Consider the following 56,405-nt stretch of genomic DNA (forward strand, 5'->3'; position numbering starts at 1 on the left):
AGCGCCTCATCGATTCCCCCAAAAGAATCACTGGAGAATCATAACAGCCGCGCAGCGTTTTCACACAGCCAGGGTCATAAGCAGCCTATCGGCCCTCTGATTGCCGACTTCCGGTGCGGGCCGAGAGCGGACATCCTTGGCGCGACCTGCCGGGTTCGGGACAGGCCCACAACCGACCTTGCGCTCAAATTTTGCTCTTCGCCATATGGGGCACGATCTGTCGGCGCAGTAGGAATCGGTCCGGTCAGGTTGGCTGGCCGGCCACTTTCGCGAGGTATCCGTCCCTCTGCATTTGGGTGAGGCCGGGTGACTGGCCTGACGCCCAAAGGGCGGCCAGCGCCTCGGCAGAAGCGAGATGCTCCATCTCCGGCAGAGCGGCCGTCTCAAGCAACATCGCGATCCTCTTTCCCGCCTGAACAGCGTCCTCGCTATTTCGGCATGTCCACCAATAGTCGCTCGGCTTGTCCATAAACTCACCAATTCGCTTCCGCCAGTGCCCAGCACCTGGGAAGATGCTCGGGTCGCGGTCCAATTTGCCAAGCCGTATGCTCAGGTTGATCGTGATCAATAGGCGGGTCTTGTCGCTCATTTGGCTGCTCTAGAACTCGACAAGGAGCTTCGCGTCGCCGCGATCGGCCGAGAAGCGCAGCCCGTTCTTTCGGAATCCGCGCTTCTTGAGAAGTTCGGCTACGGACGCCGCGATGATCTTCTTCCAATCTTCGAGTGCCATCAGCCGACCTAAGCGCTGCAGGATGGCGCAGCTTCAGTGTTGCTGCGCGTGAGTTTCAGTCACGCCTTAGCAGCCACGACAGATGCCGCGAATTTTTGCGTCAATCTTCTTCTGCTCGTCGACCCACTCAGCAGGCCAATGTCCGCCTGCCCAAGGCAACTGCTTCCCGCCTGCAAAGTTGATGGGTAATGTAAAGGCGAAGCTATCGTCGCTCAACTCTGCGGGCGGCTCCGGAAATGGCTCCGCTCGCTCAATCATACTGAGGGCCGCCGTATCGAGTAACGCGGAGCCGGTGCTTTCCACCAGTTCTCTGGAAATCAGTTTTCCCTGCCGATCGATGACAAACTTGACCTTGGCCGTGCCACTTTGACCGGCCGCCCCGGGCGGAAATGTTCTCTTTCTAACTAACAGTATGACAATCTTCTTTTTCCACGCTTCGAGCGCACTTGCCTGAGCGCCGACACTTTCCGTTTGCGCATATGAGAAAGACGCCGAAGCCAATAGAAGTACGAACAGGCCGGCCAACAAGGGGATTCTCGCGTTCATAAGCTGATGTCATCACACGCAAGATAATTCATCACCAAGAATGCGATGCGGCGCAGTCGCGTAAAGCGCCCGTCCGCATGGACGGGTGGGCGCTTCGGGTCAGAAGCACACCTACGTGGGGGTGACGGTATCGCGGTTCGTTCGTCAGCCCCCGGGACCGTCTTTCATGATGTAGCCCATCAGGCCGTCCACGTTGTGCTCCAGATCCCGGATGATGTTCTTGACGACGTCTCCGATCGAGATCACGCCCACGACCTTGCCCGCGTCCAATGCGGGCAGATGGCGAAAGCTGCGCTGAGCCATCATCGCCATGCAACCGTCCAGCGGATGGTCCGGCTTGACCGTCACCGGGTCGCGCGTCATTTACCTGGCTCACCGGCGTCTGCTTCGCATCGAACCCGGGCAGCAGCACCTTGATGGCGCAGTCACCTTGGGTGACGATGCCGACCAGCACGCCGTCGTCGATGACCAGCACCGACCGGCCCCGATTGTCGCGCATCTGGCGCAAGGCTTCGACGACCATGTCGCCGGAACGAACATGGATCAGGGCGCCGCTCTTCTGGGCCAGAGCGCTTCTGACTGTGATCATCGATCTCCCTCTCGTGGGCTCTGCCCGACCCTGCCTTGATCAGGATAGTCGAAATATCTCACCTCGTCAGCACCGCGCCGATGCCGTCGGCCTGCCCACGAACCGAACTCGGTCAAGGGTCAAAAGCAGAGATCGGTGGACGTTTCTCGAAACGCCGGCCTCGGGCCGATCGCAGAAGTCCAGCGAGCCTGGAACGGCACCTTAGCCCGCCGGCGCGGGTTCTTCCCGAGTCGGGCACCCAATGGCGCATGGACGCGCCGCAGCGCGAGCGCTGCATGCATCGACTGCCCAGGAAATGAGCCGCTGCCTTCGCGAAGCCCGCGGCCCGGCGACCGCCCCGTTGTCAGCTGCCCTTTCAAGTCATTGAATGAGTTCGGACTTCGTCCGGCCTGCGGCGATGCCGGGGATTGTACACAGTGGCATAGCGCTTGCTTCGTCTGTTGCGAGGCATTCTCGTGGAGAGGCAAGCGGCTGGTATGGCGAACTCATCTGCATCGGCAACCGCTACGATCACGGCCGAGCCGGAGCCGATCACGCTCGATCTCTTCAAGACCGCGCTGGTCATCATCGACATGCAGCGCGACTTCATGGAGCCGGGCGGGTTCGGCGAGACGCTGGGCAACGACGTCTCGCAGCTTGCACGCGCCGTCGCGCCGATCGCCAACGTGCTGGCGGCGGCGCGCAAGAGCGGCATGCTGGTGATCCATACGCGCGAGGGGCACGCGCCGGATCTCTCCGACGCGCCGCCGGCCAAGGTCGAGCGCGGCGCGCCGTCGCTTCGCATCGGCGATCCCGGTCCGATGGGGCGCATCCTCATCCGCGGCGAGGCCGGCCACGACATCATTCCCGCGCTCTATCCTGTCGACGGCGAGGTCGTGATCGACAAGCCGGGGAAGGGCGCCTTCTACGCCACCGAACTCGGTGACGTGCTGAAGCATCACGGCGTCGAAAACCTGCTGGTGTGCGGCGTCACCACCGAGGTCTGCGTCAACACCACCGTGCGCGAGGCCAATGACCGGGGCTATCGCTGCGTCGTCATCTCCGACGGCTGCGCGTCCTACTTCCCGGAATTCCACGAGATGGGCCTGAAGATGATCAAGGCCCAGGGCGGCATCTTCGGCTGGGTCGCTGACTCCGCCGCGGTTCTGAAGGCCATGAACTGAGAGATGAACCGAGAGACGAGTCGAGACGAATGAGTTCGGTCATGTAGTCGCTGCAAGCAACAGGGGAGCAAGGCGATGAGCGGAAGCGGGACGGCAAGCTCGGTAAGAGCGGATTTCAAGCCGGTGCTCTGGACACCCGGAGACTGGAACGCGTTCTTCGGTTTCGGCACCAACATCCTCGTCAACATGCTCGTCCTCACCGGACTGTTGCGCTTCGTGCTGAAGATGCCGGACAGCCTGGTGTTCGGCCGCATCCTGCCGGCGCTCGGCCTCATGATGTGCCTGTCGACCCTGTACTACGCCTTCCTTGCCTATCGCCTGGCGCAGAAGACCGGACGCAGCGACGTCTGCGCGCTGCCCTCGGGCGTCAGTGTCCCGCACATGTTCATCGTGACCTTCGTGATCATGCTGCCGATCACGCTCAAGACCGGCGATCCGCTGAAGGGCTGGTCGGCCGGCCTCGTCTGGGTGTTCTTCCAGAGCTTCATCCTGATGATCGGCGGCTTCGTCGCGCCCTATATCCGCAAGATCACGCCGCGGGCGGCGCTGCTCGGCACGCTGGCCGGCGTCTCGGTCACCTTCATCTCGATGCGGCCGGCGCTCGAGATGTACATGACGCCGCAGATCGGGCTGGTCTGCTTCGCGATCATTCTGGTGAGCTGGTTCGGCGGCGTGAAATATCCGAAGGGGCTGCCGGCCGGCCTGGTGGCGATCGCGGTCGGCATGATCATCGCATGGGGCTCGAACCTGTTCGGCCTCGGTCTCGGCGGGCTCAGCGTCAAGGGCGTCGGGGACGCCTTTGCGAGCTTCGGCTTCTCGGTGCCGCTGCCGGCGTTCGGCACGGTGTTCTCCGGCTTCGAATATCTCGGGATCATCCTGGTGACTGCGATTCCGTTCGGCATCTACGACCTCGTCGAGGCGATGGATAATGTCGAGAGCGCGGAAGCCGCGGGCGACGAATATCCGACCACGCGGGTGCTGACAGCCGACGGCGTCGTCAGCCTGATCGGCTGCATGATGGGCAACCCCTTCATCAACGCCGTCTATATCGGCCATCCCGGCTGGAAGGCGATGGGCGGCCGCATCGGCTATTCGGCAGCGACCGGGCTGATGGTGATCGTGCTGTCCTGGCTCGGCATCATCTCGGTGCTGCTGGCGCTGGTGCCGGTGGTCGCGATTTCGCCGATCCTGCTCTACATCGGCATGCTGATCGGCGCGCAGGCGTTCCAGACCACGCCGGTCAAGCACGCGCCGGCGATCGTGCTCGCCTTCACGCCGCATCTCGCCGCCTGGGCCAAGCTGCAGATCGACACCATGCTGGCCTCGACGGTGGCCGCGGCGCAGAGCGTCGGCGGCCTCGCAGCCGACAAGGTCGATGCGGTCAAGACCGCTGCGATCGCGGCGCTGCCGCAGCAAGGCGTGCTGTATCACGGGCTCGAAGTGATGGGCGGGGGCTCGATCCTCGCCGGCCTCGTGCTCGGCGCGATCGGCGTGTTCGTGATCGAGCGCGACTTCACCAAGGCGGCGGCCTTCGCGCTTGCCGGTGCCGTCATGACCTATTTCGGCTTCATGCATGGCGAGGCCGTCGGCATCGGTGGCGGCTTCGGCGTCACGCCGGCGGTGGCGCTGGCCTATTTCGTGGTCGCAGGCGGATTGTTTGCACTGGGGCGGCTCGGCATGTCCGAGAGCTACCTGGCGCATGCCGACATGCATGCGGCGCCGGCAGAATAGGTATCTTTTCAACGAGAACGACAACCGGCGGCATGGCCGCCGGTGATGATTTTCACGCGCCCGGCTGATCGAGATAATAGCGCAGCAGCGCCTGGCCCGGCTCGGACAGCCATTCGGCCGCCCCGGTGACATAGCCTTCGATCAATCCCGTCGTGCCGATCAGATAGGTGATCGGCATCGCCGGCGTCGCGAAGATCGAGGCATCGGCATTGGCCGGATTGGTCGCTTGCGCATGCGGATCGGCGTAGGAGGCGCGGGGCATCGCGATCGCCTCGGCATAGCGGCGGATGCTTTTGATGTTGCGCCGGTCGGTGCAGATGGTCCAGACGTCGAGCGCCGGAATCCGCATCCGCTCCAGCCCGGCCAAAGTCGGCAGGTCGACCTTGCACGCCGCGCACCAGCTCGCCCAGAGATTGACCAGCGTGACATGGCCGGGCTTGGGCGCGAGCGTCACGTCCTTGCCGCCCATGTCCTGCAGCTTCAACGGCGGCAGCGCCCGGCGCGGCCGCTCGACGATGAACTGGGTGCGGCCGCTGCGGAACACCGGCGGGCTCGGGTCCTGTGCGCCGGCGCAAGCAGGCCTGCTTGTCAGCAGCAGCAGGCTGGCCGCCGCCAGCAGCAGATCGCGCCGTGCGGGCGCGCTCAAAACCTCAGCCATGGACGTAGGCCCAGCCTTTGCGCTGCAGCTCGACGACGCGGCCGATGCCGAACGGCACCAGCCTGGCGCCGTCGATCAGCTGGATCGTGAGGTTCTCCTTGCTCTCCGCGATCGACTTCGACGAGGCGCACATGCTGAAGCCGATATGCGGATACATCTGCCGCAGCGCCGCGAGCGGCTCCTTGAGCGGAGATTTGTCGGCGCGAAATACGTCGATGCCGGTGCCGTTGGCGACGACCTCGATCGCGGGGGTCTGTCCGAGACTGGCGAAATGCCGCGTCAGATTGCCGGAATAGCTGATGGCGTGACCCATCACATGGGGGTCGTTGCGGTCGATCAGCACGACAATGCCGGCGCGATGCTGGGCGACGGCCGGGACGGCGGGGGCTGGGGCGCCGAGGGCTGTCGCGCCAGCGAGAAAGCCGCGGCGCGACACGTCAGGGATCGGTTCGCTCATCATGGCTTCCTTCAAAGCACGCGATGCGCCGGCGCTGGATGGCCAGCGCCGGCGATGCTCGGATCAGCCGCGCGGCGCGATCGGCGCCTTGCCGTTGCGGCCCCACAGCACGAACAGCGACAGCGCCAGCAGCAGGATGTTCAGGGGCGTGACCGCCGCTTCGCCGCGGGAGATGTGGAAGGCGAACGCGAACACCTGCAGCGTGGCACAGCCGATTGCGGCCAGCACGGTCAGGCGCGGCATGATGCGGGTCAGCGACGGCAGCAGGATGCCGAGCCCGCCAGCCAGATCGATCAAGCCGATGGTGCGGACGAAGGCCACCGAATATTCGCCGGTCCACGGCATCATCTGGGCGAGTTCCTTGATCGGGGTGAAGACCTTGGTGACGCCGGCGAAGCAGAACAGGGCGAAGAGCAGGGTCTGGGCGACCCACAGGCCGATGCGCAGCGCCAGCGGGGGCTGGAGTGGGCTGAGATCGGTAGTCGATGCGGTGCTGGACATCGTCGGAGCTCCAAATGAAAAGGTGCCCGACATTGATAATTTCTTCTGGTTTGATCATTATGCTTTTCGTTAAGTCATCATTTTCTATGGGTTGATGATAAGTGGATACGCTGGTCAGTATTCGGGTGTTCTGCCAGGTCGCGGAGCTCAAGAGCTTCGCGGCCGCCGCCGATCGCCTGGGGCTTTCGGCGGCGATGGCCTCCAAGCATGTCATGCAGCTGGAGCAGCGGCTCTCGACCCGGCTGCTCAACCGCTCCAGCCGGCGGGTCGGCCTGACCGAGGCCGGCCAAGTCTATTTCGACCAGGTGCGGCCGATGCTGGAGTCTCTCGACGAGGTCGAGGCCGTCGTCAGCAAGGCGACCGTGATCCCGCGCGGCACCCTGAAGGTCAGCGCGCCGGTATGGTTCGCCAATCCGCTGTTTGCCGGCACGCTCGCGGCGTACCGCGCGCGCTATCCGGACGTGGTGATCGATCTCGATCTCAGCGGACGCCTGGTCAATCTCGTCGACGAGGGGTTTGATCTGGCGCTGCGCGTCTCGGCCACGCCCGGCGATGGGCTGATCGCGCGGCCGCTGTCGCCGGTGCTGATGCAGCTCGTCGCCGCGCCGAGCTATCTCGCCGCCGCCGGGCGGCCGAAGGCGGTGGCCGATCTCAATGGCCATGCAATGCTGAAATACGCGTTGTACCCGCTGCGGGCCATGATCCTGCCGACCGGAGAGGGCGAGGTGACGGTCAACTTCAACGAGGTGCTGATCAGCGGCAACGAGACGCTCCTGCATCACGCCGCTGTCGCCGGCATGGGCATGGCGGTGCTGCCGCGCTGGCTGATGGCCGACGACCTCGCCAGCGGCCGGCTCGAGACGGTGCTGCCGGAGATGCTGACGATCAAAGCGCCGCTGATGGCGGTCTATCCCAGCCGAAAATATCTCTCCGCCAAGGTCCGTACCTTCATCGACTTCATCGCCGCCGATCCCCTGATGAAGCAGGCCTCGGACGGACCTCTAGCCGCGATCGATCCGACGGCGGCGGGGGTGAGAAAGGGACGGAAGGCAGGATCTTGAGCATATTGGGTCGCCGGAGGTCTCCATGCCGTCATGGCCGGCCACGACGCGTAACCCATGGCACGGCTCGTTCGTAAGCGGCGTTCTGCAAGCTCGAACGACTGCCTGATAGCTCGCGAGACCTTGCCCGCTCACGGCCGCACCGCCGGCGCCTCCACCGGCATCCCTTGCGCCCGGGACATCAGATACAGCGCCAGCGCGATCATGTCGGGGGCGTCGAAATCGTAAGCCTGGGCGCGCACCCCGGTCATGCAGCCGCGCAGGCGGCGCTGCAGCGAGCCCATGCCTTGCCATTCCAGCCGGTAGATCGGATAGCCCGTCGGCTGTCCCTGCGTGATCGCGGAGCCGGCGAGATGCTTGCTCCAATTGTCATCGTGACAATTGGTGCAGGCGAGATTGAGCTGGCCCTGCCGCTGAAAAAACAGCTCGCGACCGCGCGCGATGAAGGGCTTGAGCCGCGGATCGTCGCCAGCGGTGATCGGCATCCCGCGCGATTGCTTCGCGATCAGCGCCGTCAGTGCCAGCAGCTCGCGGCTCTCTGCTGCGAACGGCGCCGCCTCCTGATGCTGTTTGCGGCAGAGATTGACGCGCTGGCCGAGATCGACCGGCGCACCGCTGGCGACATTGAAGGCGGGATAGCGCGCGGCGACGCCCTTCATGCTGACATCGACCGGGCCATGACAATCGCCGCACGCCTTGTTGGCCGTGCCTGCCTTCGTCGTCCACAGCGCCTCACCGTCGAGCACCGACAGCATCGCCGGATTGGCGGTGTCGTCGTCCTGCATCGCCCTGGTGTCCGACGACATGAAGTCATAGCCGGAGCGGCGCTCGGACTCAGCGATCTCGCCGGCAAGCACGGGCAAGGTCAGGACGATTGCCGTGACGACAGTGAGAAACGCAGACCGCATCATTCGATCGTGATCGCGGCGGCGGTGGTGGCGACGAACCCGTTGTCGCCGATCCATTCGAACTCGAAGCGGCCGCTCTCGGTAGCCGTGGTGAAGAACGACAGGAACGGATTGGCCGCGATGGCCGGATAGAGATCGGCGCGAAAGATCTCGGTGCCGTTGAAGCGGCAGGTGAAGCTGGTGATGATGTCGCGCGGGATGGCTTCGCCTGCGGCCGTATGGCGATAGCCCGGCTCCATGACGTGGCTCATCAGCGTCTTGATCTCGATGACGGCGCCGCGCTTGGCCTTGGCGGGAACGTTGACGAGGGCGGCAGGCATCACGGCATCTCCTCGGTGCAGGCGGCCAAGGTCACGATGACGTCGACGCTCGCCGACCAGAACGAGCCGTCGGAGAGCCTTGCGATCGCCACGACCTTCTGGGTGTCGGCGAGCCGGATGCGCGTCGTGACCTGGGCGCGGCCGGCGCTCGCCATCAGGTGAAAGCTGGCGACGTTGGGCTGCGGGTTCTTCTCGTTGAAGACGTGGATGCTCTTGACGAAATCGTCAGGCGTCATCGGGTGATCGACGCTGACGGTCATCGGCACGGTGTTGCCGTTCTCGACCAGTGGCGGGATGTCTAATCGGATCTTGCCGGCGTTCACCTTTGCCTCGCCGACGAGGTTGCGGATTGCCGACGCCAGCATCGCCGGCGTCGCCTGCGCAGGCCGGACCGTGATCAGCGGCAGCGCGCCCGCGGCGGTCAGCGTTCCAGCCAGTTGCAGCAGGTGGCGGCGGGACATGTGGGACGGTTCGAACATGCCGGTCATATGGGCTCACTCGCGCAAGGTCGCGAGATAGGCGACGATGTCTTCGATCTGCTCTGCCGACAGGATCGGCTTGTCGCGCCAGGCGGAACCGACGCGCGTCAACCCGTCGACGCGATAATAGGACGGCATGATCGTTTCCGGATTGAGCCTGGAGGCATCGACCAGCCGCAAGCGGAGCTGCGGGATCGTCGAACGGCTGCCGGCCCCGGCAAGGCTGGGCGCGAGATCGCCCTGGAAGCGCGCTTCCGGAAACGGGCCGGAGTGACAGAGGATGCAGGTCGAGCTGCGCGCGACCACCAGCGCGCGGCCGCGGGCGGCGTCGCCAGGCCGTCCGGTGAGGGAAGAGGCGATGCCGTCGCCGGTGATCGTAGTGGGCGCGAGTGTCTGCGCCGCGACAGTGGCGGGCAGGGCGGCCACGAGCGTGGCGATGACAAAGCTAGCCGAAGGCATCATGAGTCAGCGCCTTGAACCAGGCCGTCGCCGCGTCGGCCTCACGCGCGCGCGTCTCGCGCGGTGCGTCGACCGGGCTGGTCCGTCCGCCCTCGATCTCGGCGAAGATGTCTCCCTTGGGTTGGTAGACGCCGGCGAGCGAGAACGCGTCGTCCGGCGCGACGATGCTGTAACAGATGCCGGTCAGCGGCGGCGGCTCCGACGGTCGTCCCGTCAGATCGCGCGCGATCACGGCCGCGCACGCCTTGCCCTGCGCCTGGGCGGCGCCGGCCGATTTCGGGATGCCGCCGCCGAGACAGGCGTCACCGATGACATGGACGTCGGGGACGAGCTTCGAGGCGAAGGTCGCGGCATCGATCGGGCACCAGCCGGTGCGGTCGGTCGCGCCGGCGAGGGCGGCAATGCGGCCGGCCTTCTGCGGCGGGATGATGTTGGTCACATCGGGATTGTAGTTGCCGAACTCGGTGACGACGGTACGCGTGGCGATCTCGACGCCGGTGACGCGGCCGCCCTGCGACAGCGGAATGCGCTCGATCATGCCGGGGTAGAGCTGCTGCCACGCCTGCTCGAACAGCTTCTGCTGCGAGAAGCTGTCCTTGGCATCGAGGATCAGCACCTTCGACTTCGGCTTATGCGCCTTGAGATAATGCGCGATCAGGCTGGCGCGTTCGTAAGGCGCGGGCGGACAGCGCGACGGATTGGCCGGGACGGCGATCGCGACGGTGCCGCCATCCGGCATCGCCTCGATCTGCGTCCGCAGCAGCAGCGTCTGCTCGCCGGCCTTGTAGGCGTGCGGCATGACCGCGGAGGCGGCCTCGTCGTAGCCTTGCAGGGCCGTGAAATCGAGGTCGATGCCGGGCGCCAGCACGAGGCGGTCATAGGCCAGCGCGCTGCCGTCGGCGAACGTCACCTTGTGGGCCGGCGCATCGACCGCCGCGGCCGCCCGCAGCACAGTGCTCACGCCTTCGGCTGCGATCTTGTCATAGCCGAACTGCTGGGCACTGATATCGCGCAGGCTAGCGATGACCTCGTTGCTGAGCGGACACGCCGTGAAGGTCGTGTTGGCCTCGACCAGGGTGACGTCGAGCTTGCCATCGGCTTGGCGCAGCGCGCGGGCGCAACTGGCGCCGCCGAAGCCGCCGCCGATCACGACGACGCGCGCCATCGCTTGTGCGCGCAGCACGGCAGGGGCGGCGATCATGGCAACTGACGTCGCGATCAGGCCGCCGACCTCTCTGCGCGTGCGCTGTCGGGACATCGTCATCATCCTGCAATAGCACGGCGCCAGCCATTGTTCCCAACGGCCGCCGCCACGCGGGTCATGCGAAGGTGATGTTCTGGTCGCGCAGTGGCAACGAGCGGATGCGTTTCCCGGTGGCGGCAAAATACGCATTCAGCACGGCGGGCGCGGCGACGCCGATGGTCGGCTCGCCGACGCCGCCCCAGAAGCCGCCGCTCGGGATCATGATCGCTTCCACCTTCGGCATCTCGGCGATGCGCATAGAGTTGTAGCTGTCGAAGTTGGTCTCGACGATCCGTCCGTCCTTCACGGTGCAGCCGCCGTAGAACAGCGCCGAGAGGCCGTAGACGAACGAGCCGGCGATCTGCCGCTCCACCTGCGCCGGGTTGACGACGTAGCCGGGATCGGTCGAGGCGACGATGCGGTGGATCTTGATCTTGCTGCCGTCGATCACCGAGATCTCGGCGGCACCCGCGACGTAGCTGCCATAGCCGTGCAGTTGAGCGAGGCCACGGGACACGCCGTCCGGCGCCGGCGTGCCCCAGCCGATCTTCTCCGCGACAGCGTTGAGCACCGCGAGATGCTTGGGATGATCGGCCATCAGCTTGCGGCGGAACTCCAGCGGGTCCTGCCCGGCCGCATCGGCGAGCTCGTCCATGAAGCATTCGAGATAGATCGCGTTCTGGTTCACGTTGACGCCGCGCCAGAAGCCCGGATTGATGTGCGGGTTGCGCATCGCGTGTTCGATCAGCAAATTCGGCACGGAGTAGCCGATCGTGGCTTCGCCCGATGGTGCGAGCCCCTGGAAGGTCGCGGGGTCCTTGCCGTTGACCAGCGCGTCGGGCCGCAGGCTGAACAGGATCGACTGGCCGGAGATGCGCATGTGCAGCGCCGTCAGATTGTTGTCGGCGTCGAAGCCGCCGGTCAGCTTGCACTGCGTGATCGGATGATAGCGGCCGTGGGTCATGTCCTCCTCGCGCGACCACAACAGCTTGATCGGCGTGCCCGGCATCTCCTTGGCGATCTTCACCGCCTGGCGGACATAGTCGGTCTGGCCGCGCCGGCCGAAGCCGCCGCCGAGGATCAGCTTGTGCACCTCGCATTTGTCGGCGGTCAGCCCTGAGGCTTCCAGCACCGCGGCGAACGCCGCCTCGCCGTTCTGCGTGCCGCACCACACCTCGCATCGCTCGGGCGTGTAGAGCGCCGTGGCGTTCATCGGCTCCATCGTGGCGTGGTTCTGATAGGGATAGTTGTAGACGGCCTCGACCTTCCTGACGGCGCTCGCGAGCGCCGCCTTGGCGTCGCCGTTCTCGTTGCCGACAAAGGCGGGGCCGGACTCCAATCCTTCCGCGAGCCATTTGGCGATCGAGGCCGAGGAGACCTTGGCGTTCTCGCCTTCGTCCCACACGATCGGCAGCGCATCGAGCGCGGTCTTCGCGTGCCACCAGGTGTCGGCGACCACGGCCACGGCGGTGCCATCGATCGCCACCACCTTCTTGACGCCCTTCATGCCGGCGATCTTGGCCTCGTCATAGCTCTTCAGCTTGCCGCCGGTGACCGGACAGTCCTTGATCGCGGCGTTGAGCATGTTCGGCAGCTTCATGTCGGCGCCGTAGATCATCGCGCCGGTGACCTTGTCGGCGGTGTCGAGCCGTCTCACGCCCTTGCCGATCAGGGTCCAGTCCTTCGGATCCTTCAGCTTGACGTCGGCAGGCGGCGTCAGCTTCGCGGCGGCTTCCGCCACCTTGCCGTAGGTCGTCGTGCGGCCCGACGCCTTGTGGGTGATGACGCTGTTGGCGGCGGTGCATTCGGCCGCCGGAACCTTCCATTCATCGGCGGCCGCCTGGATCAGCATCATGCGCGCGGCGGCGCCGCCTTTGCGGACGTAGTCCTGCGACGAGCGGATGCCGCGGCTGCCGCCGGTGGAGAAATCGCCCCACACGCGCTTGCGGGCGACGTTCTGGCCGGGCGTCGGATATTCGGTCGTGACCTTGCTCCAGTCGCAGGCAAGCTCTTCCGCGACGAGCTGGGCGAGCCCGGTCAGCGAGCCCTGGCCCATTTCCGAGCGGGCGATGCGGATCACCACGGTGTCGTCGGGCCGGACGACGACCCATGCATTGACCTCGGGTGAGCCATCGGCTGCGCGCACCACCTGCGGGCCGCCGAAGGGGATGTCGAGGCCGAGGGCGAGGCCGCCGCCGAGCGCGGCGGTGCCGATGACGAAGGCGCGGCGGTCGAGGCGCGGCGTCACATGCTGGTTCATGTCGGCCTCCTCAGGCGTTGGCCGCGGCGTGGATCGCCTCGCGCACCTGCGCGAAGGTTCCGCAGCGGCAGATGTTGGTGATGGCGTCGTTGATGTCCTGATCGCTCGGCTTCGGATTGTCCTTGAGCAGTGCCGCGACGGCCATGATCATGCCGCTCTGGCAGTAGCCGCATTGCGGAACGTCGTTCTCCACCCAGGCCTGCTGCACCTTGTGCAGCCCGTTGTCGCTCGCGAGCCCCTCGATGGTGGTGATCTGCTTGCCCTGGGCCTCGGAGACGGTGACGCCACAGGAGCGCACGGCCGCGCCGTCGAGATGCACGGTGCAGGCGCCGCATTGTGCAATGCCGCAGCCATATTTGGTGCCGGTCAGTCCGGCATTCTCGCGGATCGCCCACAGCAGCGGCGTGTCGGGCTCGACGTCCAGAGTATAGGATTGTCCGTTGATCGTGAGGTTTGCCATCGCAGATCCCTTTCGTTCAACTCGCCAGTTGAACAGAGGGCGGCAATGTGGCGCGAACGTTTGCATCCTTCAAATCAAGAATATGCGTTTGCCGCGCGGGAAGATTTGTGATGAGCCGGGGTTGTAGTTGCTTCGGCTCATGGGCCACGCGGCGGAGCTACGGCCAGCCGCAGAAAGCTCATCACGCTGCCCAGCGCGGCGAAACCTGCGCCGAGGGCCAAGGCAAGGGTGGCTCCGTCGTGCCCCGCGAGGCTGAAGCGCAAGGCGGCCAGCGCCGCGCCGGTGGTCTGACCGGTCAACCGGGCCGTGGCGACGATGCCGCTGGCGCCGCCGCTGCGATGGGGCGGGGCGCTCGACATGATGGCCTTCATATTCGGCGCCTGGAAGAAGCCGAACCCGATGCCGCAGATCAGCATGCGCCAGACGATGTTGGCGATGCTCGGGTTCTCGGGCAGCATGGCGAGCAGCGCCATGCCGGATCCGAGCATCACCAGGCCGATGCCGCCAAGCAGGCCGGCGGGAAAACGGTCCGACAGCCGCCCGGCGATCGGGGCCATGATCGTGACCGCGAGCGGCCAGGGGGTCATGAAGAAGCCGGTCTCGACCTGCGAACGCTGGAGAATGTCCTCGAAATAGAACGGCAGCGACACGAAGCCGAGGCCCTGCACCGAGAAGGAGCAAACCGCGGTCGCCGCCGACAGCGCGAAAACCCCGCGGCGGAACAGATCGATCGGCAGCATCGGCGCCGGGTGATCGGCCTGGCGGCGGGTCAGGATGACGCCGAGCACGAGCGCGCCGACAAGCTCTGCCACCACCATGGCCGGCGTCGCGCCATGCGCGGCGCTGCCGATGCCGGTGATGAACAGGCCGAGGCAGAGCGCAGCGAGCCCGGCGCCGAGAAAGTCGAAGCCATGCTCGGCGCGCGGCGTTCGCGGCAGCATCTTCATGCCGATCGCGATGGCGATCAGGCCGAAGGGGAGGTTGATCGCAAACAGCCAAGGCCAGGAGCCGAGCGAGAGAATGGCGGACGCAATGGTCGGGCCGAAGGTGAAGGAGATGCCGACCACGAGCGCGTTGTGGCCGAGGCCGCGTCCGAGCATCTTTCCGGGATAGACGAAGCGCACCAGCGCGGTGTTGACGCTCATGATGCCGCTGGCGCCGAGGCCCTGCAATGCGCGGGCGACGACCAGGGTCGGTAGCGACCACGCCAGCGCGCAGCCGACCGAGGCCAGCGTGAACAGCAGGAGGCCGCCGAGATAGATGCGCTGATGGCCGACGATCTCGCCGAGCGCGCCGAGCGGCAGCAAGGTCGCCACCAGCGCGATCTGGTAGATGTTGACCACCCAGACCACCTCGGCCGGGGAGACGTGGAGATCGGCCGAGATCGACGGCAGCGCGATGTTGGCGATGGCGACGTCGAGCGAGGCCATCGACAGCGCGGTGAAGATCGCCGCGATCGCCCAGGGACGCTGGCCCGGCGGCAGGCCGTCGGCGGTGCCGTCGCCGGCGAGCCTCGAAGCGTGGTGGCGGTTGGACATGGAGACCTTTGGAGACCTTCGGTTCGCGGGGCGCGTCCGGATCAGCATGTACACGGGAGCAGGCGAGCGCCCCAGCCGTCGCGGGCGCATGGCGGTATGCGCCCGGTCGCAAGGAACGGGTTGAAGCCGGCTACACGCCCGGCCTTGCCAGCCGCTCGATCGTCTGGTTGTGCCGCGTCAGGAGCTCGCAGGCGTGGCCGATCTGGCGGGCGCGCAGGGCCTGCAGGATCAGCCGGTGATCCTGGTTGGTGCGCGGACGCCAGCCGGCATTGCGGGCCATCGCCAGCACGAGGCGCGAATTCGCGAGGCGTAGTCCGTCGAGGCTCGCCAGCAGCCGCGGCATCGCGCAGGGCGCGACCAGCGCGCGGTGGAAGGCGCGGTTCGCTGTCTCGAACTCCTGGATGGTCTCGGCATTGTCGGCCTCGATCAGCGCCAGCTCGATCGCGGCGAGATGCGCCGGCGTGTAGCGCGGCGCGGCATTGCGCAGCGCGATCACCTCGAGCGCTGTGCGCATCTCGACGATCTCCCTGGTCGACTTCGCATCGAGCGGTGCCACGCGTACGCCGCGTCGCGGCGCGGCGACCACGAGATAGAGCGCCTCGAGCTGCCGGAATGCCTCGCGCACCGGCACGTGGCTGGAGTTGAACTCGCGCGCGACGTGGTCCTGCCGCAACGGCGCGTCGGGTGGCAGCGCACCGCTGACGATGCGATCGGTGATGGCTTCGGCGATCCGCTGAGCGGTGGTGAGATTCTCGTCCGGCATAGTCATAGATTATCTATCGAAAAAACCGATGCAGCGGAAGCTCTCGTCCGATACGGTGCTCGAATACAGAGAAATCATAGATAATATCTATGATAATCTATAATTTGGCGGTGGAGCGAGCATGGCGGATCGAAGCGGCGTGGGCCCTGATCGAATGGCGGTTGGCAATGCCATCCGTCATGACTGGACCAGAGACGAGGCCGAGGCGCTCTATCGCCTGCCAATTCCGGACCTGATGTTCCTGGCGCAGTCGGCGCATCGCCGGCAGTTCGATCCCACCCGCGTCGAGACGGCGAGCCTGCTCAGCATCAAGACCGGCGGCTGCCCGGAGGATTGTGGCTACTGCTCGCAGAGCGCGCATTACGACACCGGGCTCAAGGCGACCAAGCTGATGGACCGCGACGAGGTGGTCGCCACCGCGCGGCGCGCGAAGGCCGCCGGGGCCGAGCGCTTCTGCATGGCCGCCGCCTGGCGCAGTCCGAAGGACCGCGACCTCGATCAGGTCTGCGATATGGTCAGCGCGGTGAAGGATCTGGGCATGGAGACCTGCGTCACGCTGGGCATGCTGACTCCGCCGCAGGCGCAGCGGCTGAGAGAGGCCGGGCTCGACTTCTACAACCACAATGTCGACACCTCGCCCGAATTCTACGACCGCATCATCACCACGCGCGCGCTGCAGGACCGCATCGACACGCTCGCGCATGTCCGTGACGCCGGCATCAAGGTGTGCTGCGGCGGCATCATCGGCATGGGCGAGGAGGTCGATGATCGGCTCGGCATGCTGGTGCTGCTGGCCAATCTCGCTGAGCATCCCGACAGCGTGCCGATCAACATGTGGAACGAGGTCAAGGGCGTGCCGGTCAACGCTACGGCCGCGCGGCCCGATCCGATTGCGCTCGTGCGATTGATCGCGGTGTCCAGGATCATAATGCCGGCCAGCGTGGTGCGGCTGTCCGCGGGCCGGCAATATATGAGCGACGAGCTGCAGACCCTGTGCCTGCTCGCCGGCGCCAATTCCATCTTCATCGGCGACGTGCTGCTGACCACGGCCAATCCGCAACGCGACCGCGATGCCGATCTGCTCGCGCGGCTCGGCATGACATCGTCGCTGTCGGCGCGCCCGGGCGCGCCGGTCGCCGCCGGCGAGGGCGCGGAGGCTTCGTCCCCGGCCTGATTCAACCCTCAGCGCGATCTCGGCGCGACGGCGCCCCCGGAACTGCCTTGTCGTGCCGGTCCACGTCCGCGGCTGACCGAAAGAGAGCGGAGCCATGCCCATGCCGTCCGACAGATTGGCGATCTATTCCGACGGTCTGCAGAGACTCGCGGCCGATGACCGGTTGCGGCGCCTCAGTCCACGGGCCGGTCTCGATTTCTCCTCCAACGACTATCTCGGTCTCGCACAGGCTCCGCGGATGAAGCGCGCGGTCGCCGCGGCCATGGAGGCCGGCACGCCGGTCGGCGCCGGCGGCTCGCGCCTGCTGCGTGGCAATTGCGAGGAGCACGAACGGCTCGAGGCGGACGCGGCGCGCTTCTTCGGTGCCGAGAGCGCGCTGTTCTTCGGCTCCGGCTACATGGCGAACTTCGCCGTGCTCACCACGCTGCCGCAGCGCGACGACCTGCTGGTGCTCGATGCGCTGGTTCATGCCAGCACCCATGAAGGCGCGCGCGCCGGCCGTGCCGAGACGTGCCAGTTCATCCACAACAACGCCCAGTCGGCCGAGGACGCGATCCTGATCTGGCGCAGGGGCGGCGGGGTGGGCCGGCCCTGGATCGTCGTCGAAAGCCTCTACAGCATGGATGGCGATCTCGCGCCGCTGGCGGATTTGATCGCGATCGCCGAGCGCCACGATGCCTTTCTGCTGATCGACGAGGCCCATGCGACCGGGGTCCACGGCGCGCAGGGCCGCGGTCTGGCCGCAGCCTACGAGGGACGCGAGAGCGTCGTGACCGTTCACACCTGCGGCAAAGCGTTGGGCGCAGCCGGTGCGCTGGTCACCGCAAGCCGCGTGCTGCGCGACACGCTGATCAATCGCTGCCGGCCTTTCGTCTTCAGCACGGCGCCGTCGCCGCTGATGGCGGTGGCGGTGATGGAGGCGCTTGCGATCCTGCGGGAAGAGCCGGAGCGGCAGCGGAGGCTGGCGCAGCTCGTTGCCTTCGCCCATGGCGCGATCGCCGCGCGCTTCGGTGAAAGCTGGTCGCCGTCGCAGATCATTCCCTGCGTCGTCGGCGACAATGCGCGCGCGATGAACCTGGCTGCCGCGCTGCAGGCGCGGGGCTTCGACGTCCGCGGCATCCGCCCGCCGACGGTGCCGCCGGGCACGGCGCGGCTCAGGCTGTCGCTGACCTTGAACATCGACGAGCCGGCCATCGCGGCGCTGCTCGACGCGCTCGCCGACGAGATCGGAAGGCCGCGGCCATGACGCTGCGCATCGTGGTCACCGGGACCGACACCGGGATCGGCAAGACGGTGTTCGCCGCCGGCCTCACGGCGCTGCTCGGGGCCTGCTATTGGAAGCCGGTTCAGGCCGGCCTTGCCGAGGAGACGGACTCCTGCTGCGTCCAGCGGCTCGCCGAGCTCGGCGACGACCGCGTGCTGCCCGAAGCCTATCGGCTGGCCGAGCCGGCCTCGCCGCATCGCGCGGCACGCCTCGCAGGCATCAGCATCGATCCGCTCCGCCTCCGTCCTCCGCGGGCCGCCGGCCGGCCTGTCGTGATCGAGGGAGCCGGCGGCGTCATGGTGCCGCTCGATTCCGGAACGCTCTATCTCGATGTCTTCGCGCGATGGCAGCTGCCGGTCGTGCTCTGCGCGCGCACCAGTCTCGGCACGATCAATCACTCGCTGCTGTCGCTGGCGGCGCTGCGCAGTCGCGGCATCGACGTGTTCGGCATCGCCTTCATCGGCGACGGCCACGACGACAACGAAGATACGATCTGCCGGCTCGGCGAGGTGAGGCGCCTTGGCCGGTTGCCCTGGGTCACGCCGCTGACGGCGCGATCGCTGCAGCACGTGTTCGCCACCCAATTCCAGCGCACGGATTTCGAACCATGATGCGCAAGGCAACCTCGCCGATCTGGCATCCCTTCACGCAGCATGCGCTCCAGCCCGAGATGACGGCGGTCGCGCGCGGCGAGGGCGCCTATCTCTTCACCGCCGACGGCAGGCGGATCATCGACGCGATCGCGTCGTGGTGGGTGGTCACGCACGGCCATTGCCATCCGCATATCGTGCGCGCGATCCAGGACCAGGCCGAGCGGCTGGATCAGGTCATCTTCGCCGGTCATAGCCACGAGCCGGCCGAGCAGGTGGCCGCCGGGCTGCTCGCGCTGGTGCCGCCGAGCCTCACGCACGTGTTCTTCTCTGACAGCGGCGCCACCAGCGTGGAGGTCGCGCTGAAGATGGCGCTCGGCTACTTCAAGAACATCGGCGAGCCGCGCTCGCGCATCGTGGTGATGCAGCATTCCTATCACGGCGACACCATCGGCGCGATGTCGGTCGGCGCGCGCGGCGTGTTCAATGCGGCCTATGAGCCGCTGCTGTTCGACGTCGCCGTCGTCCCGTTTCCAGTGCAGGGCCGGGAACAGGCGACTCTGGATGCGCTCGCAACAATTTGCGAGAAGGACCGGCCGGCCGCCTTCATCGTCGAGCCCCTGGTGCTCGGCGCCGGCGGCATGCTGATGTATCCGGCCGAGGTGCTGCGCGAGATGCACAGGATCTGCAAGGCGTTCGGCGTGCTGTTCATCGCCGACGAGGTGATGACCGGCTGGGGCCGCACCGGCACGTTGTTCGCCTGCGAGCAGGCGGACATCGCCCCCGATATCGCCTGCTACGCCAAAGGACTGACTGGAGGCGCGATGCCGCTTGCGGTCACGCTGTGCAGTCCCGCTATCTACGAGGCGCACTATTCGACCGACCGCGCCTGCACGTTCTTTCACTCCAGTTCCTACACCGCCAATCCCATCGCCTGCGCGGCAGCGAGCGCCAATCTCGAGCTGTGGCGGCAGCCGCAGACGCGGGCCCGGGTCGCCGCCGTCGCGGCCGCGCAGGAGCGCTGCCTCGACCGCCTGCGTTACGACGAGCGATTTTCCGACCTGCGGCGCTGCGGTACCATCACCGCGCTCGATCTCCATGCCGACGAGCCGGGCTACCTCGCCGAGGTCGGCCCGAAGCTGCAGGCCTTCTTCCGCGACAGCGACGTCCTGCTGCGTCCGCTTGGCCACACCATCTACGTCATGCCGCCTTACTGCGTCACCGCCGGGGATGTCGAGACGGTCTATGCCGCCATCGACGAGGCCGTCGATCACGTGCTCTGAGGGGCTGTTCTGCGGCCCGCGATTTGCGCTCCGCGATCCCGCGCACTAGCATCGTGCCAACGTCGTTGCGGAGGAAACAGTCATGAGCGCGCCGGTCAGCGGAGATGGCACCAAGGATCCGAAGGAGGCCAGCGCGGCCGTGAGCGCAGCGCAGCAGGCCGTGCTGGAGGCGCTGCCGTTCGGCGACACCGCCGATTTCGATGATGCCGCCCGCGGCTTTCTCGGCACGATCGATCAGGCCAAGGTGACGACGGCGCAGGGGCGCACCGTCTGGAGCCTCGCGCCTTACCACTTCCTTGACGCGGAGCAGGCGCCGCCGACCGTCAATCCCAGCCTGTGGCGGCAGGCGAAGCTCAACATGCATCACGGCCTGTTCGAGGTCGTGCCCGGCGTCTACCAGGTGCGTGGGCTCGACATCGCCAACATGACGCTGATCGAGGGGGACACCGGCGTGATCGTGGTCGACACGCTGACCTCGATCGAGGGCGCGCAGGCCGCATTGGAGCTGTACTACCAGCACCGCGGCGTCAGGCCGGTCACGGCGGTGATGTTCACGCATACCCACACCGATCATTGGGGCGGCGCGCGCGGCGTGGTCGACGACGACGCGATGGCCAGCGGCCGCGTGCCGCTGATCGCGCCGAACCTGTTCATCGAGCATGCGGTCTCCGAGAACATCATCGCCGGCCCTGCGATGCTGCGCCGGGCGCAATATCAGTTCGGGCCGCTGCTCGCGAAGGGGCCGAAGGGCCATGTCGATTGTGGGCTCGGCAAGACCATGGCGGCGGGAGCCGTTGCGCTGCTGCGGCCGACCGACCTGATCATGGCGACCGGGGACACCCGGGTCATCGACGGTCTCACCTTCGAATTCCAGATGGCGCCGAACAGCGAGGCGCCGGCGGAGATGCATTTCTTCGTGCCGCGCTATCGCCTGTTGAACCTCGCCGAGAACTGCACGCACAACTTCCACAACCTGCTGCCGTTTCGCGGCGCCGACGTGCGCGATGCGCTGGCGTGGTCGAAATATCTCGGCGAGGCGCTGCAACTGTGGGGCGGCAAGGCGGAGGTGATGTGCGGCCAGCATCATTGGCCGATATGGGGCGCGAGCCGTGTCGACGGCATGATCCGCGAACAGCGCGATCTCTACAAATTTGCCCACGACCAGACCGTGCGGCTGATGAATCATGGCCTGACCGCAAGTGAGATCGCCGAGCAGATCAGGCTGCCCCGGAGCCTCGAAGGGGCATGGCATGCGCGCGGCTATTACGGCCACATCCGCCACAACGTAAAGGCGATCTACCAGAAATATCTCGGCTGGTATGATGCCAATCCCGTCAATCTCGATCCGCTGCCGCCGGTCGAGGCCGGCCGGAAATACGTCTCCTATATGGGCGGGGCAGAGGCGCTGCTGGCGCGGGCGCGCGCGGACTTTGCCAACGGCGAATACCGCTTCGTCGCGCAGGTCGTGGGTCATCTCGTCTTCGCCGAGCCGGACAATGCCGAGGCGCGCGCGCTGCTGGCCGACACGCTGGAGCAGCTCGGCTATGCCGCCGAGAGTGCGACCTGGCGCAATGCCTATCTGTTCGGCGCGCAGGAGCTGCGCCAGGGTATGCCGGAGGTTCCGGCTCGGCCCGGCCTGCCGCGCGAGACGCTGGCGGCGCTGCGCACCGAGCAGCTATGGGACGTGCTCGGGGTCAGGCTGAACGGGCCCAAGGCGGAGGGCAAGCATATCGTGCTGAACTGGACGTTCACCGACACCGGCGAGCGCTTCGTGCTCACCTTGCAGAATTGTGCGCTGACCTATGCGGTCGGCGTGCAGGCGTCGACCGCCGATGCGGGGTTCACGCTGGCGCGTTCGACGCTCGATGCGGTCATTGCCAAGGCCACGAGCTTTCCGGAAGCGGTCGCCGCCGGGAAGATCAGCTTCGCGGGCAATCCGATGCGGCTGGCCGAGCTGATGTCGCTGATGGACGAGTTCCCGCGCATGTTCGAGATCGTCGAGCCGAAGCGGGCTGCCGTCACCTGAGATGAGGCGGAGGCCGGGCTCGCCGAACTTGCCCGGCCTCCTCATGCTATTCGGCGCTGCTGACCAGCCGGATGCGCGGCGCAGCGATGTCGATCAGGCTGCGATAGGCCGCGAGATAGTCGAGCGCCATCCGGCGCGCGGTGAAGCGTCGCTCGAACTGCGCGCGCACGCGGGCGCGGCTCAGCTCGGGCAGGCGACTGACGGCCGCTACCGCGCTGAGCTCGTCCTCGACGATGAAGCCGGTCACACCGTCGTCGATCACTTCGGGAACCGAGCCGCGGTTGTAGGCGATCACGGGCGTGCCGCAGGCCATCGATTCGATCATCACCAGGCCGAACGGCTCCGGCCAATCGATCGGCAACAGCAGGCCGAGCGCGCCGGACAGGAACTCCGGCTTCTCGTGATCGCTGATCTCGCCGATGAACTCGACGAGCGGATTGCCGTGGATCAAGGGACGGATCGTCTGCTCATAATAGTCTTGGTCAGCGCGATCGATCTTGGCCGCGATCTTCAGCGGAATCCCGCAGCGCATGGCGATCTTGATGGCACGGTCGACACCCTTTTCCGGGGCGATGCGTCCGAGCACGGCGAGATAGCTCGGCGTCACCGGCTTGGGAATCAGGAGCGTTGCGGGCAGTCCATGCAGCACGGTGCGCACCCAGTTCGCATTCGGCACCGGCCGGCGCTGCGAGTCCGAGATCGAGACGACGGGAACATCCTTGAAGACCGAGAACACCGGCTGGTGCTCCGGAAGATCGAGCCTGCCGTGCAAGGTGGTCAGGAACGGTGTGGGTTGCCGGTGGAACAGGGAGAACGGGTAGTAGTCGAGGTGGAAGTGCAGAATGTCGAACTGTTCGTCGTCGCATTGCTGCCGCACGTTTTCGAGCATCACCATGTGCAGCGCGTTCGGATCCCTCACCGAGCCGTCGAGGCGCAGAGCTTTTGGCCATGTCGGAGAGAGCTTCGCCGAGGTCTGCGAATCTCCGCTGGCGAACAGGGTGACGTCGTGTCCGAGGGCAACGAGCTCTTCGGTCAACCAATGGACGACCCGCTCAGTGCCGCCGTAGAGCTTCGGAGGCACGGCCTCCGTCAATGGAGCTATTTGCGCAATGCGCATCTCATCGTCTCCTGTTCGTGACCGATCATGGATGAATCCCCAATGGCACCGGCACTGCCACAGCGGGAACGTTGTCGCATGTGCGAAGTTCCATTCACGCGATCACTCTTTCTTCGACACAACGTGTTCCGTGCCGTCTCATTGATGCCATCCCCGCTCTCCAACGCTGCTGCCGCGGCATCGTCGGAGGGCAGGTTGCGCCGCGAAGGCGCACGGAACCCGAGAAACCGTTCGTCGTTCATCTGGCCGCATCAGGTGTCGCCACGACCTCGCTCATCAACGGGAAGACCATGGATCAGCTTTCTGGCTACGCGCACCGACCCTTTCCCTTCGTGATGCGCTATCTGCGCAAGCGCCCCACCGCCCACCTCGTGATTCTGATGGCCGTCATCGGTGCGGTTGCCTGTTCGGTAGGCACGCAATATGGCGTGAAATCCCTCGTCGACAGCCTCTCGGCAGGGCCTGCGGGCGGCGGCAACGTCTGGGCCGCGTTCGTGCTGCTGATGGCGCTGATCGCGACCGACAACATTCTTTGGCGTGTCGCCAGCTGGATCGCGAGCTTCACCTTCGTCCGTGTCACCGGAGATCTCCGGCGCGACATCTTCCGTCATCTCACCGGGCATTCGCCGAGCTATTTCGGCGACCGTTTGCCCGGCATGCTGTCGAGCCGCATCACGGCGACGTCGAACGCCGTGTTCACCGTGGAGAACATGTTCGTCTGGAACGTCTTGCCGCCATGCCTCGCCACGGTCGCGGCGATCTGCCTGATCGGAACCGTGAGCGGCCCGATGGCCATCGGCCTGCTGCTGATCGCGGCGATGATGGTGGCGGCGATGTTCCGTCTGGCGGCCGCCGGCAAGCCGCTGCATGACGATTTCGCCGACAAGGCGGCCATGGTCGACGGCGAGATGGTCGACGTGATCTCGAACATGCCGCTGGTGCGCGCGTTCTGCGGCCTGCGCCACGAGCACGACCGGTTCGACGCGACGGTCGACAGGGAGTTGGAGGCACGCGGGCGCAGTCTCCGCTACCTCGAGAAGCTGCGCATTCTGCACGCGACGGTGACGATCGTGCTGACGATCGCGCTCATGGCGTGGGCGATCTCGCTGTGGCAGCGGGGCGGGGCGACGACCGGCGACGTCGTGCTGGTCTGCACGCTCGGCCTCTGCATTCTCAACGCGACGCGGGATCTGGCGGTGGCGCTGGTCGATGTCACCCAGCACGTGGCGCGCATGAGCGAGGCGATCGCGACCCTGCTGCAGCCGCACGAGCTGCGCGATGACCCGCAGGCCGAGCCGCTGGTCAAGAGCGGTGCGGCCATCGCCTTCGACAACATCACCTTCCACTATCCTGGCGGTCACAAGCTGTTCGAGAATTTCACGCTGCGCCTGCAGCCGGGCCAGCGCGTGGGCCTGGTTGGACAGTCCGGCGGCGGCAAGTCGAGCCTGTTCACGCTGCTGCAACGGTTCTATGATCCGCAAGCCGGGCATATCACGATCGACGGCCAGGACATCGCCAAGGTCACCCAGCAGAGCCTGCGCGAGGCGATCTCGGTGGTTCCGCAGGACATCTCGCTGTTTCATCGCTCCATTCTGGAGAACATTCGCTACGGACGTCCGAGTGCGACCGACGACGAGGTGTTGCGGGCGGCGATCGCGGCGCGCTGCGACTTCGTCGAGACGCTGCAGGAGGGATTGCAGACAATGGTCGGGGATCGCGGCGTCAAGCTGTCGGGCGGGCAGCGCCAGCGCATCGCGATCGCGCGCGCCTTCCTCAAGGATGCGCCGATCCTTCTGCTCGACGAGGCCACCGCCGCGCTCGACAGCGAGTCCGAGGAGGCCATCCGTGAGGCGTTGAGTCGTCTGATGCGCGGCCGCACCGTCATTGCGATCGCGCATCGCCTTGCGACCTTGCGGAATTTTGACCGCGTGGTGGTGCTGAAATCGGGCAGGATCATCGAGGACGGCGCGCCTGACCGGCTGATGCAGGACGAGGGCCCGTATCGTGAGCTCGTCACCCAGGAGATGAACCGGCTCGCCAAGTTCGCCGCCTGATCGTAGCGTCGGGTCGCGTCGAGAACGTGCACTCTCGGTTGTCTGGGCACTTCAACATCGCATGAGGCCAACATGTCCGCCGAAGTCGCAAGCACACTGTCGTTGATCACCCAGACGGACGAGCCTGTCGAGCAGCCGTTCTATATTCCCATGACGGGGCCGGCGTCCCGGCCGCGGCGCTCGCTCAAGCACGACGATACGTTCATCGTCCTCGACGGCCATGGCGACATCGGCGCCTCGGCCGGCGGACCGGACGGTCTCTTCAACGCCGATACGCGCTATCTCGCGCGGCTCGAATTGACGCTGGACGACGTTCAGCCCCTGCTGCTCGGCTCTAGCCTGCGCGACGACAACTCCGCGCTGACCGTCGATCTCACCAATCCCGACATCTACAGCCAGGGCCGCCTGGTGCTGCCGAAGGATATGCTGCACATCGTGCGCACGATCTTTCTCTGGCATGGCACGGCCTATCAGCGCATCGGGCTGCAGAACCATGGCGATCGCCATGCCAGCTTCGATCTCAAGCTGACATTCGACAATGATTTTGCCGACCTTTTCGAGGTGCGAGGCACCGTGCGGCCGCGGCGCGGCATCGGCTCGAGCCGGCTGGTGGACCCGTCCGAGGTGGTCCTGCACTATCGCGGCCTGGACAATGTCCTGCGCACCACCGACGTGAGCTTCGATCCGCGTCCGACGCATCTCACCGTCAATGTCGCAACCTATCATTTCGACCTTGCCCCGCAGGAATCGGCCTCGCTGTTCGTGGCCGTGATGTGCAACGCCAAGGCCGGCGAGCGGCCCCGGCCCTTTTTCCGCAGCCTGCTCGCCCATCGCCGAGAGATGCGCCGATGCACCGTTGGCGCCGCCAGCATCGAGACCTCCAACGACATCCTCAACGAGGTGCTGTGCCAGGCAGCGGCCGATCTGAACATCCTGATGACGGATACGCCGGAGGGGCGTTATCCCTATGCCGGCATTCCCTGGTATTCGACCACTTTCGGTCGCGACGGGCTGATCACCGCGATGCAGATGCTGTGGGTCGATCCGCGCATTGCCCGCGGCGTCCTGCGCCGGCTCGCCGTGCATCAGGCGCGCACGACCGATCCGCTGTCCGATGCCGAGCCCGGCAAGATCCTGCACGAGATGCGCGGCGGCGAGATGGCGGCGCTGCGTGAGGTGCCGTTCGGCTGCTATTATGGCAGCGTCGATTCCACGCCGCTGTTCGTGCTGCTCGCCGGGCTTTATATCGAGCGCACCGGCGACATCGACACCCTGAGGGAGTTATGGCCGGCGATCGAGCTGGCGTTGCGCTGGATCGACGGCCCCGGCGATCCCGATCGCGATGGCTTCGTGGAATATCAGCGCGCCTCCGAGCAGGGTCTCGCCAACCAGGGCTGGAAGGACTCCTACGACGCGGTGTTCCATGCCGATGGACGTCTCGCGGAAGGTTACATCGCGCTTGCGGAGGTGCAGGGCTATGTGTTTGCCGGCAAGCAGCTGGCGGCGCGTTGCGCCCGTCGGCTCGGAAAGGCCGAGATGGCGGACCGGCTCCAGGCCGAGGCCGCTGATCTCGCGGAACGGTTCGAGGACGCCTTCTGGTGCGAGGATCTGAACACCTATGCGCTCGCGCTCGACGGCCACAAGCAGCCCTGCCGCGTCCGGACGTCCAACGCCGGGCAGCTGCTGTTCAGCGGCATGGTGCGCGAGGATCGCGCCCGCAAGCTTGCCGCCGAACTGCTGCGGCCGCATTTCTTCTCGGGCTGGGGCATCCGCACCGTGGCCTGCGGCGAAGCGCGCTACAATCCGATGTCCTATCACGACGGATCGATCTGGCCGCACGACAATGCGCTGATTGCGCTCGGCCTGTCGCGCTATGGCCTCAAGCATGCGGTCGAGCAGGTGTTCGGCGGCCTGTTCGAAGCGGCGTCCTACATGGATCTGCGCCGGCTGCCGGAGCTGTTCTGCGGCTTCCGGCGCGAGAAGCATCGCGGCCCGACGCTCTATCCGGTGGCCTGCGCGCCGCAGGCCTGGGCCAGCGCGACGCCGTTCACCTTGCTCGAGGCGGCGCTCGGGCTCGAGTTCGACGCCGCGCGCGGCGAGATCCGTCTGCGCAATCCGCGGCTGCCCGCCTTCCTGGACTGGGTGGTGCTGCGCGATCTCAGGCTCGGCAGCTCCACGATCGACCTGCGCATTCGCCGCCATGGCGAGGACATCTCCATGGAGGTGCTGCGGCGGCGCGGTCAGATCCAGGTCTCGCTGGTGCTGGCGCAATGATGGCGTTGAAACCCGCTCTCCACCGAGCTGCTTGCGGCTGTCTCGTCACGCTGCCGTTGCTCATCGGTCCGTATGTCGGCGACGGGCATGCGCAGCAGCCGTCGCCGGCACCGCCTGCCAAGGATGCCGCGGCGCCCGCGAAGGAGCCGGCACCGCCGCCCTCGGTCACCATCCTCGGCGCGCGCGATGCGCATGGCGTGCTCGGTCGCGACGTGCGCAGCTCGACCGGCGAGGACATGGGCCACATCGTCGACGTCATCGTCGATTCCACCGGCACGGTGCGAGCCGCGGTGATCGATTTCGGCGGCTTTCTCGGCGTCGGCAGCCGCAAGATCGTGGTCGACTGGACCGCGCTCGATTTCAAGCACATCGCCGAGAAGAGCGACCAGGTCACGCTCGACCTCACCAAGGAGCAGGTGAAGGCCGCGCCCGAATACAAGGAGGACAAGCCCGTCGTCGTGCTCGGCGCGTCCGGCAAGCTGTCTCCCTGGGATTTCGATCATTGAGTTGATGCGTGAGATTGCCGGTCCGGCCTGCGCGTGCAGCGGAACATGGTGGGGATGTTCTGTCCCGTCAGCCTCATGAGTTGAGATGAGTTGAGATGTGAGAGCCATGCCGATTGCACGGCCGTCGAGATCGCCTGACCGGGAGCCCGAGCCTGACGGCGCGGCAGAGGCGGGCGCGCGTCCGGATGCCGGGGAGGATCATGGCCAGACTTCAAGACCGGCGCCGTCGCGGCAGAGCCTGCGCGGGCTGGATTGGTTCATCTTCTTCCTGGCCGACGTGCAGACCGGCTTCGGTCCCTTCATCGCGGTCTATCTGACGACGCAGAAATGGACGCAGGCGCAGATCGGCCTGGTGCTGTCGATCGGCGGCGTCGTCGGGCTGATCGGGCAGATGCCGGGCGGCGCGATCATCGATGCGGCCAGATCCGAGCGCCGCGTCGCCGGCCTTGCCATCGCGGCCATCGGCGGCTGCGCGCTGGCCTATGCGGCTTGGCCGATCTTTCCCGTGGTCGCGGCTGCCGCGACGTTGCATGCGGCGGCGAGCTGCGTGTTGGGACCTGCGATCGCGGCGATCAGCCTCGGCCTGGTCGGGCCGCGCGGCATGGCGGAGCGGCTCGGCCGCAATGCGCGGTTCGCGTCGCTCGGCAATGGTGTGGCCGCGGCCGTGATGGGCACCTGCGGCTATCTGCTGTCCAGCCGCGCCGTGTTCCTGGTCACCTTCATTCTCGCCTTTCCGACGCTGATCGCGTTGTCGCGAATCCGCGAGCGCGAGATCGACGTCGCGCGGGCGCACGGCCGGGCCGATCACGAGGACAAGGAGGTCGCGCGGCTGTCGAATCTGCTCGGCCTGCTGCGCCAGCGCGCGCTGCTCGTGTTCGCGCTCGGCGTGTTCCTGCTGCAACTCGCCAATGCGGCGATGCTGCCGCTGATGGCCGGCGTGGTGACGACGAAATCGAGCGAATGGGCGCCGATGCTGATCGCGTTCTGCATCGTGGTGCCGCAGGCGATCGTGGCGCTGACCTCGCCCTCGGTCGGCGCGGTCGCGCAGCAATGGGGCCGCAGGCCGCTGCTGATGCTCGGGTTTGCCGCGCTCGCGATGCGCGGCGCGCTGTTCGCGGTCGTGCACGATCCCTACGTGCTGGTGGCGGTGCAGATCTTCGACGGCGTCACGGCGGCCGTGTTCGCCGTCATGATTCCGCTGACGGTGGCCGACGTCGCCTTCGGCAGCGGGCATTTCAATCTGGCGCAGGGAATCGTCGGGACGGCGTCCGGAATCGGCGGATCGCTGTCCACCGTCGTCGCCGGCTTCGCCAGCGACCGCTACGGCAGCGCCACCGCCTTCATCGGTCTGTCGGGCGTGGCGCTGACAGGTCTTCTTCTGATCGCGCTGCTGATGCCCGAGACCGGGCACCGCCGGCGCAGGGCGTGAACGGGCAGGGCGCCTCAGGCGTCCATGCTGCGCAGACGCTGGCGGTTGCGCAGCACGATCTGGCGGGCACCGGAGAAGCCGAGAACGCCCTGGCTGTGCAACTGCGACAGCGCGCGCGACACGGTCTCCAGGGTCAGGCCGAGATAGTCGCCGATATCGCGGCGGCACATCGGCAGCGCCATCATGCCGGCGACGGCGAGGCGGCGGTCCATCTCGAGCAGGAAGGTCGCGACGCGCTCCATCGCGGTCTTGCGGCCCAGCAGCAGCATGTGGTCCTCGGCATGGCGGAGATCGCCGGCCGTCATGGTCCAGAGCTTGCGGGCGACCGCGACGTCGACGCCTGCGGCCTGTTCGAGGCTGCGGCGTTTCACCAGGCGCACGGTGGTATCGATGATGGCCTCGGCGGCGAGGCGATGCATGGAGCCGAATTCGAGGCCGAAAACGTCACCGGGAAGATGGAAGGCGCCGATCTGGCGGCGGCCGTCGGAGAGCAGCTTGTAGCTGCGAACCGCGCCGGAGATCACCTGGTAGACGTACTCGGCCGGCTCGTCCTCGCCATAGATCTCCTCGTCCTTCTTGTAGGAGAACTCGCTGGCGATGAGCCCGGCATGGCCGGTGATCTCGGCAAAGGGATTGGCGGCAGGAGAGACGACAGCAGAGGGGACGGCGTGGGGGGCGTTGGTGCTGACGACCGAATTGGTAATCGACTGATTGAGCATGACCATCTCCTTGCGGCGGATGGCGATGTGGTACACGGCGGCTCCCGTTAAGGACATTTCGGCCGTTATCTTAAGGGGGGTTCCTTACGTAGATATACGTAGCCGGCCCGCTCAGGAGACGCGCTGGGCGGTACCCGAATGGTCGTTGGCGATCGCCTTGCGGATCCGCTTCACCAGATTGTCGTCGAGCAGCGGCTTGAGCAGGAAATCCTGGATCCCGACGGCCGCCGCGCGCGCCGCAAGCCGGTCATCGTAGTGCCCCGTGATCAGCACCACCGGCGCGGTCGCCCCCTGCTTGCGCAACCGTTCGGCGAGCTCGACGCCGTTGATCTCCGGCATCTTGTAGTCGACCACGAAGCAGTCGACGGGCGCGTGGTCCGAGGCCTTGAGCAGCGCGGTGCCGCTGCGAAACGTGCGCACGTCGAAGCCATCGGCCTCCAGCAGGAAGCGCAGCGAGCCAAGGACGTCAGCATCGTCGTCGGCTACGTAGACCGTAGGTTTTGTGTGAGCCGACATCGCACGTGCCGCGAGAATGTGATGTTGAACCGAGGCGCAAGATAACACTCGATTCTGTCAAGGTAGCTTGATCTAGCTCAATCCTTCAGCGCGCCTGCGCGCATCGCCAGACGCACCAGCTCGGAGAGGCTGTTCGCTCCCATCTTGGTCATCACGTTGGCCCTGTAGACCTCGATGGTGCGCGGACTGATGTCGTATTCGCGCGCGATCAGCTTGTTGGAGAGACCGGCCATCAGTCCATCCATCACCTGGCGCTCACGGGGGCTCAGGCTGGCGACGCGCGCCAGGATGTCCTGCGTGACCGATTCGTTCTTCGCGGCCGGCTCGGCCTGCTGGATGGCCGTTTCGATCATGGCGACCAGTCGCTCGTCCTCGAACGGCTTCTCCAGAAAATCGACCGCGCCGAGCTTCATCGCCTCGACCGCGAGCGGCACGTCGCCATGGCCGGTCATCACCAGGATCGGAAAGCTGCTGCCGGCGGCCTTCATGCGCTTGAGCAGCTCGATGCCGTCGATGCCGGGCATCCGCACGTCCGAGACGACGCAGCCGAAAGGGAGCATCGGCAGTCGGCCGAGAAAGACCTCCGCGTTCTCGAACAGCGTGACGTCAAAGCCTGATGAATCGAGCAGGAAGTTGAGCGAATCCCGCATCGCCTCGTCGTCGTCGATCACATAGACCTTGGCCCGTTCAGCCATCGTGCTCAACCTTGGTGGAGGCCGCGGGCAGGGTGAAGCGGAACGTCGCGCCTCCCGCTTCGTTGTTCTCGGCCCACATGCGCCCGCCATGGGCCTCGATGATGGACCGGCTGATCGAGAGGCCGACTCCCATTCCGGTGTCCTTGGTGGTGAAGAAGGTCTTGAAGAGATTGGGCATGACGTCGTCGTGGAATCCCGTTCCGGTGTCGGATACCGAGACCTCGATCAAGTCGTCGCTGAGTCTGCAATTTGTCGCACTGAGCTCGCGGCGTTCGGAATGAGCCATCGCCTCGAGTCCATTGCGGAACAGATTGACCAGGACCTGCTGGATCTGGACCCGGTCGGCGAGCACGAGATCGGCCTCCGGATTGAGTTGAAAGCGCAACTGGACGTTCTGCTCGCGGGCGCCGGAAAGGCCGAGGGCGCCGGCTTCCTCGATCAGCTTCGACAGGCTCTCGACCCGCTTCTCCGATTCGCCGCGCGAGACGAAATCGCGCAGACGGCGGATGATCTGGCCGGCGCGAATCGCCTGCTCGGCGGCGCGGTCCATCGCGCTCTCGATCTTGGGCGTGTTCGGATCACTGCTGCCGGCCAGCAGCCGACGCGAGCCTTTCATGTAATTGCTGATCGCGGCGAGCGGCTGGTTCAGCTCATGCGCCAGCGCCGAGGCCATCTCGCCCATGGCGCTGAGGCGCGACACGTGGACCAGTTCCGACTGCAGTTCCCGCAGCCGTGCCTGGGTCTGCTGATGCTCGGTGAGATCATGGGCGAAGCCGGTGAAATAGGGCTTGCCGCCGGACTGCATCTCGCCGATCGACAGATGCATCGGGAATGTCGTGCCGTCGCGGCGGCGGCCGGTCACGATGCGGCCGATGCCGATGATACGGCGCTCGCGACTGGCATGGTAGCGGGTGAGGTAGCCGGCATGGCGCGAGCGGTCCGGCTCGGGCATCAATTCGCTGACGTCAAGGCCGACCGCTTCTGCCTCGGTGAGGCCGAACATCCGCTCCGCCGCGGAGCTGAAGAACTGGATCGTGCCGCTGCCGTCGATCACGATCATCGCGTCCGGCACGGTGTCCAGGATCGAGCGGAAATGCTGCTCGCGCAGCCGCAGCGTCTCCTCCAGCCGCTTCTCCTGGTCGATGTCGAGGGCGATGCCGCGCAGATGATGCGGCGCGCCGGCCTCGTCGGGGACCACGCCGGCAAGCACGCGAATCCAGTGGCCGCCGCCGGACACCTTGAACGACATGTCGAACCCGGTGCTCCGATGGCGCGAATCCTCGATCGCCGCCTCGACCGGCGCGCGATCCTCGGGCGCGAGCAGCGCCAGGAAGGACCCGTAGGTCACCGGCTGATCGGCCGCCACGCCGAACAGCTTCCGCGTCGTCACCGACCAGTAGAACTCGCCCGAGGCCAGATCGAGATCCCACGCGCCGAAGCCCAGCCTCCGAGCGTCCTCGGGAGCGTCGTCGAGCCTGGCGGATGCATCCGGGAAGGGGTGGGTGAAGTCGCGCAATTCGAGGCCTTTGATCGATTCGCCGTTGTCCGATTCGCCGTTGCCGCCGCGGCCGGGAGGCCGACCACCGCGGTATCCTATACCAGATTGCGCCCCTGCAACCCGGCCCGACTTAAACTTTGGTTCGACAATTCAAGGCTTTCTCCGATCCTGGGCCGGGTTCCAACGGTGTCCTGCCGCCCGTGCTTCACCGCCGCACCTTGATCTATCTCATCACGGCAGGTGATTTCACCTCTAAGAGCTGCATGGAAGCAATGTTTGGAGAGGCGGGATGACGTTCGCGACTGTCATGGTGAGCCTTGCGCTCAGTCAGCCGAATGAGGCCCGCCTTCAGGTCGCGGCCGACTTGGCGGCGCGCTTTGACGCAGGTGTCATCGGCGTGGCGGCCGCGGAATTCGCGCCGCCGCTGTATTTCACGACCGGCGAGCAGGCGCAGGATCTGATCGAGCAGGGTGAGGCCGCGCTGCGGAATCGACTGGCCGAGCTCGAGCAGCAGTTCCGCACCGCAGTGGGTGACCGGGCTGCGTCGTTGAGCTGGCGCAGCGCCGTGGATTTCCCCGCGCGCTACGTGCTGGCGCAGGCCCGTGCCGCCGACATTCTCGTCACCGGCGGCGTGCCGCCCGGGGTGTCCGATGCGTTCGCGGTCGCCAATCCCAAGGATCTCGTCATGCAGGCCGGGCGCCCGCTGCTCGTGGTGCCGGACAACGTCAGCAGCCTCGATCTCGGGACCGTGCTGGTGGCCTGGAAGGAGACGCCGGAGGCGCGCCGCGCTTTGACCGATGCCCTGCCGCTGCTCGCCAAGGCGAGCGGCGTCGTGGTCGCCGAGATCCCGGAAACCGCCTCGGAATATGACGCCTGCGCGGCGCATCTTGCGGACGTCGTCGCATGGCTCGGCCGTCACAAGATCGTCGCATCGGCGCGCGTCGCGGAACCGGGGCAGGGGCGCAACGTTGCGGCTACGCTCGACGCCGTCGCCGCCGATGTTTCGGCCGGTCTCGTCGTGGCGGGCGCCTATGGCCATTCCCGATTCCGCGAGCTCGTGCTCGGCGGGGTCACCGAGCATCTGATGACGCGCAGCGAGCGTTGCGTTCTGCTGTCGCACTGAAATTCGACCCGCTCCATTCGAGAACAGGATTGCCGCCTTGTATAGATTTCTCGAGGAAACCGCCGGCAACTACATGACGCGGAACGTCACGACCGTGACCCGGGAGACGACGATCCGCGAGCTCGGCGAGATGTTCGACCGCGACGATTTCAACACCTACCCCGTCGTCGAGAACGACGAGGTGATCGGCATCGTCACCAAGTTCGACGTGCTGAAATGCTTTGCCTTCACGCCGAATCAGATGCTGCCGCGCTACAGCGACCTGATGAACCGGACGGTCGCCGACGTGATGACGTCCGAGTTCATCTACGTCAGGCCGGATACGAAGCTGACGCGCGTGCTGCAACTGATGGTCGAGCATCGCATCCGCAGCCTTCCCGTGACCGATGCCGACAACCGCGTGGTCGGGATCGTGGCGCGCGAGGACATCGTGCGAGCGCTGGCGGCTGCCGCCAAGGATTGAGCGCGGCGCGCTGAGTCCGAAGCCTGCTACGAACGTCTAATGACGGCCGGCATGCATCGCTGCATGCCGGCCGTCGCCGTGTCTGCGAGCGAAACCGCGTCGGACCGCGTCGTCGTGCAACACTCCGCCTGTTTACCGGCGAACTGGTCGCAAAGTTGATTTCGATCAATTCCACGTGTGAACGATTGTGGTTGCTGGGCTCGTGTTCTTTCAGCGAGATTCCGCATGAGCGCGTCCTCATCCACAAAATCCATGACCATCGGCGAAAGTGGCTTGTCGCTCACTTTTGCCGTCACCGCCTTCCTGTGCGTCTTCGCTGCGGCGAAGGCACTGGATACGGCCTTCGCGTTCCACGCCTCGCTCGCGGCTGCCGCCAGCGCGGCGTCCGTCTTCTTCATCCTCAACCGCTACTTCGAGCGCCGCGAGCTGCCTCCGCAGGAGATCAATGGTCGGCCGAACTACAATCTCGGTCCGATCAAGTTCGCCTCGTTCATGTCGATGTTCTGGGGCATCGCCGGCTTCACGGTCGGACTCATCATCGCCTCGCAACTGGCCTGGCCCGCGCTGAACTTTGACCTGCCGTGGACCAGCTTCGGCCGCCTGCGGCCGCTGCATACCTCGGCGGTGATCTTCGCCTTCGGCGGCAACGTGCTGCTGGCGACGTCGTTCTACGTCGTGCAGCGAACCTGCCGCGTGCGTCTCGCCGGTGATCTCGCGCCCTGGTTCGTGGTGATCGGCTACAACTTCTTCATCCTGATCGCGGGCACGGGCTATCTGCTCGGTGTCACCGAGGGCAAGGAGTATGCCGAGCCCGAATGGTACTCGGATCTTTGGCTGACGATCGTCTGGGTGGTCTACCTGCTGGTCTTCCTGACGACGATCATCAAGCGCAAGGAGCCGCACATCTTCGTGGCGAACTGGTTCTATCTTGCCTTCATCGTCACGATCGCGGTTCTGCACCTCGGCAACAATCCGGCGCTTCCGGTGTCGCTGTTCGGCTCCAAGTCCTACATCGCCTGGGGTGGCGTGCAGGATGCGATGTTCCAGTGGTGGTACGGCCACAACGCGGTCGGCTTCTTCCTGACCGCCGGCTTCCTGGCCATCATGTACTACTTCATCCCGAAGCGGGCTGAGCGTCCGATCTACTCGTATCGGCTGTCGATCATCCACTTCTGGGCGCTGATCTTCCTCTACATCTGGGCCGGCCCGCACCATCTGCACTATACGGCGCTGCCGGACTGGACGCAGACCCTGGGCATGACCTTCTCGATCATGCTGTGGATGCCCTCCTGGGGCGGCATGATCAACGGCCTGATGACCCTGTCGGGAGCGTGGGACAAGCTGCGGACGGACCCCGTGCTGCGCATGCTGGTCGTCTCGGTCGCCTTCTACGGCATGTCGACCTTCGAAGGTCCGATGATGTCGATCAAGGTGGTCAACTCGCTCAGCCACTACACCGACTGGACCATCGGTCACGTGCACTCCGGTGCGCTCGGCTGGGTCGGCTTCGTCTCCTTCGGCGCGCTGTACTGCCTGGTGCCGTGGATCTGGAACCGCAAGGGTCTCTATAGCCTCAAGCTCGTGAACTGGCACTTCTGGACGGCCACGCTGGGCATCGTGCTCTACATCTCCGCGATGTGGGTCTCGGGCATCCTGCAGGGTCTGATGTGGCGGTCCTACACGGCGCTCGGCTTCCTCGAATACTCGTTCATCGAGACCGTCGAGGCGATGCACCCCTTCTACATCATCCGTGCCGCCGGTGGCGCGCTGTTCCTGATCGGCTCACTCATCATGGCCTACAATCTCTGGATGACGGTCCGTGTCGGTGAGGAAGAAGTTCAGTCGCCCGTCGCCCTTCAGCCGGCGGAGTGAGGTATCAACCATGTCTTTCTGGCAACGACACCAAGTCTTCGAGAAGAACTCGATCATCCTGGTCATCGGCATCCTGCTGGTGATCGCGATCGGCGGCCTCGTCGAGATCACTCCGCTCTTCTACCTGAAGAGCACGATCGAGGCGGTCGACGGCGTGCGTCCCTATACGCCGCTCGAGCTGGCCGGCCGCAACATCTACGTCCGCGAGGGCTGCTATCTCTGCCATTCGCAGATGGTTCGTCCGCTGCGCGACGAAGTGGAACGCTACGGCCACTTCTCGCTCGCCGCGGAGAGCATGTACGACCATCCGTTCCAGTGGGGCTCCAAGCGTACGGGTCCTGACCTCGCCCGCGTCGGCAACAAGTACTCCGACGACTGGCATGTCACCCACCTGACCAACCCGCGCGCCATCGTCCCGCAGTCGATCATGCCCGGCTATCCCTTCCTGAAGGAGACCGAGCTGAACGCCGACAACGTCGCCGATCACCTGAAGACGCTGCGGGCGGTGGGTGTGCCCTACACCGACGACCAGATCGCCAACGCCGCCGCCGACCTCAAGGCGCAGGTCGATCCGGACGGTGCCGGTGCCGAGGCGCTCACCAAACGCTATCCGAAGGCGGTGGTGCGCAACTTCGACGGCAAGGCGGGTGCGCCGACCGAGATGGATGCGCTGGTAGCGTACCTGCAAATGCTCGGCACCTTGGTCGACTTCAAGATCTACAACGAAAAAGCCAATCTGCGCTGAGATCAGAGGCGAACATCATGAAGCCCATCATTGCAGTCGAAAACATCGCGTCGTCACTCGTGACGACGCTGTGGACCCCGATCTTCGTCGCGATCTTCATCGCGATCGTGACCTATGCCCTCTGGCCTCGCAACAAGGCCGCTTTCGACGAGGCGGCGAGCATGCCGTTGCGGGAGGATTAATTCATCATGGCTGACCATACCGAAGTCGACAGTGTCTCCGGCACCCCCACCACCGGCCACGCCTGGGACGGCATCAAGGAGCTCAACACCCCGCTGCCGCGGTGGTGGGTGATCACCTTCTACATCACCATCGTCTGGGCGATCGGCTACTGGATCGTGTATCCGGCCTGGCCGACCATCTCCAGCAACACCCAGGGCCTGTTCGGCTACTCGTCCCGTGCGGACGTGGCGGTCGAGCTTGCCAATCTCGAGAAGATCCGCGGCGCCAAGATGGCCGCGCTCGCGACCGCCTCGCTCGCCGACATCGAGAAGGATCCGGCGATGCTGGCCCTGGCGCGCGCCAAGGGCAAGACGGTGTTCGGCGACAATTGCGCCGCCTGCCACGGGACCGGCGCGGCCGGCGCCAAGGGCTTCCCGAACCTGAACGACGACGACTGGCTGTGGGGCGGCTCGCTGGAGCAGATCCAGCAGACCCTGCTGTACGGCGTGCGCTCGGGTCACCCGAAGACGCGTGAGGGCCAGATGCTCGCCTTCGGCAAGGACGGTGTCCTGAAGCCGGCGGAGATCGTCACGGTCGCCAACTACGTTCGGGAGCTGGCGGGCCTGCCGACCCGGCCGGGTTATGACGCCAAGGCCGGCGCCAAGGTCTTCGCCGAGAACTGCGCGGCCTGCCATGGCGACAACGCCAAGGGCAATCCGGAGCTCGGCGCGCCGAACCTCACCGACAAGATCTGGCTGTACGGCTCCGACGAGGCGACCCTGATCGAGACCATCACCAATGGTCGCGCCGGCGTCATGCCGGCCTGGGAGGGCCGTCTCGACCCGACCACGATCAAGGCGATGGCGGTCTATGTCCACTCGCTGGGTGGCGGAAAGTAACGGAAATCCAACGGAACTTTCCCTTCGATTGAGCTGGATCAACTGAGCGGCCGGAGGTGGACATACCTTCGGCCGCAACTGCGAGAAGACCCCCCAGCCATGATCCGCCAGCCATGAACCAGACGGTAAGACCGGACGACCTGAAGCCTCAGGACCTGCAGCCCGTGGACGATTACGGTCCGCTCTATGCTGCGCACAAGAAGGTCTATCCCCAGAGCGTCTCGGGCACTTTCCGCCGGATCAAATGGGGCCTGATGGGCTTCTGCCTCGGCGTCTATTATTTCCTGCCGTTCGTGCGCTGGAATCGCGGCCTCGGCGCGCCCGACCAGGCGGTGCTGATCGACTTCCCGAACCACCGCTTCTATTTCTTCTTCATCGAGCTGTGGCCGCAGGAGGTGTACTACTTCACCGGCCTCCTGATCATCGCCGCCATCGGCCTGTTCCTGATGAACGCGATCGGCGGCCGTATCTGGTGCGGCTATCTGTGCCCTCAGACAGTGTGGACCGACCTGTTCTATGCCGTCGAGCGCCTGATCGAGGGTGACCGGCGGGAGCGCATGAAGAAGGATGCCTCCGGCGACCCGATGAAGCTGGAGCGGATTTCGGAGCTCGTGCTCAAGCATTCGATCTGGCTGATGATCGCGTGGTGGACCGGCGGCGCCTGGGTGCTGTATTTCAGCGATGCGCCGACGCTCGTGAAGGATCTCATCACCTTCCAGGGGCCGATGCTCGCCTATGTCTGGATCGCGATCCTGACCGCGACGACCTACACGCTCGCCGGCTTCATGCGCGAGCAGGTCTGCGTTTATATGTGCCCGTGGCCGCGCATCCAGGCGGCGCTGACCGACGAATGGGCGCTCAACGTCACCTACCGCTATGACCGCGGCGAGAGCCGCATGTCGGTCAAGAAGGCCGCCGAATTGCGGGCGCTCGGCCAGCCGGCCGGCGACTGCATCGATTGCAAGCAATGCGTGGCGGTATGCCCGACCGGCATCGACATCCGCGACGGCGCCCAGATGGATTGCATCCAGTGCGGCCTCTGCATCGACGCCTGCGATACCGTCATGACCAAGATCGGCCGCCCGACGCGGCTGATCGGCTATGACAACGACATCAACATCCATCGTCGGCAGGAAGGCAAGCCGCCGATCTACAAGCTCGTGCGCCCGCGGACCATCGTCTATGCCGCGATCATCGCCGTGGTCGGCGGCGCCATGGTCTACAAGCTCGCGACCCGGTCGCTGCTCGAGGTCAACGTGCTGCACGATCGCAATCCGATCGCGATCAAGCTGTCCGACGGCTCGATCCGCAATGCCTATACGGTGCGCGTCCTCAACAAGCACGGCTTCGATCGCGTCATCGCCATCGACATCGAGGGGCCTGCCAATTCGACCGTCCACGTCGTCGGTGCGGATTCGGTGACGCCGGACCGGCCTATGATCGTGATCGGGCGCGACCAGACCGAGGAGCTGCGCCTCCTGGTGACCGCTCCCGAGGAGAACAATCCCGCGAAGTCCATCCCAGTGAAGTTCCATGTGACGGATATCGGTCTCGGCGTCGTCGCCTCCGCCACCGACAATTTCGTCAGCCCGTAGAGCTAAGGAGCCTGTCAATGGCCAGCCGTTCCAATCCTTCTTTCCAGCTGACCGGAGGCATGGTGCTCGCGATGCTCCTCGCCTTCTTCGGGACCGTGATCGGCGTCAACGTCTACATGATGAAGATGGCGATCTCGACCCTGCCGGGCACCGAGGTCGACAGCGCCTACAGCGCCAGCCTCGGCTACGAGAAGGAGATCGCGGCGGCGCGCGCCCAGGAGGCGCGGCGCTGGCAGGTCGAGGCGCATATCGAGCGTAGCGCCGGCGGCGCCGCCATCCTGCAGGTCAACGCGCGCGACGCAAGCGGCAATCCCGTCTCGGGCCTGACCTTCCAGGGCCGGCTCGAGCGTCCGGCCGACAAGCGCGCGGATCAGGACGTCGCCCTCGCCGAGGTCGGCATCGGCATCTATCGCGGCACGGCGGAGGCGATCGCGCCGGGCCAGTGGGACCTCGTGCTCGAAGGTGATTCCAGCGGCCGCCGCCTGTTCATGTCGAAGAACCGCGTGCTGCTGAACTGAAGGGACTTCCGATCATGCATGTGACGCGTGACTTCTCCCACTACGTCAAGGATCTCGGCGCCGGCCTGAAGCACATCGACCTCGCGGTCGAGGGTGTCAGCTGCGCCGGCTGCATGGCCAAGATCGAGCGCGGCCTCTCGGCACTGCCCGACGTGACGCTCGCGCGGGTCAACCTGACCGACCGCCGCGTCGCGCTGGAATGGAAGCAGGGCACGCTCGATCCGGCCAAGTTCATCGACCGCCTCGCCGAACTCGGCTACAAGGCCTATCCGTTCGAGAAGGCAAGCGCCGAGGCCACCGAGGCCGAGGAATCGCGCTTCCTGCTGCGCTGTCTCGGCGTCGCCGCGTTCGCGACCATGAACGTGATGATGCTGTCGATCCCGGTGTGGTCCGGCAATGTCAGCGACATGCTGCCGGAGCAGCGCGACTTCTTCCACTGGCTGTCGGCCGTCATCGCATTGCCGGCCGCGGCCTATGCCGGCCAGCCGTTCTTCCGTTCGGCATGGCGCGCGCTCAAGAGCGGCAACGTCAACATGGACGTGCCGATCTGCATCGGCGTGATCCTGGCGCTGGGCATGTCGGTCGTCGAGACCTTCCACCACGCCGAGCACGCCTATTTCGACGCCGCGATCATGCTGCTGACCTTCCTGCTGGTCGGCCGCTATCTCGACCAGAACATGCGGCGGCGGACTCGCGCGGTCGCCGGCAATCTCGCCGCGCTGAAGGCGGAGACCGCGACCAAGTTCATCGGCCCCGACGAGATTTCGGAGGTACCGGTCGCCGCCGTTCGCGCCGGCGATCTCGTGCTGCTGCGACCCGGCGAGCGCTGCGCCGTCGATGGCGTCGTGGTCGAGGGCCGCTCCGAGATCGACCAGAGCCTGATCACCGGCGAGACGCTGTACGTGCCGGCCGAGCAGGGTACCGCGGTCTATGCGGGTTCGCTCAACATTTCCGGCACGCTGCGCGTCCGGGTGTCGGCCGCGGCCGAGGGCACCTTGCTCGCCGAGATCACGCGCCTGCTCGACAACGCGCTGCAGGCCCGCTCGCGCTACATGCGCCTCGCCGACCGCGCCTCGCGGCTCTATGCGCCGGTCGTGCACGCGACAGCGGCGCTCACCGTGCTCGGCTGGGTGCTGATGGGCGCGAGCTGGCATGACGCCATCGTCACCGGCATTGCCGTGCTGATCATCACCTGTCCCTGCGCCCTCGGGCTCGCGATTCCCACCGTGCAGACCGTGGCGTCGGGCGCGATGTTCAAGTCCGGCGTGCTGCTCAATGCGGGCGATGCGATCGAGCGCCTCGCCGAGGCAGATCACGTCATCTTCGACAAGACCGGCACCTTGACGCTGCCGGAGCTCGAGGTCGTCAACGCCGCCGACATCCCTGCAGATGTGTTCGCGCTGGCCGGCCAGCTCGCGCTGTCGAGCCATCATCCGGTGGCCGCGGCGGTGGCACAGGCCGCCAATGCGCGGTCGCCGCTGATGGGCGCGGTCGAGGAGCCGGGCCAGGGTGTCCGCGCCGTCGTCGACGGCGTCGAGATCAGGCTGGGACGTCCAACCTTCTGCGGCGCCGAGGCGCTGGTTGCGCAGACCGGCAGCGTCGATCCCGAGGCCTCGGTGGTGGCCTTCAGCCGCGGCGACAGCAAGTACCTGTTCTCGGTGCGGCAGGGCTTGCGCCCCGACGCCGCCAAGATCGTCGCCGGCCTGCAGCGGCGCGGCATCAAGGTCGAGATCCTCTCGGGCGATCGCGAGGCGGCGGTGGCCGCGGCCGCCAAGGCGCTCGGCATCGGCGAGTGGCGCGCCGGCGTCACGCCGGCCGACAAGATCGCGCGCATCGAGGAGCTGAAGCGCGCGGGCGTCAAGGTCATGATGGTCGGCGACGGCATGAACGACGCGCCGTCGCTCGCCGCCGCGCACGTCTCGATGTCGCCGATCTCGGCCGCGCATCTGAGCCAAGCCACCGCGGATCTCGTCTTCCTCGGTCGTCCCCTGGCGCCGGTGCTGGCCGCGATCGACTACGCGCGCAAGGCGCTGCATCTGATGCGGCAGAATCTGTGGCTCGCAGTCGGCTATAACGCCCTGGCGGTGCCGCTGGCGATCAGCGGCGTCGTCACCCCGCTGATCGCGGCAGCCGCGATGTCCGGCTCGTCGATCATCGTCATGCTGAATGCGCTGCGTGCCCGCAAGGTGGCCGGGGAGGCCGCGTCATGGAAGTGATGATCATTCTCGTCCCGCTCGCTCTGGCGCTCGGCCTTGCCGGCCTGGTCGGCTTTCTCTGGTCGCTGAAGAGCGGCCAGTATGAGGATCTCGAAGGGGCGGCCTGGCGCGCCATCGCCGACGATGATGAGCAGGCCCCGCCGGCTCAGCCCGAGGCCGCGCCGAGCCGGTCCTGAACGCCTGGCAGCGTCATCCGACGCGCCAGGTATCCCGCGACCGCGAGCGCGGCGGCGATGCCTGCCACGCAAGCCGTCCAGCCGAACCGGTCGAACAACTGGCCGAGCACGGCCGTTCCGATGATGCCGCCGGCGAAATAGCTGGCGAGGTAAAGACCGCTTGCAACGCCCTGATCGTGGGCGGCGGTCTTTCCGACGAAACCTGTGGTCACGGCCTGGGCGAAGAACGTGCCCGCGCCGACCAGCACCATGCCGGCCAGCACCGCCCCGAGCCGTGACGACAGCATCAGGACGAGGCCGAGGCCTGCGGTCGCGAGTGCGCCCCAGATCGCGCCCTGTGTGCCAATCCTTGCGACCGTCCGGCCGGCGAGCAGCGTGGTGACGATCGAGGGCAGGAAGACGAAATACACCAGTCCGACCTCCATCATGCCGAGCGACAACGGCGGCCGCACCAGCACGAAGTTCACGAAGGTGAAGGCGCCGATGAAGGCGAACAGGACGCAGAAGCCGACGCCGAAGGCCGCGCGCAGGCGGTGGTCGCGCAGGTGATCGGCGATGGCCCCGCCGCGCAGCCGCATCGTTCCCTGCGCACGCATGGCCGCGCCTCCGACCGCGAATGCGGCGAGAAGGGCGCCGCAGACATTGAGCGCGGCGAAGACGTAGAAGGTCGGCTTGAGGCCCAGGGCACCGGTGAGACCGGCCGAGAGCAGGCGCCCGACCAGATTGCTGGCGACGTTGCCGGTGATATAGGCCGCGAAGGCGCCGCCGGCCTCGCTGGCGGTGCACTGCTCGCCGAGATAGGCAAGGGTGAGGGCGAACGCCGAGGCCATGCACAGGCCCTGCAGGATGCGCAAGCCTGCGAACACCGTCAGGTCGGGCGCGCTGCCGAGCAAGGCGGTGAAGCCGGCGAGCAGGGCAAGGCTGGCGACGATGCCGATCCGGCGATCGATCAGCGGGCTGAGCAGGCCGATGACCAGGCTCGCGATCGCCATTCCCAGCGTGCAGGCGTTGACGGCAAGCCCCATCTCGGCCGCGCTGACCTGATAGTAGCGCGCGAGGACCGGCAGCATCGCCTGCGCCGCGAACAGATCGACGAGGCTGAAAAAGGCGAGCAGGCCGACCAGGACCGCGCGCCGCGCCGCCCTTCGTGCATTCACATCGGCGGCTCCAATCGGCAACCGTGCGGACAGATCCGTCATGGCAATCTCCTCGGCTCCACAGGCAACGCGGCCGTATCCGGATCGCCTGCCTGAAGGGGGCGATCCGAAGGCGGCTGGCGGAGGCCCGCGATCTACATGTTGTGATCGTGCGGATCCTTGCGAACGTCGCCGACATAGAGGATGACCGTCTCCTTGCCGTCGTTCTTCCACCAATGCGACGTGCCGAACACCTCGGCTCTCAGATCGCCGGCCTTGTGCAGGATCGGCTCGGCGCAGTTGCTGGCATATTCGATGATCTCGCCCTGCTGAACGAAGATCAGCGCCGGGCGATCGTCATGGCTGTGCCACGGCACGATGCCGCCGGGCGCGATGGTCAGCTTGCGGAAGCGCAACTCGCGGTCCTTGATATTGGCGGGCTGCTTGGCGAGATCGATCGCGCCAAGCGTGACGTCGGTAACGCCGACCGCCTTGACGTCGGCTTTCTCACGTACGCCGGCCTTGATCCTGTCGGCCGGACACTCGCCGGCGCGGGCGCCGGACGCCGCGATCACCGTCGTAGCAACGGCCAGGACGAAAGCAGCGCTCAGGCGGCGCGCGCGTGTAGGTGCGATCTGCCTCAACATGTCATTGTCTCCTCTGATGGAACAGCGGCCCGCGCCGAGCGGGCATCGCGAGGCGCACCATCGGGGAGCAGGGGACATGATGGAAATGCATCCTTTCTCTGGAGCCGATAGACCGCCGCTATCGATAGGCGGACGCTATCCTCGCGATTGGACAACGGCATTTCTCAAGCAGAGCAGGTCGCGCTTGTAATGCGGACGCCCGATGACGGGCGACAGCATTCATGAGGAGGAGATATCCATGACCCGCCTGTCCAAGACCTTGATCGCCGCGGCCGTGGTCGCGGTCTCTGCCACCGCAGCCATCGCGCAAGGCGGTCTCGATCTCGCGCCCGGCATGGCCTATGTCTACAGCGCCGGCAAGACCAGCATGATGACGATGGCCGCCGGCGACGCCAATCATCGGGCCATGATGCGCCACGCCAGGAAGGTGCCGAACAACACCGTCTTCTTCATGAGCGACGGGCAGCTCTATTCGGCGTCCGGCATGCTCGATCCCACCGGCAATTTCTATCGGCCCTGAGCGCGACGGTCGGGCAGGCCGCCCTTGTGGTCGGCTTGCCCGGGAAACTATCATGGTTGGGGTCCTGAACCTGCCGGAGCTGCTCATGACAGTGCTTTCACCCGCGGATGCCGAGCGGCTCAGACAGGCCTTCCTGCAATGCAGGGAGATGCAGGGCACCCTGCGTCAGCAGCTCGAGGCCTATGCCGCTGCGGGTCGCGAGATCTTTCCGGCCTACGCGTCCGCCGTCGACCGCCTGGTGGCGCGGCTCGGAGACAACGGCGGCGGCGAGACTGCGCCGCGGCCCGGTGAGACGATGCCGCCATTCGTCCTGCCCGATGAGGCTGGCCGGCTGGTGAGCCTGCAATCCTGCCTCGTCCGGGGGCCGGTCGCCGTGATGTTCTTCCGCGGCCATTGGTGCCCCTATTGCCGGCTCAACGTTCGCGCGGTGATCAAGGCGCAGGAGCGCATCGACGCCGCGGGCGGCGCGATCGTCGCGATCATGCCGGAGCTGCAGGCGTTCACGCAGCAGTTCAAATCGGACGCCGGCGCCACCTTCCCTGTGTTGACGGATCTCGACAACGGCTATGCCTTGTCGCTCAACCTCGCGATCTGGCTTGGTCGTGAGATCCAGCAACTACTGGCGCACCAGGACCTGGCGAGCTTCCACGGCAATGACGGCTGGGTGTTGCCCATTCCGGCTGCCTTCGTGGTCGGGCGTGACGGTCTCGTAAAGGCGCGCTTCGTCGATCCCGATTTCCGCAAGCGGATGGAGATCGACGATCTGGTCGAAGCGCTTCGCCAGGCCGCGGCTCAGGACAGCTGAGCGAGCCATTCCTGCCAGTTCCTGCCGCGCAGCATGCGCATCACGGTCGAGGCAACCGCCGTGCGTTCACGGCCAGCAACACCGTAGAGATGAACGGTGCGCCGCACGTCGAGTCCGTCGACGGTGGCCCGATGCAGGGTCTCCGGCAGCGTGGTCGTTTGCGGCACCACACCGATGCCGACCCCGGCTTCCATCAGCGCGATCAGGTCGCGTTCGGAGTGGACATCATGAGTTCGTCCGAGGTCGACGCCGCGTTCGCGGAGCAGCGTGCGCAACCTGTCCGCATGTTCGCAATAGTTGCGGCACAGCAACGCGTCACCGCCCAGATCATCGATCGCGATCGGATCCTGCCCGGCCAGCCGGTGCCGGCTGCTCACGGCGAGCGCGAAGTCCTCCGTGAAGAGAGGCCAGACATCCAGCCGATCCCAGGTCTCGTCGATCTCCGAGGCGATGCCGAGCTCCGCTTCGCCGCTCTTCAGATGCTCTGCGATCATGCGGCTGCTGCCGCGTAGAAACCTGAGCTCGAGCTGGTTGAACTGGCGCTGCAGCTGATCGAGCAGCGGGATCAGCAGCGCAAGGTCGACCGAGTCGGCGAGCGCGATCCGGAGCGTGCCGAGCTCTCCGCTCTTGAAGGACGAGGCGAGGGTTCGCGCGCCAACGGCAGCCTCGTAGCATTGTTTCAGCAGTGGATGCATGCGCTGGCCGAGCTCGGTGAGTTGCGCGGCCGGCCGCTCACGCCGGAACAAGTCGCCACCGAGCTCGGCTTCGAGCTGCTTGATCGCACGCGTCAGCGACGGCTGCGTCACGTTGCATTCCTCGGCCGCGCGCGTGAAGTGCAGCAGCCGGGCAACGGCAAGAAAATACCGAACCTGATGCATTTCCATCGAGGTGCTCCGTTCGATCGGGCCGACGTCCCCGGGTGCAATATCCTACCAAGCGGGGCTTGGCACCAGCGATTGCGATAGCGAACACCTATCGTGTGGTGAGCCAAACGGCATTTCCATTGGTCATGGCGGCCCGGCAATTTGTGCAGGCACGGGGCTCAACTGCTCGGACGAAGGCGACGCCATGGCTGTAGATTCACTGAAAGCCCGATCCACATTACCTCCGTTGTCCGGCAGGGTGGCGGTGATCACCGGCTCGACCAGCGGCATCGGTCTGGGGATTGCGCAGGCACTTGCCGGTGCCGGGGCGCACGTCATGCTGAACGGCTTCGGAGCTCCCGAGGAGATCGGCCGCATCAGGTCGCAGATCGCTGCGGAGTTCGGTGTTCGCACCGGCTATGCTGCGGCCGACATGACGCAGCCGGAAGCGATCGCGCGCATGATGGCCGGTACCCTGCAGGAATTTGGCCGTATCGACATCCTGGTCAACAACGCCGGCATTCAACACGTCGCGCCGCTCGAGCAGTTTCCCGTCGAAAAGTGGGACGCCATCGTTGCGGTCAATCTCTCGTCGGCGTTCCACACGATGCGGTTGGCACTGCCGTCGATGCGGCGGAATAGCTTCGGTCGCATCATCAACATCGCCTCGGCGCATGGCCTCGTCGCGTCGCCGTTCAAATCGGCCTATGTCGCTGCCAAGCATGGCATCATCGGCTTGACCAAGGTCGCGGCGCTGGAGGCGGCCGAGATCGGCATCACCTGCAATGCGATCTGTCCAGGCTACGTCTACACGCCGCTGGTCGAGGCGCAGATCGACGGACAGGCCAGGGCGCACGGCATCTCCCGCGATCAGGTCATCCGCGATGTCCTGCTGGCGCAACAGCCGAACAAGCGCTTTGCAACGGTGGAGGAGATCGGTGCGCTCGCCGTCTTTCTCGCCAGCGATGCCGCCGCATCGATCACCGGTGTTGCCCTGCCGGTCGATGGTGGTTGGACCGCACATTGACGGTTGGGCGATGTAACAGCGACGGGAAAACTGCGAACAGGACAATGCATCAGGAGGGAGACATGAGGAGGGAGACATGGCCGACGTCGACGACACGATGTGCGCGATGATCGATCGCAGCAGGCTGCCTGGGCAGGTGGTTCTCGTCCTGCAGGGCGGTGGTGCGCTCGGTTCATACCAGGCCGGCGTCTATCAGGCGCTGCACGAGGCTGGTCTGGAGCCGGACTGGGTGATCGGGACATCGATTGGCGCCATCAATGCCGCTCTCATCGCCGGCAGCCCGGTGCAGGAGCGCATGACGCGGCTGCGGGAGTTCTGGAAGCGGATGCACCGGCGGCCAGCCTGGACAGTGCGCACGGCCTTTCCGGATTTCAACGAGCGGCTGTCCTATTGGACGACCGTGACGCATGGGATTCCGGGCTTCTTCCGTCCCAACGCCCTGGCGCATGCCGGGGAGTCCTATCCGCTCGGTGCCGAGCAGGCCGGCTATTACTCGACCGCTCCGCTGCGCGAAACGCTGCAGGAGCTCGTCGACTTCGATCGTCTCAACAATGGCGGTCTACGCCTCACGGTCGGGGCGGCGCATGTCAGGACGAGCCGGATGCGCTATTTCGACAGTCGCGACGAGGTGCTGGATGTCCGCCACATCCTGGCATCGGGCGCGCTGCCTCCCGCGTTTCCGGCAGTTCGCATCGATGGCGAACTGTATTGGGACGGCGGCATCCTGTCGAACACGCCGACCGAGGTCGTGTTCGACGACAATCCGCGAAAGGACTCGCTGATCTTCGCCGTGCATCTGTGGAATCCCGAGGGAGCCGAGCCGACGACCATGGCGGAGGTGTTCAACCGCCACAAGGACGCGCAATATTCGAGCCGGATCTCGAGCCATATCGCGCGCCAGCAGCAGACGCATCGGCTGCGGCATATCATCAATCAGCTTGCGGTTCATTTGCCGGAGTCGGCCCGCAATGATCCGGCGATCCGCGATCTTGTCAGTCACGGTTGCCAGACGCGGATGCATGTCGTCCGGCTGCTGGCCCCGCAACTCGCTCGCGAGAGCCATACCAAGGATATCGATTTCACCGAGCGAGGCATCATCGCGCGCTGGACTGCGGGCTATCAGCACACGCGATCGGTCCTGCAGCGCAGGCCCTGGTCGGGCGAGCACGATCCGCTCTCCGGCGTGGTGTTGCACGATCCCTCGGTGACGCTTGCAGCGGCTGCGGAGTAGAGGGCCCGATGGGCCGAGTCGATCCGATTGGCGCGGTATCGCGGCATTCCGATACCGCTCGGATCAGCTCAGTTTAAGGGATTAGTCGCCATTCGTTCTTAATCATTATGGCGCGGCAGCATCGCCGCGATTCGTGTTTGCCGACCGCGCGGGGACGTCGCCGGAGGCCGCTGCGCCAGCGCGTATCGGCCGACGCGAGCGTGACCGGCCGGGCAGCGATATTTGATTGGGAACGGCCGATGTCCGAGCGCTCGGTGCTGCAGAATGAGACGATCAAGCCGGAGACCGGTGCGGTCAGTCTCAAATGGAAAATTCTTGCCGGCAATCTGCTGACCGGCTTCTTCGCGATGGCCTTCGCCTTTGCGCTCGCATGGAGCGGGTGGGGCGACTTGCGCAAGCGCGAGCGGGCGGAGCAGGTTCTGGACGCCTTCGAGCTGGCACTGAAGGTCAATGCGCAGATCCCGCTCGAGCGCGGCCAGTGGAATCTGCTCGCGGCGGCCGGGTCCGCGTCGGCGGATGATGTCGCCAAGCTCGACAAGGCCATCGCCACGACGGACGAGTCGTTGGCACGGGCCAAGACCGCCGCGCAAGTTGCGGGCCTGCCGACCACCAACATCGATGCCGCAGCGACGACACTGCGTGGCGTCCGTTCGGCGGCGCGCAACGCTGTACCGCTTCCGGCCGCGCAACGTCCGGCGAACATCCAGGCGACGACCACGGATGGCCTCGGTCGGGCGGCCGAGTCCCTGAATGCCGCCATCGACGAGACCGCGATCGAGCTGTCGGGGGCCGGCGGCGAGGTCGAGAACCTGTTGCCTTCGGCCCAGCTTGCGCAGCTGTCGCAATCGATGCGCACGATCAACGGCGCGCGCTCCGCCGTGCTGCGCTTCTTCATCCAGAACGTCAGCTGGACCCCGGCGCGTCTTGCCGAGGTGACCGAGCAGAGCGGACAGGTGACCCTGCTGTGGCAGCAGATCGAGCTCGCGGCGCGCAGCGTTCGCAATACGCCGGAGGTGTCCGCCGCGCTGGAGCACGTGCGCACGACCCTGATGGGTGCTGGCGAACAGCGCTACCGTCAGATCGTCACGGCGGGGCGCGACGGACAGCCGTCGCCGGTCACGGCTGAGGAATGGGGCCGCTGGACCACGCCGATGCTGAACAACGTCATCGTGCTGCGCGATGCGGCGCTGAAGTCCGCGCATCAGGCCATCGATCAGGCGATCGGCGCGGCGCGGCTGCGGCTGTTCATCGCGCTCGGCGTTCTGCTGCTGGTGGCGATCGTGTCGGTCGCCGTGGTCATCGGCGTCGTCCGCGGCGTCATCGGCCCGCTGGTCGGGCTGACCGGCGTGACCCTGCGCCTCGCCAATGGCGAGCTGAGCGCCGACATTCCGAACGAGTCCCGCAAGGACGAGATCGGCGCGATGGCGCGCGCCCTGAAGATCTTCAAGGACGCGCTGATCGCCAAGAAGGCCTCGGACGAGGCCGCGCAGCGCGACGCGCAGGCGCAGATCGATCGGGCCCAGCGGCTGGATGCGCTGACGCGCAACTTCGAGTCGACGATCGCCGACATCGTCAACACCGTGTCGTCGGCGGCCTCGGGCCTCGAGACGTCGGCGGATATGCTGACAAACACCGCTAGCCGCTCGCAGGAGCTCAGCACGGTGGTGGCGGCTGCGTCGGAGGAAGCGTCCGCCAACGTTCAGTCGGTCGCCTCCGCCACCGAGGAGCTCTCCTCGTCGGTGACCGAGATCAGCCGTCAGGTCCAGGCGTCGGCCCGCATGGCCGGCGACGCCGTGCAGCAAGTGCGCCAGACCAATGGGCGCGTCGCCGAGTTGTCGCAGGCCGCAGCCCGCATCGGCGACGTCGTCGAGCTCATCAACAGCATTGCCGGACAGACCAATCTCCTCGCACTCAACGCCACCATCGAGGCGGCGCGCGCCGGCGACGCCGGCCGCGGTTTCGCGGTGGTTGCGACCGAGGTGAAGGCGCTCGCGGAACAGACGGCGAAGGCGACCGAGGAGATCTCACAGCAGATCTCGGGCGTGCAGGCCGCGACGCAGGAATCGGTGAATTCGATCCAGGCGATCAGCTCGACGATCGAGCGGCTTGCCGAGATCGGAGCAGCCATTGCGGCGGCGGTCGAAGAGCAGGGCGCGGCAACGCAGGAAATCTCGCGCAACGTGCAGCAGGCGGCCCACGGCACCCAGCAGGTCTCGTCCAACATCACGGACGTGCAGCGCGGCGCCTCGCAGACCGGCTCGGCCTCCGCCGAGGTGCTGTCGTCGGCCAAGTCGTTGGCTGGAGATTCCAACCGCCTCAAGCGGGAGGTCGGCAGCTTCCTGGAAGCGGTCCGCGCAGCGTAAGAAGCCGGCCTTTACAAGCGCCCAAGAAAAAGCCCGGACGAGGTCCGGGCTTTTGTTGTTTGACCCTAGCCCGGATGAGCGAAGCGATATCCGGGGCCTGTTCGACAGGATGAGATGAACCCGGATGTGGCTTCGCTCATCCGGGCTACGGGAGCGGGCTACGACGCCAGCATCTTCCGGTACAGCGCGTTGTAGCAGGCGGCCGACAGGTTCCAGCTGAATGAGCGGGCCATCGCCGACAGCCGCATCTCGTTCAGCCGTTCGGTGCTGGTGAACGCCGAAAACGCGCGCTTCACCCCGCCGAGGAAGGATTCCGCCGACGGCTTCTCGAACAGGAATCCGGTCTCGCCATCTGTGATGGTCTCGGCGAGGCCGCCGGTCTGGTGGCCGATCGGCAGCGAGCCGAAGCGCTGGGCATACATCTGGCTCAGGCCGCATGGCTCGAAGCGCGACGGCATCAGGGTGAAGTCGCTGCCGGCGAAGATGCGCCGCGCCTGTGCATCGTTGAAGCCGATGGCGACCCCGATCGCGTCCGGCCGGCGGCGGTGGGCCTCCATCAGGGCCCGCTCGATGGACGGCTCGCCGGTGCCGGTGACCACGATCTGGCCGCCGGCGCCGACGATCTCGTCGGCGGCTTCCAGCACCAGGTCGATGCCCTTCTGATGAACGAGGCGCGCGACGATGCCGAACATCGGCCCGCGCGACACGGCCAGCCCGAACTGCTTGCGGACGTAGTCGGCATTGGCCTTCTTGCCCTTCCAGTCGCCGGCGGCGAAAGGCTGCGCCAGCTGCTGGCAGTAGCGGGGATCCCAGCTCTCGTCGATGCCGTTGAGAATGCCGGTCAGCTCATCGGCATTGGAGCGCTGCCGGAGCAGGCCCTCCAGCCCGCAGCCGAGCTCGGGCGTCGTGATCTCCTGGGCATAGGTCGAGCTGACCGTGGTGAGATGCGACGCATAGACCAGACCGCCCTTGAGAAAGGACAGTTTGTCGTAGAACTCCAGACCGTCGATGTGGAACGAGGATTCGGGGGCGCCGATCCGGCGCAGCGACTCGCGCGGGAACAGGCCCTGATAGGCGAGGTTGTGGATGGTCAGGATCGACGGCACGTCGACCCCGCGCCACGCCAGATAGGCCGGCACCAATGCGGCCTGCCAATCATTGGCGTGGACCAGATCGGCTGCCCAGTTCTCGTCCAGCGTGCCCGCCGCGAGCTCGGCGGCGGCGGCGGCGAGACGGCCGAAGCGGATGTCGTTGTCCGCCCAGTCCTGCCCGTTCTCGTCGCCGTAGGGGTTGCCCGGCCGGTCGTAGAGCTCGTCGCAGAGCAGGACGTAGACCGGCAGGCCGTCGCGGGTCGACGACCGTCCCAGCGCGCAGCCCGGCATCTCTGCCAGGGGCGCGCAGTGCCCGACGATCTCGATGTGAGTGAGTTGCTCGATCACGTCCCGGTAGCCGGGCAGCATGATCCTGACGTCGGTGTGTGAGCGCAGCGCCCGGGGAAGTGCCGCCGAAACGGCAGCCAGTCCGCCCACCCGGACGAAATCGTCCATTTCGGTCGTAACGAACAGAACCCGCAAGAGATGTCCTCGATCAAGCCCCATGTTCGTCCTATGCAAGAAAAGGTCCAAATTCAGTCATGAAGAAAGGCGCTGCCGCACCGCGGCGGAACGCCAAACGCTTTCGACATCGAATGGTTCGATCTAGAAACCACCTGCACGACGATCGATGGCTTACACTTCGTGAATCAGCGACGGCGAAGCGGACCTTCGGCCTCGGTGCCGAGCGAGAAGAGTTCAAACCAGGGAGCCGCCAGGGTGAGTCTAGTGGGAAACGATGAGAGCCGTTTGACAGGATGTTTCGAGGGACTGCGCGTCCTCGACTTCTCGACCACCATCGCCGGCCCGCACTGTGCCCGCATGCTTGCCGATATGGGAGCGGAGGTGATCAAGATCGAGTCAGTCGAAGGTGAAACCATGCGCACCCGGCCTCCGATGCGTCATGGCTGCTCTACCGCTTTCGGTCAGCTCAACGTCGGCAAGAAGAGCGTCGTGCTCGACCTCAAGTCGCGCGACGGTGTCGCCGCGGTGTGTCGGCTGGTCGCATCGGCCGATATCCTGGTTGAGAACTTCCGCCCTGGGGTGATGCAGCGGCTCGGGCTGGACTATGCGGCCTTGAGCGCGGTGAACCCGCGGCTGATCTACTGCTCGATCTCGGGTTACGGCCAGACCGGCCCATCGGCGGAACTCCCGGCCTATGCCCCGGTGATCCATGCGGCTTCGGGCTACGACATGGCGCATCTCGCCTACCAGCCGGGGCGCAGCCGGCCCGATTATTGCGGCATCTATCATGCCGACGTCGTCACCGGGACCTACGCGTTCGGCGCCATCGCCTCCGCTCTGTATCAGCGCGAACGCAACGGGCGCGGCCAGCACATCGACTGCTCGATGCTGGAATCGATGCTGAGCCTGACACTGAACGAGATCCAATGGTCGCAATTTCCCGTCGCGCAGCCGTCGCGGCCGACCTTCGGCCCGGCGGAGTGTCGCGACGGCTATGTGATGATCGCCATCGCCAGCGAGAAGACGTTCCAGAACCTGATGACCGTGATCGGCCATCCGGACTGGGTCGATGATCCCAGATTCGCAAAATATTCCGACCGGCGGGCAAACTGGGGCGCGCTGATGGATGGCGTGGAAGCCTGGTCGCGCGGGCTCGACGTCGCCCAGTGCCTGGAGGCATTGAATGCGGGCGGCGTGCCAAGTTCGGCCTACCGCAGCGTGGCCGATGCGCTGGCTGATCCGCAGATCGCGCATCGCGGCGCGCTGGCCGATGTGGAGGATGCGGCCGGCAACTTCAAGGTCGTCAACCTGCCGTTTCGGATGTCGGAAGCGAAGGTTGCGGCCGGCCCGCGGGCCGCAAGCCTCGGAGAGCACACCGTGGAAGTCCTGCGGGGAGCTGGCGTAGGCGACGCTGCAAAACCTTGAGCTCGCTGAGGCAAAACGCTGCAGGGCTGCCATGACCGCAGATGCTGCGCGCAGCCTTGCCGCTCCTCGCGTTTCCAGCCAATGTCGCGATATCGCAAGAACAGTCCGGACCAGCCGGACGCGCTCATGCCGGGGAGGAGGTCCAAGGCGACGTTGCCGCGCGCAGCCTCGCCGCTCGTCCCGTCGATGCGCCGTCCGGTCGCGCCCGCACCGGACTACGGGAGTGAAACCATGAAGAGCTTCAAGGTCACCGATTTCAATGCGCCGCTGACCGAGGTCGACGAGCCGACACCGCAGCCATTCGGCAAACAGGTGCTGATCAAGGTGAAGGCGGCCGGCGTCTGCCACAGCGATCTGCACATTTGGGAAGGCGGCTATGATCTCGGGCACGGCCGCAAGCCGCTGTCCCTCAAGGATCGCGGCGTGTCGCTGCCGCGGACCATGGGCCATGAGAGCGCCGGCGAGATCGTGGCGTTCGGGCCGGAGGTCACCGAGGCGGAGAAGGGCGGGTTGAAGGTCGGCGACGTCGTGCTGGTCTATCCCTGGATCGGCTGCGGCAAGTGCGCCACCTGTCTCGCCGGCGACGAGAACATGTGCCTGAAGCCGGCCTCGCTCGGCGTCTATTGCGACGGCGGCTATGCCGACCACATGACGGTGCCGCATCCGCGCCACCTGATCGACCTCAAGGGGCTCGATCCGGTGACGACCGCGCCTTACGCCTGCTCCGGCGTCACGACCTACAGCGCGCTGAAGAAGGTCGAGAAGGATTTCGACACGCCGATCGTGATCTTCGGCGCCGGCGGCCTCGGGCTGATGGCGCTGTCGCTGCTCAAGGCCATGGGCGGCAAGGGCGCGATCGTGGTCGACATCGACGCGCGCAAGCGCGAGGCGGCGTTGGCGGCCGGCGCGCTGGCGGCGGTCGACGGCAAGGCGCCTGACGCGCTGGAGCAACTGAACAAGGCCGCAGGCGAGCCGATCCGGGCCGTCATCGACCTGGTCGGCAATGCCGCCACCGCGCAGCTCGGCTTCGACTGCCTGACAAAGGGCGGCAAGCTCGTCATCGTCGGCCTGTTCGGCGGCGGCGCGCCGTGGGCGCTGCCGCTCATTCCGATCAAGGCGGTGACGATCCAGGGCAGCTATGTCGGCAACCTCCGCGAGACGAAGGAGCTGCTCGACCTCGTCCGCGCCAAGCACATCGCGCCGATCCCGGTGACGCCGATGCCGCTCGCCAAGGCCAACGATGCCCTGCGTGAGTTGCAGAAGGGTCAGCTGGTCGGCCGCGCCGTGCTGACGCCTTAGGACACACCCTCTCCATCGTCATTGCGAGGAGCGAAGCGACGAAGCAATCCAGAGTCTCAACCTGGGCCCTGGATTGCTTCCGCCGTCGCCCTTCGGGCTAAGGCGGACAAGTCGCTTCGCTCGCAATGACCGGCGCTAAATCCCTCGTGTGACGAAGAAAAAAGCATGCCCTCGACCAACGCACTTCACATCGCAGTCCTCCCCGGCGACGGCATCGGGCCGGAGGTCATGGCGCCGGCCCTTGAAGTGCTGCGCAAGGTCGAGGCCAAGGCCGGCCTGTCGTTCCGGTTCACCGAGGCCCAGGCCGGCGCGAACAACTATCTCGCGACCGGCGTCTCGATCGCCGACTCCACGATCCGGCTGTGCGAAGAGGCGGACGCGATCCTGCTCGGCGCCTGCGGGCTGCCGTCGGTGCGCTATCCCGACAACACCGAGATCGCGCCGCAGATCGAGCTGCGCTTCCATTTCGACCTTTATGCCGGCGTGCGGCCGGCGCGGCTGATCCCGGGCGTGCCGAGTCCGATCGTCGGCGCCGCCGAGCGCGGCATCGACTTCGTCGTGATCCGCGAGTCCACCGAAGGCCTGTTCGCTTCGATGGGCAAAGGTGTCGTGACACATGAGGAGGCGCGCGAGACCCTCGTCATCACCCGCAAGACATCCGAGCGGCTGTTCAACTTCTCCTTCAAGCTCGCCGCCCGGCGCCGCGCGCGCGGCCGCTCGGGGACTTTAGCCTGCGTCGACAAGGCCAACGTC

At 66.1% G+C, this 56,405-nt stretch carries 55 protein-coding genes and 1 pseudogene (1 of these 56 running past the window's edge); 30 read left to right on the plus strand and 26 right to left on the minus strand.

Translation table 11 applies throughout. The annotated features are described in order from the left end of the window. Positions 1-244: 244 nt before the first annotated feature. The 5 genes and pseudogenes from QW861_RS30770 to QW861_RS30790 all read right to left on the minus strand — a co-directional run. Positions 245-589, minus strand: coding sequence for a hypothetical protein (locus tag QW861_RS30770; protein WP_315754242.1), 345 nt, complete (start codon positions 587-589; stop codon positions 245-247). A gap of 9 nt (positions 590-598) precedes the next feature. Next, positions 599-730, minus strand: a complete 132-nt coding sequence (locus QW861_RS30775; protein WP_315754240.1) for a hypothetical protein — start codon at positions 728-730, stop codon at positions 599-601. Positions 731-796: 66 nt separating this feature from the next. Next, positions 797-1,255 (minus strand): energy transducer TonB, encoded by a 459-nt coding sequence (locus QW861_RS30780; protein WP_315754238.1) that lies wholly within the window; start codon positions 1,253-1,255, stop codon positions 797-799. A 165-nt stretch (positions 1,256-1,420) separates the two neighbouring features. Further along, positions 1,421-1,639 carry a CBS domain-containing protein gene (locus QW861_RS30785; protein ID WP_315754236.1) on the minus strand — a complete coding sequence of 73 codons (219 nt, stop codon included), beginning with the start codon at positions 1,637-1,639 and terminating at the stop codon, positions 1,421-1,423. A gap of 118 nt (positions 1,640-1,757) precedes the next feature. Continuing rightward, positions 1,758-1,865, minus strand: a pseudogene (locus QW861_RS30790) (CBS domain-containing protein); the annotation flags it as partial. Between the two features lie 476 nt (positions 1,866-2,341). Here QW861_RS30790 and QW861_RS30795 point away from each other — a divergent pair. Next, positions 2,342-3,028, plus strand: coding sequence for an isochorismatase family cysteine hydrolase (locus tag QW861_RS30795; RefSeq protein WP_315715675.1), 687 nt, complete (start codon positions 2,342-2,344; stop codon positions 3,026-3,028). Between the two features lie 75 nt (positions 3,029-3,103). Beyond that, positions 3,104-4,759, plus strand: coding sequence for a regulator (locus QW861_RS30800; RefSeq protein ID WP_316193900.1), 1,656 nt, complete (start codon positions 3,104-3,106; stop codon positions 4,757-4,759). Positions 4,760-4,811: 52 nt separating this feature from the next. On the opposite strand, the gene QW861_RS30805 is transcribed toward QW861_RS30800, so the two are convergent. The 3 genes from QW861_RS30805 to QW861_RS30815 all read right to left on the minus strand — a co-directional run bounded on the left by QW861_RS30805 (position 4,812) and on the right by QW861_RS30815 (position 6,375). Continuing rightward, positions 4,812-5,303: a TlpA disulfide reductase family protein gene (locus QW861_RS30805; protein WP_316193927.1), complete on the minus strand. Its 492-nt coding sequence runs from the start codon at positions 5,301-5,303 to the stop codon at positions 4,812-4,814. Positions 5,304-5,409: 106 nt separating this feature from the next. Beyond that, entirely contained in the window at positions 5,410-5,874 is a 465-nt protein-coding gene (locus QW861_RS30810) for a hypothetical protein (protein ID WP_012042917.1), read from the minus strand. Positions 5,875-5,937: 63 nt separating this feature from the next. Then, positions 5,938-6,375, minus strand: coding sequence for a DoxX family protein (locus QW861_RS30815; protein ID WP_315715678.1), 438 nt, complete (start codon positions 6,373-6,375; stop codon positions 5,938-5,940). A 101-nt stretch (positions 6,376-6,476) separates the two neighbouring features. Between QW861_RS30815 and QW861_RS30820 the strand changes: the two genes are divergently transcribed. Continuing rightward, a complete protein-coding gene (locus QW861_RS30820; RefSeq protein ID WP_316193901.1) occupies positions 6,477-7,436 on the plus strand; it encodes a LysR family transcriptional regulator in 960 nt (319 codons plus the stop codon). 131 nt (positions 7,437-7,567) lie between these two features. On the opposite strand, the gene soxA is transcribed toward QW861_RS30820, so the two are convergent. The 9 genes from soxA to QW861_RS30865 form a co-directional block, all read right to left on the minus strand. Beyond that, a complete protein-coding gene (soxA, locus tag QW861_RS30825) occupies positions 7,568-8,344 on the minus strand; it encodes a sulfur oxidation c-type cytochrome SoxA (RefSeq protein WP_316193928.1) in 777 nt (258 codons plus the stop codon). Next, positions 8,344-8,664, minus strand: coding sequence for a thiosulfate oxidation carrier complex protein SoxZ (soxZ, locus tag QW861_RS30830; protein WP_315715681.1), 321 nt, complete (start codon positions 8,662-8,664; stop codon positions 8,344-8,346). Before soxZ ends, soxA begins: the two co-directional genes overlap by 1 nt. Beyond that, complete coding sequence (locus QW861_RS30835; RefSeq protein WP_316191794.1) at positions 8,664-9,152, minus strand: SoxY-related AACIE arm protein; 489 nt, start codon at positions 9,150-9,152, stop codon at positions 8,664-8,666. Before QW861_RS30835 ends, soxZ begins: the two co-directional genes overlap by 1 nt. A gap of 6 nt (positions 9,153-9,158) precedes the next feature. After that, on the minus strand, positions 9,159-9,605 hold the full coding sequence (soxX, locus tag QW861_RS30840; protein WP_316193902.1) for a sulfur oxidation c-type cytochrome SoxX: 447 nt from the start codon (positions 9,603-9,605) through the stop codon (positions 9,159-9,161). Then, the gene (locus tag QW861_RS30845; protein ID WP_316193903.1) at positions 9,589-10,866 is read right to left on the minus strand and encodes an NAD(P)/FAD-dependent oxidoreductase; all 1,278 of its coding nucleotides are present in this window, start codon (positions 10,864-10,866) and stop codon (positions 9,589-9,591) included. The genes soxX and QW861_RS30845 overlap by 17 nt, the downstream gene beginning before the upstream one ends. A 55-nt stretch (positions 10,867-10,921) precedes the next feature. Continuing rightward, positions 10,922-13,105 (minus strand): xanthine dehydrogenase family protein molybdopterin-binding subunit, encoded by a 2,184-nt coding sequence (locus tag QW861_RS30850; protein ID WP_316193904.1) that lies wholly within the window; start codon positions 13,103-13,105, stop codon positions 10,922-10,924. Between the two features lie 10 nt (positions 13,106-13,115). Next, entirely contained in the window at positions 13,116-13,565 is a 450-nt protein-coding gene (locus QW861_RS30855) for a (2Fe-2S)-binding protein (protein WP_315715685.1), read from the minus strand. A gap of 137 nt (positions 13,566-13,702) precedes the next feature. Then, entirely contained in the window at positions 13,703-15,103 is a 1,401-nt protein-coding gene (locus QW861_RS30860) for an MFS transporter (protein WP_316193905.1), read from the minus strand. A 130-nt stretch (positions 15,104-15,233) separates the two neighbouring features. After that, positions 15,234-15,866 (minus strand): GntR family transcriptional regulator, encoded by a 633-nt coding sequence (locus QW861_RS30865; RefSeq protein WP_315715813.1) that lies wholly within the window; start codon positions 15,864-15,866, stop codon positions 15,234-15,236. A 121-nt stretch (positions 15,867-15,987) separates the two neighbouring features. Here QW861_RS30865 and bioB point away from each other — a divergent pair, with 121 nt between their 5' ends. The 5 genes from bioB to QW861_RS30890 all read left to right on the plus strand — a co-directional run bounded on the left by bioB (position 15,988) and on the right by QW861_RS30890 (position 22,203). Then, positions 15,988-17,040, plus strand: coding sequence for a biotin synthase BioB (gene bioB, locus QW861_RS30870; protein WP_410052267.1), 1,053 nt, complete (start codon positions 15,988-15,990; stop codon positions 17,038-17,040). A gap of 100 nt (positions 17,041-17,140) precedes the next feature. After that, entirely contained in the window at positions 17,141-18,286 is a 1,146-nt protein-coding gene (locus QW861_RS30875; RefSeq protein ID WP_316193906.1) for an 8-amino-7-oxononanoate synthase, read from the plus strand. Then, entirely contained in the window at positions 18,283-18,915 is a 633-nt protein-coding gene (bioD, locus tag QW861_RS30880) for a dethiobiotin synthase (protein WP_315754214.1), read from the plus strand. Before QW861_RS30875 ends, bioD begins: the two co-directional genes overlap by 4 nt. After that, a complete protein-coding gene (locus QW861_RS30885; protein WP_315754212.1) occupies positions 18,912-20,177 on the plus strand; it encodes an adenosylmethionine--8-amino-7-oxononanoate transaminase in 1,266 nt (421 codons plus the stop codon). Before bioD ends, QW861_RS30885 begins: the two co-directional genes overlap by 4 nt. Positions 20,178-20,259: 82 nt before the next feature. Further along, positions 20,260-22,203, plus strand: a complete 1,944-nt coding sequence (locus QW861_RS30890; protein WP_315754210.1) for an alkyl/aryl-sulfatase — start codon at positions 20,260-20,262, stop codon at positions 22,201-22,203. A 46-nt stretch (positions 22,204-22,249) separates the two neighbouring features. Here QW861_RS30890 and QW861_RS30895 read toward each other — a convergent pair whose 3' ends face one another. Continuing rightward, positions 22,250-23,320, minus strand: a complete 1,071-nt coding sequence (locus tag QW861_RS30895) for a glycosyltransferase family 4 protein (protein WP_315754208.1) — start codon at positions 23,318-23,320, stop codon at positions 22,250-22,252. 290 nt (positions 23,321-23,610) lie between these two features. Here QW861_RS30895 and QW861_RS30900 point away from each other — a divergent pair, with 290 nt between their 5' ends. The 4 genes from QW861_RS30900 to QW861_RS30915 all read left to right on the plus strand — a co-directional run bounded on the left by QW861_RS30900 (position 23,611) and on the right by QW861_RS30915 (position 29,583). Then, positions 23,611-25,374 (plus strand): ABC transporter ATP-binding protein, encoded by a 1,764-nt coding sequence (locus QW861_RS30900; RefSeq protein WP_316193907.1) that lies wholly within the window; start codon positions 23,611-23,613, stop codon positions 25,372-25,374. A 72-nt stretch (positions 25,375-25,446) separates the two neighbouring features. After that, on the plus strand, positions 25,447-27,648 hold the full coding sequence (locus QW861_RS30905; RefSeq protein WP_315754204.1) for an amylo-alpha-1,6-glucosidase: 2,202 nt from the start codon (positions 25,447-25,449) through the stop codon (positions 27,646-27,648). Further along, entirely contained in the window at positions 27,645-28,154 is a 510-nt protein-coding gene (locus QW861_RS30910; protein ID WP_315754201.1) for a PRC-barrel domain-containing protein, read from the plus strand. The genes QW861_RS30905 and QW861_RS30910 overlap by 4 nt, the downstream gene beginning before the upstream one ends. 106 nt (positions 28,155-28,260) lie before the next feature. Then, complete coding sequence (locus QW861_RS30915; RefSeq protein ID WP_315754199.1) at positions 28,261-29,583, plus strand: MFS transporter; 1,323 nt, start codon at positions 28,261-28,263, stop codon at positions 29,581-29,583. Between the two features lie 14 nt (positions 29,584-29,597). Here QW861_RS30915 and QW861_RS30920 read toward each other — a convergent pair whose 3' ends face one another. From QW861_RS30920 to fixL, 4 genes are all read right to left on the minus strand, one after another. Further along, positions 29,598-30,302 carry a helix-turn-helix domain-containing protein gene (locus QW861_RS30920; protein WP_315754250.1) on the minus strand — a complete coding sequence of 235 codons (705 nt, stop codon included), beginning with the start codon at positions 30,300-30,302 and terminating at the stop codon, positions 29,598-29,600. Positions 30,303-30,413: 111 nt separating this feature from the next. Next, complete coding sequence (locus QW861_RS30925) at positions 30,414-30,818, minus strand: response regulator (RefSeq protein ID WP_315715697.1); 405 nt, start codon at positions 30,816-30,818, stop codon at positions 30,414-30,416. A gap of 77 nt (positions 30,819-30,895) precedes the next feature. After that, entirely contained in the window at positions 30,896-31,513 is a 618-nt protein-coding gene (gene fixJ, locus QW861_RS30930; RefSeq protein ID WP_315715698.1) for a response regulator FixJ, read from the minus strand. Further along, on the minus strand, positions 31,506-33,029 hold the full coding sequence (fixL, locus tag QW861_RS30935) for a sensor protein FixL (protein WP_409998690.1): 1,524 nt from the start codon (positions 33,027-33,029) through the stop codon (positions 31,506-31,508). The genes fixJ and fixL overlap by 8 nt, the downstream gene beginning before the upstream one ends. A 271-nt stretch (positions 33,030-33,300) precedes the next feature. On the opposite strand from fixL, the gene QW861_RS30940 reads away from it, so the two are divergent. The 10 genes from QW861_RS30940 (at position 33,301) to ccoS (ending at position 42,780) form a co-directional block, all read left to right on the plus strand. Beyond that, a complete protein-coding gene (locus QW861_RS30940; RefSeq protein WP_315754197.1) occupies positions 33,301-34,134 on the plus strand; it encodes a universal stress protein in 834 nt (277 codons plus the stop codon). 37 nt (positions 34,135-34,171) lie between these two features. Further along, the gene (locus QW861_RS30945; protein WP_315715700.1) at positions 34,172-34,597 is read left to right on the plus strand and encodes an HPP family protein; all 426 of its coding nucleotides are present in this window, start codon (positions 34,172-34,174) and stop codon (positions 34,595-34,597) included. Between the two features lie 225 nt (positions 34,598-34,822). After that, on the plus strand, positions 34,823-36,469 hold the full coding sequence (gene ccoN / locus QW861_RS30950; RefSeq protein ID WP_315715701.1) for a cytochrome-c oxidase, cbb3-type subunit I: 1,647 nt from the start codon (positions 34,823-34,825) through the stop codon (positions 36,467-36,469). Between the two features lie 10 nt (positions 36,470-36,479). Further along, positions 36,480-37,214, plus strand: a complete 735-nt coding sequence (ccoO, locus tag QW861_RS30955) for a cytochrome-c oxidase, cbb3-type subunit II (RefSeq protein WP_172236801.1) — start codon at positions 36,480-36,482, stop codon at positions 37,212-37,214. Positions 37,215-37,231: 17 nt separating this feature from the next. Next, positions 37,232-37,396 (plus strand): cbb3-type cytochrome c oxidase subunit 3, encoded by a 165-nt coding sequence (locus QW861_RS30960; protein ID WP_315715702.1) that lies wholly within the window; start codon positions 37,232-37,234, stop codon positions 37,394-37,396. 6 nt (positions 37,397-37,402) lie between these two features. Then, positions 37,403-38,275 carry a cytochrome-c oxidase, cbb3-type subunit III gene (gene ccoP / locus QW861_RS30965; RefSeq protein ID WP_315715703.1) on the plus strand — a complete coding sequence of 291 codons (873 nt, stop codon included), beginning with the start codon at positions 37,403-37,405 and terminating at the stop codon, positions 38,273-38,275. A 113-nt stretch (positions 38,276-38,388) separates the two neighbouring features. Further along, entirely contained in the window at positions 38,389-39,870 is a 1,482-nt protein-coding gene (ccoG, locus tag QW861_RS30970; protein WP_315715704.1) for a cytochrome c oxidase accessory protein CcoG, read from the plus strand. A 17-nt stretch (positions 39,871-39,887) separates the two neighbouring features. Next, on the plus strand, positions 39,888-40,388 hold the full coding sequence (locus QW861_RS30975) for a FixH family protein (RefSeq protein ID WP_315715705.1): 501 nt from the start codon (positions 39,888-39,890) through the stop codon (positions 40,386-40,388). Positions 40,389-40,402: 14 nt separating this feature from the next. Then, a complete protein-coding gene (locus QW861_RS30980) occupies positions 40,403-42,604 on the plus strand; it encodes a cation-translocating P-type ATPase (protein ID WP_315715706.1) in 2,202 nt (733 codons plus the stop codon). Continuing rightward, complete coding sequence (ccoS, locus tag QW861_RS30985) at positions 42,595-42,780, plus strand: cbb3-type cytochrome oxidase assembly protein CcoS (protein ID WP_315715707.1); 186 nt, start codon at positions 42,595-42,597, stop codon at positions 42,778-42,780. The genes QW861_RS30980 and ccoS overlap by 10 nt, the downstream gene beginning before the upstream one ends. Here the strand turns inward: ccoS and QW861_RS30990 are convergent. Together QW861_RS30990 and QW861_RS30995 are read right to left on the minus strand one after the other, a co-directional pair. After that, positions 42,750-43,979: an MFS transporter gene (locus tag QW861_RS30990; protein ID WP_316193908.1), complete on the minus strand. Its 1,230-nt coding sequence runs from the start codon at positions 43,977-43,979 to the stop codon at positions 42,750-42,752. The two genes, ccoS and QW861_RS30990, sit on opposite strands and share 31 nt — an antisense overlap. A 92-nt stretch (positions 43,980-44,071) precedes the next feature. Next, the gene (locus QW861_RS30995; RefSeq protein ID WP_316193909.1) at positions 44,072-44,563 is read right to left on the minus strand and encodes a cupin domain-containing protein; all 492 of its coding nucleotides are present in this window, start codon (positions 44,561-44,563) and stop codon (positions 44,072-44,074) included. 238 nt (positions 44,564-44,801) lie between these two features. On the opposite strand from QW861_RS30995, the gene QW861_RS31000 reads away from it, so the two are divergent. Beyond that, positions 44,802-45,083 (plus strand): hypothetical protein, encoded by a 282-nt coding sequence (locus tag QW861_RS31000; protein WP_315715711.1) that lies wholly within the window; start codon positions 44,802-44,804, stop codon positions 45,081-45,083. An 85-nt stretch (positions 45,084-45,168) separates the two neighbouring features. Beyond that, the gene (locus tag QW861_RS31005) at positions 45,169-45,888 is read left to right on the plus strand and encodes a peroxiredoxin-like family protein (RefSeq protein ID WP_315715712.1); all 720 of its coding nucleotides are present in this window, start codon (positions 45,169-45,171) and stop codon (positions 45,886-45,888) included. Here QW861_RS31005 and QW861_RS31010 read toward each other — a convergent pair. Beyond that, positions 45,876-46,772 (minus strand): LysR family transcriptional regulator, encoded by an 897-nt coding sequence (locus QW861_RS31010; protein ID WP_315715713.1) that lies wholly within the window; start codon positions 46,770-46,772, stop codon positions 45,876-45,878. The two genes, QW861_RS31005 and QW861_RS31010, sit on opposite strands and share 13 nt — an antisense overlap. Before the next feature lie 184 nt (positions 46,773-46,956). Between QW861_RS31010 and QW861_RS31015 the strand changes: the two genes are divergently transcribed. From QW861_RS31015 to QW861_RS31025, 3 genes are all read left to right on the plus strand, one after another. Continuing rightward, on the plus strand, positions 46,957-47,778 hold the full coding sequence (locus QW861_RS31015; RefSeq protein ID WP_315754193.1) for a 3-hydroxybutyrate dehydrogenase: 822 nt from the start codon (positions 46,957-46,959) through the stop codon (positions 47,776-47,778). Between the two features lie 76 nt (positions 47,779-47,854). Then, the gene (locus tag QW861_RS31020) at positions 47,855-49,009 is read left to right on the plus strand and encodes a patatin-like phospholipase family protein (protein WP_315826419.1); all 1,155 of its coding nucleotides are present in this window, start codon (positions 47,855-47,857) and stop codon (positions 49,007-49,009) included. 239 nt (positions 49,010-49,248) lie between these two features. Beyond that, positions 49,249-51,372: a HAMP domain-containing methyl-accepting chemotaxis protein gene (locus QW861_RS31025; protein ID WP_315754189.1), complete on the plus strand. Its 2,124-nt coding sequence runs from the start codon at positions 49,249-49,251 to the stop codon at positions 51,370-51,372. A gap of 158 nt (positions 51,373-51,530) precedes the next feature. Here QW861_RS31025 and glgA read toward each other — a convergent pair whose 3' ends face one another. After that, positions 51,531-52,946, minus strand: a complete 1,416-nt coding sequence (gene glgA / locus QW861_RS31030) for a glycogen synthase GlgA (RefSeq protein ID WP_316193910.1) — start codon at positions 52,944-52,946, stop codon at positions 51,531-51,533. Between the two features lie 339 nt (positions 52,947-53,285). Between glgA and QW861_RS31035 the strand changes: the two genes are divergently transcribed. The 3 genes from QW861_RS31035 to QW861_RS31045 all read left to right on the plus strand — a co-directional run. Beyond that, positions 53,286-54,353 (plus strand): CaiB/BaiF CoA transferase family protein, encoded by a 1,068-nt coding sequence (locus QW861_RS31035; protein ID WP_410052343.1) that lies wholly within the window; start codon positions 53,286-53,288, stop codon positions 54,351-54,353. Between the two features lie 231 nt (positions 54,354-54,584). Then, on the plus strand, positions 54,585-55,652 hold the full coding sequence (locus QW861_RS31040) for an alcohol dehydrogenase (RefSeq protein WP_315715718.1): 1,068 nt from the start codon (positions 54,585-54,587) through the stop codon (positions 55,650-55,652). Between the two features lie 165 nt (positions 55,653-55,817). Beyond that, positions 55,818-56,405, plus strand: the 5' portion of a protein-coding gene (locus QW861_RS31045) for an isocitrate/isopropylmalate dehydrogenase family protein (RefSeq protein ID WP_316170615.1). Its footprint extends 492 nt past the window's final position; the window shows 588 of its 1,080 coding nt (coding positions 1-588); the start codon lies at positions 55,818-55,820; its stop codon lies off the right edge, out of view.

It is taken from the genome of Bradyrhizobium sp. SZCCHNRI1029, assembly GCF_032487555.1.
In the GTDB taxonomy this organism is placed as follows: Bacteria; Pseudomonadota; Alphaproteobacteria; order Rhizobiales; family Xanthobacteraceae; genus Bradyrhizobium.

Coding starts and splice junctions, on each gene's coding strand:
- ccoP (WP_315715703.1), top strand. CDS start 37,403: ATGGCTGACCATACCGAAGTCGACAGTGTCTCCGGCACCCCCACCACC.
- QW861_RS30995 (WP_316193909.1), bottom strand. CDS start 44,563: ATGTTGAGGCAGATCGCACCTACACGCGCGCGCCGCCTGAGCGCTGCT.
- QW861_RS30810 (WP_012042917.1), bottom strand. CDS start 5,874: ATGAGCGAACCGATCCCTGACGTGTCGCGCCGCGGCTTTCTCGCTGGC.
- QW861_RS30895 (WP_315754208.1), bottom strand. CDS start 23,320: ATGCGCATTGCGCAAATAGCTCCATTGACGGAGGCCGTGCCTCCGAAG.
- ccoG (WP_315715704.1), top strand. CDS start 38,389: ATGAACCAGACGGTAAGACCGGACGACCTGAAGCCTCAGGACCTGCAG.
- QW861_RS30795 (WP_315715675.1), top strand. CDS start 2,342: ATGGCGAACTCATCTGCATCGGCAACCGCTACGATCACGGCCGAGCCG.
- fixJ (WP_315715698.1), bottom strand. CDS start 31,513: ATGGCTGAACGGGCCAAGGTCTATGTGATCGACGACGACGAGGCGATG.
- QW861_RS31000 (WP_315715711.1), top strand. CDS start 44,802: ATGACCCGCCTGTCCAAGACCTTGATCGCCGCGGCCGTGGTCGCGGTC.
- QW861_RS30855 (WP_315715685.1), bottom strand. CDS start 13,565: ATGGCAAACCTCACGATCAACGGACAATCCTATACTCTGGACGTCGAG.
- soxZ (WP_315715681.1), bottom strand. CDS start 8,664: ATGCCTGCCGCCCTCGTCAACGTTCCCGCCAAGGCCAAGCGCGGCGCC.
- QW861_RS30835 (WP_316191794.1), bottom strand. CDS start 9,152: ATGACCGGCATGTTCGAACCGTCCCACATGTCCCGCCGCCACCTGCTG.
- QW861_RS30890 (WP_315754210.1), top strand. CDS start 20,260: ATGAGCGCGCCGGTCAGCGGAGATGGCACCAAGGATCCGAAGGAGGCC.
- QW861_RS30875 (WP_316193906.1), top strand. CDS start 17,141: ATGCCGTCCGACAGATTGGCGATCTATTCCGACGGTCTGCAGAGACTC.
- QW861_RS30910 (WP_315754201.1), top strand. CDS start 27,645: ATGATGGCGTTGAAACCCGCTCTCCACCGAGCTGCTTGCGGCTGTCTC.
- QW861_RS30915 (WP_315754199.1), top strand. CDS start 28,261: ATGCCGATTGCACGGCCGTCGAGATCGCCTGACCGGGAGCCCGAGCCT.
- ccoS (WP_315715707.1), top strand. CDS start 42,595: ATGGAAGTGATGATCATTCTCGTCCCGCTCGCTCTGGCGCTCGGCCTT.
- QW861_RS30800 (WP_316193900.1), top strand. CDS start 3,104: ATGAGCGGAAGCGGGACGGCAAGCTCGGTAAGAGCGGATTTCAAGCCG.
- QW861_RS30865 (WP_315715813.1), bottom strand. CDS start 15,866: ATGCCGGACGAGAATCTCACCACCGCTCAGCGGATCGCCGAAGCCATC.
- QW861_RS31035 (WP_410052343.1), top strand. CDS start 53,286: ATGCTTGCCGATATGGGAGCGGAGGTGATCAAGATCGAGTCAGTCGAA.
- QW861_RS31010 (WP_315715713.1), bottom strand. CDS start 46,772: ATGGAAATGCATCAGGTTCGGTATTTTCTTGCCGTTGCCCGGCTGCTG.
- QW861_RS31015 (WP_315754193.1), top strand. CDS start 46,957: ATGGCTGTAGATTCACTGAAAGCCCGATCCACATTACCTCCGTTGTCC.
- QW861_RS30920 (WP_315754250.1), bottom strand. CDS start 30,302: ATGCTCAATCAGTCGATTACCAATTCGGTCGTCAGCACCAACGCCCCC.
- soxX (WP_316193902.1), bottom strand. CDS start 9,605: ATGATGCCTTCGGCTAGCTTTGTCATCGCCACGCTCGTGGCCGCCCTG.
- QW861_RS31025 (WP_315754189.1), top strand. CDS start 49,249: ATGTCCGAGCGCTCGGTGCTGCAGAATGAGACGATCAAGCCGGAGACC.
- QW861_RS30860 (WP_316193905.1), bottom strand. CDS start 15,103: ATGTCCAACCGCCACCACGCTTCGAGGCTCGCCGGCGACGGCACCGCC.
- QW861_RS30900 (WP_316193907.1), top strand. CDS start 23,611: ATGGATCAGCTTTCTGGCTACGCGCACCGACCCTTTCCCTTCGTGATG.
- QW861_RS30940 (WP_315754197.1), top strand. CDS start 33,301: ATGACGTTCGCGACTGTCATGGTGAGCCTTGCGCTCAGTCAGCCGAAT.
- QW861_RS30905 (WP_315754204.1), top strand. CDS start 25,447: ATGTCCGCCGAAGTCGCAAGCACACTGTCGTTGATCACCCAGACGGAC.
- soxA (WP_316193928.1), bottom strand. CDS start 8,344: ATGCGGTCTGCGTTTCTCACTGTCGTCACGGCAATCGTCCTGACCTTG.
- QW861_RS30850 (WP_316193904.1), bottom strand. CDS start 13,105: ATGAACCAGCATGTGACGCCGCGCCTCGACCGCCGCGCCTTCGTCATC.
- ccoO (WP_172236801.1), top strand. CDS start 36,480: ATGTCTTTCTGGCAACGACACCAAGTCTTCGAGAAGAACTCGATCATC.
- ccoN (WP_315715701.1), top strand. CDS start 34,823: ATGAGCGCGTCCTCATCCACAAAATCCATGACCATCGGCGAAAGTGGC.
- QW861_RS30815 (WP_315715678.1), bottom strand. CDS start 6,375: ATGTCCAGCACCGCATCGACTACCGATCTCAGCCCACTCCAGCCCCCG.
- QW861_RS30980 (WP_315715706.1), top strand. CDS start 40,403: ATGCATGTGACGCGTGACTTCTCCCACTACGTCAAGGATCTCGGCGCC.
- QW861_RS30925 (WP_315715697.1), bottom strand. CDS start 30,818: ATGTCGGCTCACACAAAACCTACGGTCTACGTAGCCGACGACGATGCT.
- bioB (WP_410052267.1), top strand. CDS start 15,988: ATGGCGGATCGAAGCGGCGTGGGCCCTGATCGAATGGCGGTTGGCAAT.
- QW861_RS30885 (WP_315754212.1), top strand. CDS start 18,912: ATGATGCGCAAGGCAACCTCGCCGATCTGGCATCCCTTCACGCAGCAT.
- QW861_RS30975 (WP_315715705.1), top strand. CDS start 39,888: ATGGCCAGCCGTTCCAATCCTTCTTTCCAGCTGACCGGAGGCATGGTG.
- QW861_RS30845 (WP_316193903.1), bottom strand. CDS start 10,866: ATGACGATGTCCCGACAGCGCACGCGCAGAGAGGTCGGCGGCCTGATC.
- bioD (WP_315754214.1), top strand. CDS start 18,283: ATGACGCTGCGCATCGTGGTCACCGGGACCGACACCGGGATCGGCAAG.
- QW861_RS31020 (WP_315826419.1), top strand. CDS start 47,855: ATGGCCGACGTCGACGACACGATGTGCGCGATGATCGATCGCAGCAGG.
- QW861_RS31005 (WP_315715712.1), top strand. CDS start 45,169: ATGACAGTGCTTTCACCCGCGGATGCCGAGCGGCTCAGACAGGCCTTC.
- QW861_RS30785 (WP_315754236.1), bottom strand. CDS start 1,639: ATGACGCGCGACCCGGTGACGGTCAAGCCGGACCATCCGCTGGACGGT.
- QW861_RS30770 (WP_315754242.1), bottom strand. CDS start 589: ATGAGCGACAAGACCCGCCTATTGATCACGATCAACCTGAGCATACGG.
- QW861_RS30775 (WP_315754240.1), bottom strand. CDS start 730: ATGGCACTCGAAGATTGGAAGAAGATCATCGCGGCGTCCGTAGCCGAA.
- QW861_RS30990 (WP_316193908.1), bottom strand. CDS start 43,979: ATGACGGATCTGTCCGCACGGTTGCCGATTGGAGCCGCCGATGTGAAT.
- QW861_RS30960 (WP_315715702.1), top strand. CDS start 37,232: ATGAAGCCCATCATTGCAGTCGAAAACATCGCGTCGTCACTCGTGACG.
- QW861_RS31040 (WP_315715718.1), top strand. CDS start 54,585: ATGAAGAGCTTCAAGGTCACCGATTTCAATGCGCCGCTGACCGAGGTC.